The sequence below is a fragment of the Micromonospora sp. NPDC049523 genome (assembly GCF_040676775.1).
In the GTDB taxonomy this organism is placed as follows: Bacteria; Actinomycetota; Actinomycetes; order Mycobacteriales; family Micromonosporaceae; genus Micromonospora_G.
The window spans coordinates 172,321-229,991 of the sequence record NZ_JBFAPP010000010.1 but is presented as its reverse complement, the minus strand read 5'-3'; the positions used below and the strand labels follow the sequence as shown (position 1 = coordinate 229,991).

Genomic DNA, 57,671 nt, shown 5'->3' with positions numbered 1-57,671 from the left:
ACACCAATCAACTACTACCTCGTCATCGACGACGGCCGGTCCGACCAGACCCGGGCCTGGATCCTGCCGAAGGAGATCTCCGGCCAGTGCGAGCTGGGTGATGTGGTGACCGCCCAGGTGCGCCGGTGGACCCGTCGCGTCAAGCAGGTCACCGTGTTGCGGGCGGCGACTCCCGCGCCGGAGATCGCCGACGGCTCTTCCGGCACGGGCACCGTGGCCGGGGGCGTCGCCGAGCCGCTGCTGACCGCCGACGAACTCAGCGCCGCGGTGGGGCGCCAGGTGCGGCCGGACCGGACCTCCAGCTACCGCGGCGACCCGCGTTACACGGCCGCCAACTTCAACGACCTGACCGGTACGTTCACGGTCTCGGTCAGCGTGATACGGGGTCGGGCCGGGCGAGTCCTCATGGTGATCGGCAAGGGAGCCGGCGAGCCGCTGCCGACCCCGCGTGGAGACGAGGCGTACCTCGCCAAGGACCGCGTGGTCGGGCGCCGGGGTGACGTGGTGGTCATGCTCGCGCCGGGGCGGAACGTTGCCGCCACCCAACTGGCCGGTCTGCTCCCTCTCGCGTTGGACCGTGCCGCGGTCCAGGCCGCCGCGCCAAGCTGACGGCGCCACCCGGACGTCCCGGGGCCGGGTCTTGGGTGCAAATCCTGTCCCCGCCGCGAGAGAGGCACCGGCTCGACGCCCGTCTCCTGCGAGTCGAGGAGACGGGCATTCGCCTGAGGTATTCGGGTCAGATGTCGATGTCCTCCACAACGGGCTCGTCCTGGATCGTTTGCAGCGCGACCGCGTAGAGCTCCGCCGGGAGCAGCGCCAAGAGTTCTTCGACGGCCGCTCCTCGATCGACACATGCCGCGAGGCTATGCCTCGTATGGGTCCCAGTGAGCCGCGTAGCGCAGCAGCGAGCGGGCAAGGTCCGGGTGGGACGCCGCCGGGCCGGGCTGGGCTTCCTCCCAACCGGGTCGCTCCAGAAGCGGAAATTCCGCTATAACGAGCATGCTGTTCCGCTGGCCGACATCGTCCCCTCGGAGTGCCCATGACGACGCAGATGCGTGACCGTCTCGACCAAATACTCCAAGCTGGGCAGGTCGGCGGTCTGCACGCCGTCGCGGCGGTTCGCGGTGGTCAAACCGTGCTGGAGTACTACAGTGCCGGCGAAGATTTCACCTGGGGCGACTCGCTGGGCGTCGTCGAGTTCGGGCCCGGGGTCCTGCACGACATCCGGTCGGTCACCAAGAGCGTGACCGTCCTGTTGTACGGCATCGCGCTCGGCGAAGGACTGGTCCCGCCGCCAGCGGAGCCGCTCCTGCCGCGGTTCCCGCAGTACCCCGACCTGGCGGCCGACCCCCGGCGTGCCCGGCTCACCGTCGAGCACGCGCTGACAATGTCGTTGGGCCTGGAGTGGCGCGAAGATCTCCCGTACAACAGCCCAGCCAACGCCGAGATCGCGATGGAGCTGGCACCGGACCGATACCGGTACATCCTGGAGCGGCCGATCCTCGAACCGCCCGGCACCCAATGGACCTACTGCGGCGGTGCCACTGCTCTGCTCGGCCGCCTGATCGCCGACGGCACCGGGCAGTCGCTGCCGCAGTACGCGCAGGCCGTGCTGTTCGCGCCGCTGGGCATCGGCAGCTTCGAGTGGATGACCGGCGCGGACGCAGTGGCCTCCGCCGCGTCCGGGCTGCGACTCGCGCCGCGCGACCTGGCCAGGCTCGGCGAGCTGGTGCTGGCCGAGGGAACCTGGGACGGTCAGCGGGTCGTCCCCGCCGACTGGATCCGCACGATGCTCCAGCCACGCCTGCAGACCAGCTGGGGCGCGCAGTACGGCTACCAGTGGTACATCGAATCCATCGAGGGCCATCGACTGCTGGCCGGCATGGGCAACGGCGGCCAGCGCCTGTTTGTCCTGCCCCACCTGGACCTCACCGCGGCCATCACCGCCGGCAACTACGACGACCCCGACCAGTGGCGAACCCCGCTCACCGTGCTGGAACGGGTCATCCTTCGTGCGATGGCTTGAGGCACCGCGCCCGCCGAGCCCATCGACAGGGCGCACATCTGGGCCGGACGTCAGCTCGCACGTGCGGTGGGGACAGCTTCTGCGTCCGCCGGAAAGGCACCCGCGTCACGGCACCCGATCGACATCCGGTCATCGACAGATTCGGTCATCTAGAAGGTGTGATAGGCGAGCCGTCGCCGGTGGTCCGATGGCTCGTTCGGCGTAGATGTAGGCCATGTCCGATCGATGGACATGGCCTCTTTGGTGTCCGTACAGCAGCGGAGTACAGCAGCGCTCGGCCATCGAGGCTGTCTCCCAGCCGCTTGAGCGCTTCCCGTGTCGCCTCCGATCAGACCTGGGTGTAGATCTCCATCGTGATCGAGAACCGGGCGTGACGCAGGATCGCCAGGGCTACCCGAGGGTGTACGTCCAGGTCCGCCAGCAGGGACCCGCAGGTCCGCCCGCCGGGCGTCGTGAACCGTGATCTTCCGGACGCCGGCTTTGACGCACCGTCGCGGCGGGCGGATTCCAGGAGACGGCGAGCCTCCTCCGTTGTCCACGCCTGCCCTTGCGGCCGGGTCGTCGGCAGCTTGGCGAGCGCGGCCACATTGCGGGTGATCAGTTCCTCGGTCTGCGCGTGGGTAAGCGCCGAGCGCAGCACCTTGCGCGCGTCGCCAGGAATACACCTACAGCGACTTCGCCTGGGGAGCCGGATTTACCGCGGCGGGCGGTGCGGCAGTTACCCTGGCGCAGCGAGCAGCCGCCAAAGGTGCCGGCCTGAATGCCATCACCTGCCCTGGACCAGGCGGTGCAGTAGGTTCAGCGACAAACAGGTTCGGGACAGGTGTTGATGAAGCCGCTTTTTGGTCTGGTATCCGTGGTAGCGACAGGGAGGCAGCGAACTGCTGTGGTGAGGACGTCGCTGAGCTGCAGATCTACAACAAGGTAGGCAGGCTGCTCGATCCGCGACAATTGCGCTACTCGGTACCAAAGGGCTTCGGGCGAGAGCGGACGTGGAAGGACTGGGACGTCTGTCTGACCTGTCGGATGTCTGGTCTCGGTCCCGCCAACTTCCCACCCGGCCCCATATTCCGGGGCCAAAACTGGTGATCAGGAGGTGCATCATGGCAACAGCCGTCCCTTGGGCGGATCTCACCTGCTTCGTCGGGCGATCCGCGCACATTCCGCAGGCAATCACGGACCTCTCGTCACCGGTCGAGAGCGTACGCCGAAGGGCCTTCTTGCTCCTGGCGCACGACCTCGGGTGGAACGAGAATCTGTTCGAGGCAACCCCGTACGCGATCGTCGAGATTCTTGAGCGCTTGGAGCATCGGGAGATCCCGGACGCCGGGGATGCCCTCGAACTGCTCAGGCGGCTGGGTAACGGGGAGGCGGCAGATCCGGAGAGCATTGTTTGGCACGGGCAGCAGGCCGCGCTTCTGCCGCTGTGCCGCGGCCTTGTGGAAGACGGGCTTGAGCTCTACGTGAGCTATCTGGCCGATCTAGCCGCGCGTTCCGGTGCGCTGTTCGTCATTTCCTCGTTCCGAAACAGGGTCGACGAGGCGGAAGCAGTGCTTCGGGCGGCGGCAGACAGTGCCGAGACGGCGGAAAGCCGTGAAGAGATGCTGGCCGCGATCGACGATCTCCGTGAGTGGAACGAGCCCGAACCGGACCGTCCGCAGCTCGACCCGCCAAAGAATTGGCTTGAGGCAAGGGTCGCGAGGAACAAGGCCGCGGTCGCGCGGTTGCAGTCAGGGGAGCGTCCGGCGCCGGCCAAGATGGGCCCGCTCCTTTCGATTCGACAGCGGCTCATCCAACTGATCACCCGTAACCGGGACTGGTCGACTTGAGTGATCGGTCGATCAGGGCCGTGGTACGGGGCTGACCGACCAACGCGATTGAGTTCCCCCGCTTTGAGGGAGCGGTGGTTCCGGCAGCACCGGCTCGATCCGGAAGCGGTGGGAGTCGGCATCGAACATGCTTCGCTCCCCGGGCAATGACGCGGCGACCGGCTATCCGCCATCCGGTTCAGTCAACCACTACGCCTTGCCCTAGCAAACGACTTGCCCGGCCTCACTACTCCGACTACACCCTGCGCGGAACCTGCATGTACGTCGGCTACTTGTTTCGTCCTCTAGAGCGACGATGAGACCTCACCGCGTGAGGTTACCGGCCCGAAGATGCTCCGTCGAACAGAAACAATGTGGCTCGGTCTGATCGGATCTGCCGCGGGCCCAAGGCTGCACGCACTGGCGCCTCGGCGTATCGGTCACGCTTGGTTAAGTCAGCCTCGATTCGGTCACCTACGGATCTGTCGATATCCGTGCAGCCGATCAATGTCTACGACACTGGTTTACCTCACCACGATCTTACGGCCGGGGCTGACTCCGGCGGCGTCCCGACCATTTCTGGAATGGGTCGGGACGCCGCGGGATGGCTCAGGAGCGCAGGGCGGTGTGGAGGAACGCGACGGCCTGGGCGATCGCGGCCTTGGCGGCGCTGGTGTCGTGCAGCGTGTTGAGCATGACGAAGTCGTGGATGATGCCCTGGTAGCGGACTGCGGTGACGGGGACGCCCGCGGCGCGGAGCTTGGCTGCGTACGCTTCGCCCTCGTCGCGCAGTACATCGGCCTCGGCGGTGATGACCAGGGCTGGGGGCAGGTCGGCGAGCTGTTCGAGGGTGGCGCGCAGCGGGGACGCGGTGATCTGGGCACGTTCGTTCTCGTCGGTGGTGTACTGGTCCCAGAACCACTGCATACCCTCGCGGAACAGGAAGTAGCCCTCCGCGAACTGGTGGTAGGAGTCGGTGTCGAAGGCGGCGTCGGTGACCGGGTAGAAAAGGACCTGCTGTCGGAAGGTCACGCCGCCGCGTTCCTTGGCTAGCAGGGTCAGTGCGATGCTCATGTTGCCGCCGACGGAGTCACCGGCGATCGCCATCCGGCTGGGGTCGAGGCCGTGTCCGCTGCCCTGCGCGACCACCCAGGTGGCGACGGTCCAGCTCTGCTCGATGGCGGTCGGGTACCGGGCCTCCGGCGAGCGGTCGTATTCGGGGAAGACGACGGCGGCGTCGGAGCCGATGGCGAGGTCGCGTACGAGCCGGTCGTGGGTGTGTGCGTCGCCGAAGACCCATCCGGCGCCGTGGATGTAGAGGATGACCGGCAGGTCACCGCCGGCGCCTCTGGGTTTGACGATGCGGGTACGGACACCGTCGGCGTCCACCCACTCCTCGTCGATCTCGGGCTTGAAGATCTCGCTGTCCTGTACGCCGTCGACCGCCTTGCGCCCGTCCTCCGGCGCGATCTGGAAGAGGTACGGCGGGTTGTTGGTCGCCTCGACGAAGGCCTGCGCGGCCGGTTCGAGGGACAGGTGGTGCGGGTTGGCCTCGGCCATGAGGTTCCTCTTTCAGGAGTGGGTGTTGATGAAGTCGAGGGCGGTCTGGGCGACTTCGCCCCAGCCGTGGTCGATGGTCAGCGAGTGACCGCGTTCGGGAATCTCGGTGAATTCGGTGATGCCCGGGTTGTGCTTCTGCCGGTCGTAGGCCGCCCGTGACACGGCCGTCGGGATGGTGTGGTCCGCCCCGCCGGAGATGACCAGCAGGGGTCCGCGCTCCGGGTTGTCGGTGTCGACCTTGATCTCGGTGAACGGGTTGAGGTTGGCTGCGACCACCTGGAAGATCGGCGCGCCCGAGGCAGCCACGTGGAACTCTTCGTACAGTTGCCTGGCCTCGTCCGCCGGCAGCGCGTTGGCCCACCCGTACTGGAACTGGTCGAAGCTGAGCGTGACCGCCCGGCCCTTGTTGGCGGGGTTGTGCAGGACCGCGTAGGAGGATTTCAGCGACGACAGCGGTACGGGCAGGACGCCGCGGAACGGTGCCGCGTCGATGGCCACGGTGACCGCGGCGACGCCGTGTCCGGCGATCTGCTGGGCGATGAGCCCGCCGAACGAGTGGCCGACGAGGGCGGGTTTCCGGTCGAGGCGGTTCACCGCGTCGAGGTAGTGCTCGGTGACCTGGCCAACCATCTTGTGGGCGAAGATCTCGGGCTCGGCGCGGGCGGCTTCGATGCTGTCCGGGTCGTCGGGCCAGCCCGGGGCGATCGTGGCGTAGCCGGCCTGTTCGTACAGATCACGCCAGCGTTGCCAGCTGCTGGACAGCAGCCAGAGTCCGTGTACGAAGACGACCGGTTTCCGACCGGAGACGTTGGCCCGGCCGATCTCGGCGAGTTCACTTTCGGTGAGAGTCATGATCCGGACGCTAGCCAGACCGCCCTGGTGGGCGCCTCTGTCAGGTGACTTAGATTCGCGTAGGGAGTGAGGAGGGACACGGATGGCGCGGGACCGTGCGGGGTTGTGGGATGGCGAGCTCGACGGGCTGATTGGCCGGGATGACGCGCTGCGCCGATTGCGTACGCGGCTGAGCGAGGGCGGCCGGGTCGTGGTGGTGCTGGGCGCCGCGGGCGCCGGTAAGTCGGCCCTGCTCGATGTCGCCTGCCGCGCCGGGACGGCCGACGGCCTGCGGGTGGTCCGGGTCACCGGGCACCTGTCGGACCGTGAGATTCCGTACGCGGCTCTGGTCGACCTGCTGGCCGCGGCCGGGATACTGCCGCCCGGTCAAGACTGGACGGCGCGTGACCCGCTGGCGTTGCGTCTCGACCTGCTCGCGCGGCTGGAGGATGTGGCGGGGGCTACGTCGCTGCTGCTGGCCGTGGAAGACGCGCAGTGGATCGATGCAAGCTCGCTGTCGGTGCTCACCTTCCTGGCCAACAGGCTCGCGCCGTCGAGGGTCTCGCTGGCGTTGACCGTACGCGGTGACGTCCCGCCAAGTGGGTGGGAACGGCACCCGAGAATCGTGCTCGACCCGCTCGACGAGCGGCAGTCCTCGACACTGCTACGCCGGGCCGGGCTGCTGCTCAGCCCGTTCGCCCGGTCGGTGGTGATCGAGCGGGCCGCCGGCAATCCGCTGGCGCTGCTCCAACTCGGACGCATCTCCGGAAAGCGGCACCGCGTCGGCGAGATGCTCATCGACAACGGGTCACTCTCGGATGTGGAACACTCCTTCGCCCAAGTCCTCCCCGAGCTGCCGGGGACCACGCGGCGCACCCTGCTGCTCGCGGCGGCGGGCGCAGCCGACCTTGCCGTACTCGGTCGCGCCGTCGGCGCCGACCAGGTGCTTCCCGACCTCGCTCCGGCCGAGGCCGCCGGCCTCGTCCGGGTACGTGACCGGCAGGTGCGGTTTCAGCACCCGCTGGCGCGTTCGGCGGTCTACTCCTCGGCCACCGCGAACGAACGGGTCGCGGCCCACCGGCAGTTGGCCGAGGCGTACGCCAGCGACCCCGACCGGCACATCTGGCACCGCGCCGAGGCAACCATGCTGCCCGACGACGAGGTCGCCGCGGCGTTGGTCGAGGCTGCCCTGCGAACCCGGGCGCGCGGCGCCCTCGTGGAAGCGGCACGCGCCATGACCCGCGCCGCCGAGCTGACCACTGATCGGCGCACCAGCGAGATGCGGATGCTGGACGCCGTCGAGTTCGCCACACCCACCGGCCAGTTCGACTGGATGATCGCGAACGCGACCCGGGTACGCGACAACACCGACGACCCGGGGGTGCGAGCCCGCGCCACGCACCACATCGCGTACGCACTCGCGCACACATGGCGACAACGCAGTGCCCGGCTGAGCCTACTCGACGCCCTCGAACAACTGGTGGCACTCGGCACTGATGCCGGCTGGGGATCACTGACAACCCTGGCCGCGCTGACCTACCAGACCGGTGGGACCACCGCCGAGCTCGGCTCCTGGCTGGAACGCTATCAGCGCGAGGCCCCGACGGACCGGGGCGAGCTGGCGGCGGTCAATCAGGCCGCGGAAGCCTGGATCCGGGTGGTGATCAACCCCCTTGCCCGGCCGCCGGAACTCATCGAACTCGTCCGCCATGCACCGTCGCTGAAGACGACCCACCCGCCCGATCTCGTCGAAGCCCAGGAAATGCTGCTCGGTGGCGCCGCCTGGCTACTGGAAGAGCACTCGGTCGCGCTCACTCGCTTCGGTAACGCCCTCACCGCGATGAACCGTACCGGCGCCGGACGGCAGTTGACCCAGACGCTCTCGGGCATCGGCCAGGTCCGGATGGACGCCGGGCTGTTCGACGACGCAGACGAGGCTGGCCGGCTGTTGTGCGACATCGCCGAGGCCGAGAACCTCAGCTACACCGGGAGCCTCGGCGCGCAGCTACGGGCGCGGGTAGCTGCCATCCGAGGCGACACCGTCACGGCAACCCGGATGCTCGACGGGATGCTCGTCGGTGCCGAGGTCGGCGAAAACCTGGCGTTGATGGCCACGATCCGGGTCGGACTGGCCCACGCCCGCCTCAGCGACAACGACATGCCCGGAGCGTACGAGCAGTTCCGCAACCTGTTTCACACCGACGGTCGGCCGATCCACGAGCACATTGCCTACCACTTCCTCGGCGACCTCGCCTCCACTGCCGTACGCGCCGGGCGCCTCGACGACGCCCGTACCGTGGTCAACGCCGCCGAACAGCACATCCCGCAGCCGCGCAGCGTCCGGCATCAACTCATTCTCGCCCGAGCCCATGGACTCGTGGCCACCGATGATCAGGCAGCCGCACATTTCGAGGCGGCGACCGCCCCACCCCAGGCCGCTCAATGGCCCTTCGAGTTGGCCAACGCCCGCCTCGAGTACGGCGCCTGGCTACGCCGCCACCGCAACCCCACGGCCGCACGAGCCCAACTCACACCCGCCCTCGAAACCTTCAAACGGCTTGGCGCCCGCACCTGGGCTGACCTCACCCGCGCCGAACTGCGAGCCGCCGGCGTTCCGACCCCCGAAGAGGCGACCCCCGCCTGGACAAGACTCACCGCTCAGGAGCGGCAGGTCGTCAAACTCGCCGCCACCGGGCTGACCAACCCACAGATCGGACAACTCCTGTTCCTCTCGCCCCGCACCGTCAGCGCCCATCTTTACAACGCCTTCCCCAAACTAGGTGTCACGGCCCGATCGCAGCTACGTGCGATCCTCGAACAGCACGACCCAAGCTGACCGGCAGATCTATGCGATTCAGGGATCGGACGCACTGATCTGGGCGTGAGAGTCTCCCGCCACCCGACGCTAGTCACCCTGGGCACCACCTCACGTGGCACGCCCCTCCGCCACCGCCGGGCCGGCGTTCCGTGGAGGGAGTCGGGTTTGGATATCCGCACATCGACAGATCCGGTCATCTAGAAGGTGTGATTGGCGAGCCGTCGCCGATGGTCCGATGGCTCGTTCGGCGTAGACGTAGGGGAGCAGATTGGGAGCAGCGGTGCGCTCCCCCATACGTTGGGAGCAAACTGGGAGCACATGATCGTCTACGTCGCCGCACGGGTGTGGTCGGTGATGTTGCGCCCGGTAGGGCGTTTTTGAGGGGAGGCGGCTGGCTGCTCATCGGCAGCAGGCGCAGCATCGCGAGCGCGTTCGTCACGCTGAAGTACGCCAGTCCGAGCAGTACGGCTGCCCATCATGCCGCAGCGATCAGCCGGCTGCGTGCAGCGCCAGCACCGGTAACCGGCGCCGACCCAACCGGCACCCCGGCTCCCACCAGAGCGGACGACGTTTTCGGCAAGGGCAGCGTGGTGGCCTGCGGCTCGATCGAGGTGCGCCTCCCACCCAGGATCGGCTGTCATCTGGCCGATCCGGGGCGGGAGGGGTTGGTGTCACACCAAGGTTCGCCAGTATGTCCAGAATGCCTCGCCGACCAACACGGTCAGGATGAGCAGCCACGCCACCGGAATCGCCGTATGCAGCCGGGTGACCGCCGTCCGCCAAGCTACCGGGAACGGAAGGTAGCCCCGGTCGATGTTGCGTAGCGTGGTGTAGCTGAACGCAACGATCGTGACCACCCACACCACCATGCAGTACGGGCACAGCGCACCGATCCGGTAGACGCTCTGCACGAACAGCCAGTGCACGAAGACAACACCGAGGACCGTCCCGGCTTGCAGGCCGAGCCACCACCAGCGGGTCAGCCGTACCCCGCCGAGTACGGCGACGCCGGTGGCGACCACCAACGGGAACAACGCCACACCCAGCAGTGGATTGGGAAAGCCGAATACCGCGGCCTGCGGCGTGCTCATCACCGAGCCGCACGAGAGGATCGGGTTGATCGAGCAGCTGGGCGTATAGCCGGGGTCGCGCAGCAGGGCGATCTTCTCCACGGTCAGGACAAAGGCGGCGAGACCGCCGAGCAGCCCGCCGATCGTCAGGACCCACCCGACCAGCTTGTCGCCGAACGCGCTTTCCTCGTCCGGTTCGATCCGGTCAACGTGGCCTGGCCGGCTCACGACAGTACTGGACACGATGGCCTCCTCACTGCGCCAGAGCGTCATCGACAGCCTTCTTGAGCTGCTCGTACGTCGGGTCCTGCTCGTACCGTCCGCCGTTGACGAAAAACGTGGGCGTGCCGCGTACGCCGAGCCGCTCGCCGTCCTCGGCGTCCGCGCGCACCCGCGCGTCCACCGCCGGGTCGGCCATGTCAGCCCGGAACCTCTCCACGTCCAGGCCGAGTTCACGGGCGTACCCGACGAAAATTTCGACCTGGGGCTGCTGGTTGTGCCCCCACTCGGTCTGGTTGTCGAAGAGCTTGACGTACATCGCCTCGAACTTGCCCTGCCGCGCGGCGGCCTCCGCCGCGTGGGCCGCGTTGAAGGCGTTCGGGTGACTCGCGATCGGGAAATACCGCACGACGTAGGTGATCCGACCCTGGTACTCGGCCCGCAACCGCTCCACCGCGGGGTACGCGGCACCGCACGCCTCGCACTCGAAGTCCAAGAACTCCACCACCGTCACCTTGCCGTCGGCTGCCGTGGAGATCCGGTGGCTGTCCTCCCGCACCACCGTCTGCGCCAACTCACCCGCCGGAACCTTCTCACCGCCGGCGCGGTCGACCACCAGGGCGGCAGCCAGGACGACCACCGCGACCGCGACCAGGCCCAGCGTCACCTTCAGGTTGGTACCCATCCCAACCCGCCGCGCCTTGCGTACCGCCTTCCCCGCGCCTTTCGTCCGTACCCTGGCCTGTTGGACCGCCGGGGTCGCGCCGGATCCGCCGGCATTGCGTTGCCTGCCCGCCGTATTGCGGCCGGCCTTCGTCTTGTGTGGTGACATTCCACATTCCTCTCATTCGAAAGTTCGGGTCCGGCTGCCGCCTGTTGGGCGTGCGGAGGCGACAACCGTCGGGTGAGACGTGCAACAAAGGCGTAGCCGTGACAGGTGACCTGACCGCTCATACGCGCAATGTGTTGGTGGATGCACGGAAGCCGCTGAAGGCACAGTGATCCAACGAGCCTGAACCTGCCGGATGGGCTACCGCGAAAAGAAGCTGACGCTGCGCCTATATGCGCAGGGCGTCCAGCCGCGTCGAAATGCCGGCCGGTGGCCGCATAGTCGGAAAGGGCAGCTGGGCCCACCAGTACGCCAGGCCCATCAGCAGCGGCCGACGGATCGCACCGATCAGGGCCAGCCCGGCCAGCGCCATGACGACGAGGCAGGCACCGGCGACAACCTCGCCGTGCCTGCCGTCCGGCCCCTCGCCGCCCGCCTCAGCCGCCAGTGCTCCCTGCAATGACGCCTGCAGGATGACGTTGGGGCAGGCACCGTAGCCGGCCACCGGTGAAGCGAGCGGACCGTCGACACACGACGAGCCACCGAACAGCGTCACGGAAAACAACGCAACGATGACCATCAGCCAGCGAAAGGGGCGCACCGAACGCGCCCGGCCAGACAGAACAGTCACCGCATCAGTGTACGTCGGCCGGGGCCGCGGCCAGGTGGTCCGCGCACCGCGGCGGCCCGTCGCCGGTGGTCCGATGGCTCATTCGGCGTGAATGTAGGGGAGCAGATCGGGAGCAGCGGGGTGCTCACAACGGCGTTGAACGGCGCCCGACGCGGTTGAGCTGCCGTGTAGCCGCCTCGGGTGAACTGAGGGCGTTGTGATGTTCCTGGGAGCAGATCGGGAGCAGGGTAATGACCTGCCTTGGCGCCGTACGACTTCGGAAGAGTGTCTCACTCCGGCGTCTGGTATCGGTGCTGACCAGGGCCGATGTGGAGCTTGACCTCCTCTCGGGGTCGGAAGCGCTGCAGGGGTGAGGGGGTCTCTTGGGGGCGGCGGGTGACGGTGGAGCAAGGGGCGACAGGTCGGGTGGGGCGGGCAGGACCCGATCGTGTGGCGGGTGACTCGGCGGTGTCCATTGTCGAATCGTGGCAGGCGATCGGGGCTCTGCGGCGGTGAGGCGTTTGCAGCCGTCCCCGGTGCGGTGCTGCTCATGTGCCCGCCCGGCGGCGCCGGATGTGAAGTAACACGCTGTTTCCGCGTTCGGGTTCTGGCGGATGTGTAGGCTTAACGCTCTGGTTGTCGACGCGACGGCCGGTCCAAATCTAGAATTGCGCGGCGAGCCGGCGTTCTGGTGACCGTGGCTGAAGCGACTATCGACTTTGGTGACGGCTCGCGATAATCAATATACCGTTCAATTGGCGCCGCGCGTTCTTGTGTTTGCGCGTGAATTGCCAGCGTAGGAGTCAACTAAATGCACCGAGTCCGTTCCCTTCGCCCCCTCGCGCTCGCTGGTATCAGCGCCCTGGTCGCCTTGTGTACGCAGATGGCGGTCGTCTCGGCCGCCCAGGCCGCCCTCGACGAGCCCGCCCGCAGCGCCTGCCGTAACGCCGGCAAGGTACCGGTCACGACCAGCGCCGTCTTCAACGACCCCGTCGCGGGCAGTTCGACCGCCGTCGTGGAACGCATCTGCTCACTGATCAAGAAAGCCACGGTGGGGTCCTCGATCGAGATCGCCGAGTTCGTCGTCTCGGGCGACGCCGGCGCCGACTACGCGGCAGTGCTGCTCGACGCTTACCGCCGAGGCGTCGAGGTGCGCATGGTCATGGACGGCTATCAGATCAACAACCCTGCCGCCGCGGAGCTGATCCGCACTCTCGGTACCGACGAATCGGTTACCTCTTGGGTGCACGTCTGCAGCCACCTGAGCCCGGAAGGCAACACCACGTCTTGCCAGGGCACCAAGGGCATGCACAACAAGTTCGCACTCTTCTCCAAGACCGGCGGCAAGCGCGACGTTGTCGTGCAGGCCTCGAACAACATCACCGACGTCAACTCCACCAGCTACTGGAACAACCTCGTCGTGCTGCCCGGTAACGCCGAGCTTTTCGCCGGATACGGGAAGTACTTCGACGACCTTGCGGCCGAGGTACAGAACCCCGACTACGACACGACGATTACCGCCAGAATGCCGGGCGGCCAGGTCACCGCCCAGTTCTATCCGGTTGCCGACCGGGACCCGATCGCTGCGCGGCTCCACCAGGTCAGCTGCAAGACCAAGGGCAGCACCAGGGTGGAGATTGGCCAGTCCGAGTGGGACGGCACCCGGCTCGCGATCGTCGACGAGCTCGCCAGGCTGAAGGCTGCCGGTTGCCAGGTGCGCGTCGTGCATGGTTTGGCCGAGGACGCGGTCACCGCCGCGCTCGACGCCGCCGGCATCGAGCGCCGGGTGCTCGACGGGTCGACTCCCGCCGGCCGCATCCACTCCAAGTACATCGTGGTCAGCGACCCGGCCGGCCCCGGCTCGGGCCGGGGCTGGGTGATGACCGGCAGCCACAATTTCAACGCCACCTCGTTGCAGCGCAACGACGAGGCGACCGTCGAGCTTTCCCACCGCAAGATCATCGACGCGTACGCCGCCAACTTCGCGCGGCTGTGGGAGGTCGGCGCGGTCGCCGGCGTCTGAGCCGGGTGGTACGGGACGAGGATGACAGAGCGGTGCCGACGCGTAGTCGGTACCGCTCTGCATCGCGCAGCCCAGTACGGGACGAGCGTACGGAATCAGGAAAGACCACCGCCTGCGCTTGCCCTCGCCGCGCGGTGTACCTGAACCGGAGCGGCCTGAACTACTCAACCCGCGGCGATGATTTCGGCGTTGCGTCGAGATCATCGAGGCGCTGTTCGTCCCGGCTGGGAACGGTCGAGATGGCGCAGACGCCCAGCGGCACGGTGGGCGCGTAACCCCAGACCGCCGTGTACCGTGCCAAAACTCGTTCGAGGGGTTTCGAAGATCGGGTCAGGCTGCCACTCGCTGACCACCCCGCCAAGTCATCGTCGGCGTCGCACGGGCTCGTCCTGAGGAACGATGGCCGGGTCGTAGCTGGTGGACGTGGTTGCCGTCCTTGCCTCACCCCGGTGACGGATGCCCGCCGCGATCGGCCGCCGTCGAGCTGTAGGGGTTACGCACACACTTCCGAGAGGGGGTCATGTGGTGCGATTTGCGTCCACTCGCTGCTGGTCGGGGGCCCCACTATGCCGCAGATGTACTTGACCGGCTCGACGTAGTGGGCCGGGTTCCAGAGCCGGATCGTCGAATCCCTCCCAGCAGTGGCGACAACTGAGCCGTCGGGGCTGAACGCAACCGCTACGACCTCCGCTGTGTGTCCGGTCAGCGGCGCACTCGCCGGTCGCCCTGTGGCTGTGTCCCACAATCTGAGAGTCCTGTCCTCGCCGACAGTTGCCAATAGCGTGCCATCCGGACTGAAGGCCAAAGCGCTCACCACGCCGCTGTGTCCGGTGAGCGGAGCACCGATAGCCTCACGCGTTCTCAGATCCCAGAGCCGGACCGCCCCGTCCGCTGCCGCGGACGCGAGTAGCGTCCCGTCGTGACCGAACGTCATCGCCGTTACCTGATTCGTATGTCCGGTGAGCGGATCACCGGCCGCCCTCCGGGTGACCGGGTTCCATAGCCAGATGCCCCCGTCCATTCCTGTCGACGCCAACATTTTACTATCAGGGCTGAATGTTGCCGAGAGGGTTTCCTTCGCGTGAGCGGGCATGGGTAGGTGGGAGGGGGAGTCGTCCGAGGGGTTCAGCGAAATGGTTCCGTCCACCGTGACGATTGAGTTTCGATCAGGGCTGACTGCAATAGCCCTGGAAGAATATGAATGCCCGGGCGGGCGTTGAACAGGCCTGCCGATACGGTTGCCGGTAACCATATCGAATACCTGAAGACTGTTGCTTGTCTCGATGGCCAGCGAGTGGCCATCGGAGCTCAGTATCATTCGTCCGACGTCATCTGGCAGGATCCTGTCCGGGCCAAGTGTCGTTCCGTAATCACTTGAAGCATGTTGCGTCCGCCGCCCACCGACGCGGTCGCCATGGAACGTGCGTCGAAGCCGCACCATCTCCGACCCCAAATCGACGCTCATGAGCGTCCCGTCGTCACTGAAAGCTAGAGGGACATCCCACGTCGGCGTGACGTTGGCAAGGGGGCCTGCTGCCGGATCCCGAGTGGTCGGGTCCCACAAACGCACGGTCTTGTCGGTGCTTGCAGTCGCCAGCAAGGCGCCGTCGGGGCTGAACGCCACCCCGTTTATCCGGTCCGTGTGGCCCGTCGAGGAATCGCCGACGATCGTCTGGATGGCGCTGGCGGTGGCGGTATCCCACACCTGCGCCGTGTTGCCGCTGAGGGTTGCGGTTGCCAGAAATTTGCCATCCGGACTGAACGCGATGCCCTCATCCCGACCTATGAGAGGGTCCGACATCACGCCGATCATCTTCTCTTTCAACAGGTCCCATAGCTGTACGTGACCGTCGCTGGTAGTGACAGCCAGCAGGTTTCCTTTCGGGCTGAACTCTGCCGAGACGTATTCATCATCAGAGTAGGAGGCTATCTCGTCGTGGGGTTCCGCTGTGGGCTCTGGCACCGACACAAGGAGGGTTCCAGCGCTACGCGGGACGGCTAGCAATTCCCCGTCCGGGCTGAACTTCATCGCGACATGGGCTGACTCTCTCATTGATACGCCGCGGAATCGGCCGGTGGAGATGTCCCAAAGCTGGCTAGGAGTGCCGGCAATTGCTAGAAGTGTCCCGTCCGGGCTGAACGATATGCCGGTAATCACTTCTGCCTGCCTGGCCCCAGCAGGGATATCAGCGACCTCACCGGTGACAAGGTCCCAAAGCCTGGGGCCAGCTTGGAAACCGGCGGCGAACGCAAGAAACCTTCCATCCGGACTGAACGCCATGGTCCTGATCTGCTCGCTGTGGCCGATGAGCGGTTCGCCGACAGGACGGTGTGTGGCCACGTCCCACAATCGGATCGTGCCATCGTCGCCCCCCGCAGCGACACGCCTTCCGTCGGGGCTGAAAACCACGGAGGTGACTGCCGAGACGTGACCGATGAGAGAGGATCTCTGCTCGGTGATGAGCAGGTTCATCGTGTTGCGAGCCTCGTCGGTCGGAGCGACGGCCCATGCCGACACGGCAAGTCGCCGCGCCTTCACAGGATCGCCGTGGCGGATACTCTGGCTCTGGGCCGCGAGCTGCCGGGACAGTGCCACAGCACGCTGGCGGTCGGCGCTTGCGCCGTAGATGACCGAAGCGACAGCTCCGACGCAAGCCACCAGGGCGAGTGTGACCAGGCTTGCCGTAACGGCTTGGCGAATCCTGTTGCTCCGTCTGGCATGGTGGTCGCTAGCGGCAAGAAACTCTTGCTCGGTGGTGGTCATTGTGCGGTGCGCGCCGCCCCGACCATTCGGGTCGGCGGCGGCGTGGCTCGCCAAGGCGAGTTGGGCGCCGCGATAGAGGAATGAGGCATCGCGGGCATTTTCATTCCAGATCGCCACGTCCTGACGAAGTTGCGCGAGGACGAATTGCTTGGCGCGATCGCCCTCCAGCCACTCGCGCAACCTTGGCCACGCGAGCAACACCACATCGTGCGCGATCTCGATTGACTCTTGATTCAATACGATGAGCCGCTTCGCCGTGAAGGCGTCGAGTACGGTCTCAACCAGTCCAAGCTCGGTGTTCGCACCGATGGCGGACAATTCCGCACGAGTGAGCTGTCGTCGGGCGACTACCCCGTCGCCGCCCATCGTGGTCATGCGCTCGAACAGATGCCGGGCGACATCCCGCTCCGGCTCGGTGAGACGGGCGTATACGTCCTCCGCGCTTGTCGCGATGACCCCGCTTACGCCTCCGGTCGCGCCGTATCCGTGGTGGGTGAGCCGGTTCGACTCCCGACGTTGCCAGGTCAGGAGCATGGTCTGGGAGAGCAACGGCAATGCTCCGCTGGCGAACTGAGCGGCTTCGGGCAGCGAACGCAACTCCGCCAAGATGTCCTCGGGTAGCCCGTCCTCGACCCGAACACCGTGGGCCACGGCCGGACCGGTGATCGCGCGTCGTAGCTCTGGAGTGCTCATCGGCCCGACTACGAACTGGCCGTCCTGCAGTACCGGCACCAGGTCGCGATATGCCGCGCAGCGGTCGAGGAAGTCGCCACGAACGGTCAATAGGACCAGGCCGGGTGGGTGCTCGGGCGTGTGGTCCGCCGTCGCGATCGATACCAGGGCATCGATGTATGCCTGCCGGCTTTCCTGCGTGTGGTCTGGATCGTTCGCGAGCGTGAACACCTCCTCGAACTGATCGACGACCAGCACGAGCCGCCCGTTTGTCCTGCATCTCTCCTGTTGCTCGAGGGGTAGCCGGGCCGCGTGCGCCAGTACCGCCTGCCGGGCCAGTAGACGTGCCTCGGCCGGTCGCTGGCTGATGGCACGACGAAGCGACACGGCGTCCACACCGGCGAGCGTGGCCAGCTGAATCGCCAGCTCGTCGACCGGCGTCGGTCCGGGTGTGATGATCAGCCGGGGCCAGTCCGCCGAGCCCGGTGCGGCCAGTCGACCGCGGGCGATCGCGGGCAGCAGTCCGGCACGTACCAACGACGATTTGCCTGCGCCGGAGGCGCCCGTCACGACAAGCATCCCGAGGCCGGAAAGCCGTTGCTCCAGCCGTCCCGTCAGCTCGGCGGTCAGGCGTTCTCGGCCATAGAACACGTCCGCGTGGTCCTCCTGGAAGGGCCACAGACCACGGTACGGCGGCTGATCTCGGTCAAGGACGCGGTCGGTGTCCTGCTGTCGACGGGTCCGCTGCTCGATGACCTGCAATCCGTCCCGGATCAACCGCAGCTGCGCGGCGTGCCGGAGGTGGTGATCCCTGTCGTCACGGCGATCGGCAGCCTGGCGATACAGATCGCCCTGCAGCCGAGCGGTGACCGCGTGCACATCGCCGACCATCAGGCCGAACTCGGCCAGGTCCTTGGCTAACCCTTCCAAACCGGCGAATAGCTCGGCGTGCTCGTCTCGACCAGGCCCGATGGTGGTGGCCGGATCGCGCTGCAACGCGGTGATCTCGCGTAAGGCCGCCGCAGCCTCGCCCTGATTCCAGTCGCTCGCGCCGTCGCCGACGTACCCGGTTGCCACCAAGGGGTCACGCCGGGACGCCTCGGCCGCCTTCCCGCTGCCGGTTCGCGCACTCTGGGCGTCCCCTTGCAGCCGGGCGTCGGTGACCCGCTCCCATGCTTCGGCCCAAAGGCGTACCTGTGATGGGGCGACCCCGAGGGCGACCACCAGGCGATCCAGCACATCTACCGGCATCAACGTGCGGCCGGTCAGATAGTTCGCCAAGCTGCTCTTCGGTACCCCGCTGACCGTCTCAAGATCCTGTAGTGAGAGACGTACCTTGCCACGATTGCGAGCGGCGGTGATACGCAGCCGGTTCAGCTCGTCCAACAGACCCTGCTGGGTATGCACCGCAGCGAGGCGACGCGTGGCACCCACATCGTCAGTCATGAATACGAGCTTCGGCCACGAATCCATGCGAAGCCAAGCCCTTTCCGGTGGGGGTTACCCCGTCGTGACCCGTGTCGACCGACTACCGCCACCGGTTTCCGAAGCGCCACGCGCACCAGAGGTGGCGTTTCCGATCGCCTGGCACGGTCCGCTCCGGACCATGTTGTTCAGGCTCGCGAACGCGGACAGGTACGGAGCTTGTCTAGTGTCTGGTTCCCGCCGCCAGGGCTGGCGTTCGCCCCGGGCGGTGCATCCGGACCGGCGAGTCACCGGTGCCAGCCTGGCATGGGAGGCGAGGTGTCCAGACGTACGGAACGTGCCGCCGTCGCCGAGGGTTAGCGGCAGCGCGACCGCAGGGCGACCCGTTCGGGTCGCCCTGCGCATCCGGGGTGTTATGTCATAACCAGGACCCAAGGACGAGTCGGCCTCCTACGGAGGGATCGAGGCTGAACGGGCCGGAGGTGTACCAGTTGGCAGGCGCGATGGTGCCGTTGAGGAAGACCTTGTACGTGAGGGTGCCGTCGCTGTTCTGGTAGGCCATGACGGTGTCGTCGAAGCCGTCGCGGTTGACGTCACCGGCCGCGACTCGCTCACCGACGTTCGCCAGGTCGAGGGAGTAGTACGTGGCAGTGCTGGGCCCGGTGAAGGACGAGCCGCTGGAGAACCAGCGGTAGAGCACGATCGTGGACGATCCGATATCACGAACCAGGATGGGCTCAGCCTTGCCGTCGCCGTTGAAATCTCCGACGACGAGCCGGCCTCCCACGGACGGGTCGAGGTCGAACGGGCCGGGGGTCGTGTACCAGTCGACAGGTGCGATGGTCCCGTTGAGGAAGACCTTGTAGGTGAACGTGCCGTTGGTGTTCTGGTAGGCCATGACGGTGTCGTCCTTGCCATCGCCGTTGACGTCACCGGCGGCGACTCGGTCCCCGACTTTGGCCAGGTCGAAGTTGTAGTACGTCGCCGTGCTGGGGCCGGTGAAGGACGAGCCGGTGGACCCCCAGCGGTAGAGCACGATCGTGGATGAGCCGACATCACGAACCAGGATGGGTTCCGACGCGCCCCCGTCCTCGCCTGTCCCGATGAAATCTCCGACGATGAGCCGGTTCCCTACCGATGGCTCGAGGTCGAACGGGCCGGGCGTGGTGTGCCAGTTGGTAGGAGCGACAGTCCCGTGAGGGAGGACCTTGAACGAGAACGCGCCGTCGCTGTTCTGGTGGGCCATGAGGGTGTCGTCCTTGCCGTCGCCGTTGAAGTCACCGGCCGCGACTCGGCCGTTGACGTTGGCCAGGTCGAGGGGGGAGTACGTAGCGGTGGAGCGGCCGGTGAAGGACGCTCCGGTGGAACCCCAGCGGTGGAGGACGGTCGTTGCCGAGCCCATGTCGCGAACCAGAATTGGGCTGTCGGGGGAGGAGTCGTCGGTCCACCAAGTCGTTTGCTGGCGTGCTCCGGGCCAACTGAAGCTGAAGTGGATGTGGTTGGTGTGGCAGTCGTTCGCGCTGCCGTCGCAGCTGTATCCCTGCCATCCTGAGGATGCCTCGTACGATTTCCACTGCTGCCGGTTCCAAATGATGTACATCAGTCCGAGCCGGCGGGCCATGGCGTGCCTGTTGCCGTACTGGTCCGTGGCGAGCAGCCAGTTGAGCAGGTCGGTGGCTTCGGCTCGATCAGCCGGGTTGTTGTAGTCGAAGCCGTAGTCCAGCGCTCTACCTTCCTTGTGCTCACTGGTGCCACCGTCGCTGCAGTCGCGACCGATTCCCCAGGTCTCGCTTCCGTAGGTGTCGACGAGCATGTTCTTGAACGTGACGACGCCGGGCTTGGCCGTTGGGTCACACGTGTCCTGTCCGTCGTAGACGGCGTACGGTTCGATCGCGGGCTCGAACAAGGGTGTCGGCGGCCTCGCCGAGGCGGGAGCGACCGCGACGGTGCCGAGGGCCGCGGCGGTCAGCGCGGCGGCGAGCACGCCGGTAGTGATACGTCGGAACATATTCCAGTTCAAGAGAGAGTGCCTTCCATCCGTCCGTAAGGGTTCGGGGTGTTTAGTCGGCCATTGATGCCGGATGGTTATTGGTTGTTGCCGCGCCGTGAGGCATCGGCTAGAAAGCGATCTTTGTGTTCCACCTCGATCCCCACATTGGTTCTGTCCAGTCCGTCTCCACGCGGAAACGGGTGCCGTCCTTGACGTTCGAAGCGATGACGGTCCACTCACCGGCATCCGGTGACTTCCAGCTATTGCACGTACCGAGGTTCACCCAGCAGACCCGGATAAACACATCCCAATAGGCAGAGTCGCCTGATGTACTGACAGGAAGGAAGTTGATGTCGTTGCAGCGACTGGTAGTGGTGTAGTAACCGGTCCTCGATGGATCGAAGGTGTTCGCATCGCTGGCGGTGCCACCGGCCCAGACCGACCCGTCGTAACACCCCGCAGCGAGCGCAGGCGTGGTTGGAGCGACGGCCAGTGGTATCCCCAGCGCAAGAGCCAGGACCACTCGCCCAACGATTGCGGTGAAATTGGTACGCTGCTGTTGTTGCATGTGCTTGTCCTCCACGTGGCCGTGCGGTCGACATTTCGGTTTCAACAAGTAACGCCAATAGATCGATGGTCACTGCTCCTGGGCCTCGGAGTTCACGCGGAATCCGACTTCGATGCCGGTCCGTAGCTCACTCCGGTGCCGAGGTTCGCAACAGGTGGCGAACGTCCGCCGAGATTTGTTCCGAGGGCAGGACAAACGACTCCTGACATAACAGCTCCAACTGGTCGGCGCGGATTGCCTGGTGTCGGTAGAGGTTGAGATCCAGGCGTACAGGATTTCGTTCCGTTGTGGCATCGCCGTGGTGTCACGACCATGCCATCCGTAGGACCCGTCACGGCGAAACCTGGACATCCATAGACGTCCAGCATCGGCCTTCGATCCTGAGCCTCGGGCTCGCTGCTTGTCTGAATACGACAAGGGGGAGAGGCTGCCTGACCTGCCCTTTAGTGGCTTGTCCCGCTCCTTCGGTCCATGAACGGAAGGTGCCCCGGAGTCGGCGGTACGGTGGGCATCTGGAACATCGCGAGCGGCCAACTCGACCGGCGGATAACCATCCTCCACGGCGACCTTGTCGCTGCGATTCGTGCGAGTGACCAGGGCCTGTCGAGCGCTAGCGAGACTAGCGAATACGGTACTTAACGCAACGCCGCCGACATCGGCATGCGGCGTTACGGCTGGCTCGGCGCCAAACAGCGTGAGGTCGTGTATGAAGGGTGTGGTCCCCACATGCGCAGGTACGCTCACGACGGCTGCAACGCCAAATGGTCTCAGATTTGGACGTTTGGATTATGGTGCGGTGGACCGGACCCGCGCTCGTCGTCTCGGAAATCCTGGTCCGAGCAGGTCAGCGGCGCGGCATCGGAAGACCGGCAACGAGCCGTTCCGGTTGTGCTCTCAGGCGCGGGAGCAAACCGGGCGCCCGGTCCGCGACGCCATCACGTCACACTCCCTCCTCGCCTAGTCCCGTCCGCGCTCGGCCAGCTAGGCTGAGCGCCGCTGCTACTTCACTCACCGGACTGGACGTTCAGGGCGGAATGGCCGACGGGGCGACACACGGCAGGTTGATCGGTCGGGACGCTGAGCTCAGCCTTCTCGCGAGCGCCGTGTCAAGCACGGCGGACGGAGAGCTACGGGCCGTGGCGGTGCGTGGTGATCCGGGGATGGGAAAGACCCGTCTCCTCGCCGAACTGGCCGATCTGGCCAGAGCCCGTGGCTTCGCCGTCTATCACGGTCAAGCGACCGAGTTCGAACGTGACGTACCGTTCGGCATCTACGTCGCCGCGTTCGAACCCCAACCGGGACATCCGAGCCGGGACGAGCAGGGTGCGCTGACCGAGTTACTGCTGGACGCCACCGGGCCGTCCGAGGCGCGGCGCGCGGGGCTCGACCGCTACCGGCTCTTCCAGCGCGCGCGTCGGCTCATCGAGGAACAGGGAGCGGCCGGCCCAGTCGCCATCGTGCTCGACGACCTGCACTGGGCGGATCAGTCGTCCGTGGAACTGACCGAGTATCTGTTACGCCGGCCGCCACGGGCGCCGTTGCTGCTCGCCACCGCGTACCGTGCGGCGCAGGTGCCGGCGGGCATCGCCCGGGCCGTCGCTCAACTCGGCGACGCGACCGTTCACATCAGTCTCACGCCGCTGGGTGAGACCGACGTGGCGGCGCTGTTGCCGGAGGCCGACCGTGGCCGACGACGACTGCTGTACCGCACGACCCACGGAAACCCGCTCTACCTCCAGGTGCTCGCCGACGCCAGCGTGGCGACGCTCACCGCCCTCGCGGAAGCCGGGGATGTGGCGACCGGCGCACCCGAGCGGGCACTGCTGGACGCGGTCAGCACCGAACTGACCGCCCTGACGCCGGATGTCCGGCAGGTGGCCTGCGCGGCGGCGGTGGCCGGCGAGCCGATCTCGTTGAACCTCGTCGCGTCCATCACCGGACTACCCGAGTCCGCCTTCGATCACGCTATCGACCATCTGGTCGGTGTGGGCCTGGTGGTCGAGGCCGACGCCGCTTTCCGGTTCCGCCACCCCCTGGTGCGGGCGGCGGCGTACTGGATGGCCGGCGCGGCCTGGCGGTCGCGCGCGCACGACCGGGCGGCGGAGTACCTGCGCAGCAAGGGCGGCCCGTTGCAACTGTTGGCCCACCACACCGCACGATCGGCGCAACACGGCGACGTGCAGGCGGTACGGACGCTGGAGGCGGCGGCCGCGGCGGCGGTGGACGCCGCGCCGTCCACCGCCGCCCGGCTGCTACGGACCGCGATCCGGTTGCTACCGGATGACCAGGGCCGGGCCGAGTGGCGGATCCAACTGCAATGGGCACTGGGCCGCGCACTGGGGGTGACCGGCGATCTGACGGCCAGCCGGCAAATTCTGCAGGAGGTGATGCGGGCACCGGGACCGCTGCGGATCGCGGCGGTGGGCTTCTCCTCGATGATCTACCGCCTGCTCGGCGACTTCGACGAGGCGAAAGCCCTTGTCACCACCGAGCTGACCCGGCCGTACGCGCGCGACCGGTCGACCAGCCTGACCCAGGTCGGGCTGGCCGCGGTCGAGCTGATGGGTCGGGAGCCGGGAAGGGCTCGGGTCGCGGCCGCCGTCGCGCTGCGCTCCCTGAGGGACACTGACGACGAGGCGCTGGAGTCGGCCGCCCGGGCCATCAACGCGCTGGCCAGTCTGCGTGACGGCGACGTGGTGGAGAGCCGGGGTGAGACCGACCGGGCGGCGTGGCTGGCGGACGCGATGACCGACGAGGCGCTCGCGCCGCACCTTGAGCTGATCGCACCGCTGGCCTGGGTCGAAATGCACCTGCGACGGTACGACGACGCGTCGCGACACCTGCGCCGCGGGCTGGACATCGCGTCTCGTGCCGGGCGGAGCCACAGCGTGCCGTACCTGCTCATCGTCGTGTCCGCGTTGAACGAGCGGCAGGGCCGGCTGGTCGAGGCGGTGACCGCCGCCGAGGAGGCCCGCGAGGCGTCCCGGCTGATCCACAGTCGGGAGACCCTGGCCATGTCAAGCATCCTGTTGCTGCGTCCGCTGCTGTGGCGGGACGGGCCACGGGCCGCCCTGGAACTGGCCGAACGGATCTCCGGCACCCGACCCCGGTCGGGCTGGTGGTCCGGGCTGGGACAGCTCGACCGTGCACTGGTGTACGCCGAGGCCGGGCAACCGAGACGCGCTCTCGCCGCCCTGGCCGGAGAGGACCCGGCCGACGAGCTGACCAGGACGTACTGTCTGGCTGTCCAGGCGATGGCCACCGCTGCAACCACCACCGCCGCAACCACCGCCACCGCCACGGCCACCGCCGGGGCCTGGTCCGAAGCCGGTCCGCTGGCCGAACACGCCCTTTCCCGGGCGATGACGTCGGGTCTGCCGCATCAGTTGGGTTTTGCGCATCGGGCGCAGGCGAAGGTGCTCATGCTTTCCGGACGGTCGAGGGAAGCAGTCGCCCACGCGGAACAGGCCGCCGCCCATTTCGCAGCCGCCGGTGCGCCGGTCGAGGAGGGGCTCACACGGCAACTCGCCGCCGAACTGTATGCCGCCCAGGGCGCGGTCGCGCAGGTCCGCACCGAGATAGGCCGGGCCAAATCCCTGTACGTCGCCGCCGGGGCGGCCTGGCTCTCCGCCGCGCTGGCACGCGACGAACGTCGACTGGCCGCCCGAGCGCCCCGGGGGCAGCGGCAACCGGCCAATCCCGTTTCCGCGCTCACCAGCCGGGAACGGCAGATCGCCGACCTCGCGGTGAGCGGTTTGACGAATCAGCAGATCGCAGAGCGGCTGCACCTGAGCCCCAAGACGGTGGAGGCTCACCTTTCCCGTACCTTCGCGAAGCTCGGCGTCCAGTCGCGCGTCACGCTCACCCAGCACCTGACCGCGGACGCGCAGGCCCGGGACGACTGAGCGGGCCGACGGCGTGGACGTCGAGTTGATGTAGGGGGTGGGGTAGGGAACCGCCCGATGCTAGCGATGGTCGATGTGGAGCATGCTGCTGCGGCAAGCCACACGATCATCGAGGGATGTGCACATGTTGCCCTTTCGTGTCACCAGACGTACCCGGACCCGCGTGGTCCTGACGGCGTTGTTCGCCACCCTGGGGCTGCTCCTGCCGGCAGCCATGGTCAGCGCCGATCCGATACCGCTGCCGCCTCGGCCGCCGTTTCCGTCGCTCTCGCCACTGCCGCCCGGCGCTCCGTTGCCGCCGAACCCGGGGGTCCCGCGGCCACCGACCCTGCCGCAGTGTCCGCCGACCTGCATCAGCCTCGGACCGGAGCCGTACGACGCTGTCGTCTACGGCGACAGCTACACCAGCGGTGAGGGCGCGAGCCACAACCACAGGTACGTGACGAAGGCCGACGGTACGGAGGACTTCCGGCACCAGTCCGGACTCGCCCCGTTCTCCGTGGCCTGGGCGGCTCTGGAGATGGGCCGGCATCCGTCCCGGAGCATGAATCTCACCTCGGAGACGATGCAGTCGGTTGTCACCCGCGACCGTCTCTTCTTCAACGCCTCGTCCGGGGCGTGGATCAATCACCTTGACGAGCAGCAGAAGGAATGCCGAACCTGCTCGGCCATCCGTAACCAGCCCCAGGCCCAGGACGTCCCGACCATGGCCAAGATCGCCTACTTCGGGCTCGGCGGAAACGACGCCGGTTTCGCCGATCTGGTCAGCACGGCGGTCGAGGCGTACATGAACCCGAGAACCGGTGGCTTCCGGGTGCAGGCATGGCAGCAGGACCAGGAGCAGGCGGTGGCAGCCGAGATGGGCCGACTGCAGCCACGGATCGACGGCCTCAAGGACAAGGTCGCGGACGGGTTGTTCAGTGTCCGGGAAACCCATCCGGTAGCCGAGATCGTGGTGGCGCTCTACCCGCTGGCGGTCAAGCAGTCGGGCAACACCGGCATCCGGGAGGTCACCGGCCGGAGCATGGACCTGATGTATCCCTTCGCGGTCAAGGTGAACCAGGCCATCCGGGACGGGGTGGCACTGTTCGAATCCAGGTACCCGGGAACGAAGGTCCACGTCTTCGATCCGAACACCGCCGGGCCGAACGGGACCAGCGTGATCGCCGGACACGAACTCGGTCAGCCCAACTCGTACGTCCATGGTCTTGTCTACCGCAACGACATCTTCTTCCAGGGACAATTTTTCAAGTCGTTCCAGGAAAGCTTCCACCCGAACGAGCTCGGCTCGGTGGCCATCGGCAGGGCGCTCGCGACCTTCATGGCCGGGAAATTCCCGTCACTCTTCCCGAGCGGGCCGAACTTCGACAAGGTGACCGTCAACGCGCAGCCGTTGGCCACGTCGGAGGAGGAGGCCAACGCGGCCCTTCAGTACGCGGCCACCAACCCGACGGACGTGTGCGAGGAAACCGAGATCGACAGCGTCTGCCGATTCATCACCCCGACCGGCATCGTGATCCAGCACGACCTCTGGTTCAACCCGAACTGGCGGTCACCGACCGGTGGCAACCCGGTTCCGGGCGGTTCCGACCAGGGCTCGCCCGGCGGGGGTGGTGACGGGGGTTCAACCTGGATCCCGGTCAACTACATTCCGAAGGACCCGTGTGACATCTTCTATCCGACCTTCGCCCAGTATTACGCCGGGGTGCAGATCCAGGGCGGACCGCTGCACATTCCGATGAGGATCGACGAGCTCCTTTTGGTCCCCACCAGGCCCAAGTGCATCCCGGGCATCGGATTGGTCTACGAGTAACCGTCGCACATCACAGCCACAGCCACAGCCGCCGCCCGGACCGGTTTGGTCGGGGCGGCGGTGCTGTGTCAGCCGATGTCGACGCCCGAAGGGGCGACGGTTGCCGCGGAGGGGACCAGCCTCGCCGTGCCGCCCGCTGGGAAAATGCCGCGCGTGCCCGAGGACCCCATCCCCGATCAGGAACTCTTCCGCCGGGCCAGCGACGGCCCCGCCAACGCCCTGCCGTTGCGACACTCTCCCGAACCCGTCAACTGCACGACGGTGCTCGACGGAATCCGGCGATTCCCGCATAGACCACCTGAGCACGTCCGGGCGCCGGGATACGCCCGCTCCTGCCTGGCCTGCTCCATCAGCCCGGCCCGCGCGACTTGAAGGGATAATGAGCCACTATGACCGACACGAACCGAGAAGTACTGCGCACCACATTCGGCCAGGACGCCGAACTCTACGACCGATGCCGTCCGACCTATCCACCCCAGCTGTTCAGCGAACTCGCCACACTCGCAGACCTCGGTCCACACGCTCGGGTGCTGGAGATCGGATGCGGCACCGGCCAAGCGACCCTGCCCCTGGCACAACTGGGATGCCATGTCGTCGCGATGGATCTCAGTCCCGACATGGCCACCATCGCCCGACGCAACCTCGCACAATTCCCGAATGTCACCGTCGTCACGGCGGCCTTCGAGGACTGGCAGCCCTCGGACGGGACCTTCGACGCGGTTCTCTCCGCGACCGCGTTCCACTGGCTTGACCCGGACGTGCGCATGATCAAAGCCGCTGACCTGCTGCGGCCCGGCGGATCTCTCGGCATCGTCTCGACTCACCACATCGCCGGCGGGACGAACGACTTTTTCGCCGATGCACAACGGTGCTACGAACGTTTCGACCCCACAACACCGCCCGGCATGCGTCTGACGACCGATGACGAGACCCCCGAGGAGGCGGCAGAGTTCGATCGATCGGCACGATTCGGGCCGGTCGAATTCCGGCGCTACGAGTGGCAACAGACCTACACGGCCCTCGAGTATCTGAACCTGCTCATGACCTACTCCGGCAATCGAGCCATGGCACCGCAGGCACGCAGCGGCCTGTTCGCGTGCATCACTCACCTGATCGACGACGTCTACAGCGGAGCAATCACCAAGCAGTACCGGACCCGGCTCGCCATCGCGCACAAGACACCGTGACTCGGCCCGGCATCCGATCTGCGTACTGCCGTCAACTCGGGCAGACGGCGAACGTACGCCGGATCTCCAGCTTCCCCGCACCGTCCGAGCCACCGCGCCAGTTCGCGAACCCGAGCGCTCTTGTCCGCCATCGGTCTATCGCTGCGCAGATCGTCTCAACGTCTTTCGACGTACTCGTCGTGGCAAGCGCAGGTTTCGTCAACCCTGTCTCGCAGGTCCGGATCCTGCTGAGGGCGCCTCCGTGACCTGTTGAAGGGCGACTTGACCATCAGGCTTGTGCTCTTGGATGTCCGTTTTCGGGGTCCCGGTGGGAGCCGCGTGGGAGCGGTGGTCGCGGATTCGTCTGCCAAGGTCCTTCATTCATCGAAGGCATCCGGTTTTCCTTGTTCCGCTGCGACCCGGGTGTCCTGTCCCAGGCCTCGACGGATCGCGATCTCCACGGGTGAGTACGCGCCGTCGGCCCGCTCCAGTTCGTACGGCGCGGCCGGCATCAGCGGCGGTTGGGCCATGAAGCGCGGCCGCACCCCATGGTGCGGTTGCGCCGCGTGCACCAGGAATGGATGGCACAGGAAGACATCACCTGGGTGCCCGGTGGCGAGGGCGGTTGGCCGGTGGCTGGACGCGGCCACCAGATCGGCCGCGAGGGTCAGCCCGCTCGCTCCGTCCTCACCGTACTTCTCCAGCACCTTCGGCACGTCGAGGTGTGAGCCGACCCGGATCCGGGTCGGGGCGTCCTCCTCACCGACCTCGCTGAACAGGAACAGCATCAGTAGCGCCCGGCCCTGGGAGCGCAGGTTTGTGAAGTACCAGCTCTCGCCCTCCGGCAGATAGCTTCCTTCGATGTGCCAGCCCGCGTCGTCCGGCTCGTCCTCGTGCGGAAAGCGCAGCGGGAACGTGCCCAGTGAGTAGCGCGGCTCCCAGCGCCCCGCGCCGACGAGCAGGTCGTACGCGTGGTGCAGGAACGGAGAGTTGGGTGCGGCGGCGAACGGACCCTGTGCCATCCCGGCCACCCAGTGCACGGGCTGCGTCCACGTCGCTGGATCATCCGGGTCGCAGCCCGTCTCCCGCCACAGCAGCCGCGCGCAGTCCGCGGCCACGCGCGGCGCCACGGCGCCCTCCAACCTCACGAAGCCGTCGCGAAGGAAGCGGGATACCAAGGTCGTGTCATCCATGCCACCATCCTGCGGCGAAACCGGTTCCGACCACCCGACACTTTCCGCGCCGCTTCTGTCGGGTGTTCACCGAGCCTTTTTATGTCCCGACGGAGATTGGAGGCGACCGCCAGGTGCCCACAGCACCACGTTGCAGGCGACGGGCGGACATTCCGCGCCCCCGTCCCGTCCTCGCCACCGAGAACGCCGACCACATCCGGGAACTCGGCCGCCTCGACGCCAGCACATGATGGATCGGGCCACGACGGTCGGGCGTGACCGGTACGCCTTCGGCCAAGGTCGACGTCAGAAGGAGGCTTCATGATCTCGATACTCAACCGGCTTGTCGACCTCGTAGAGGAGAGCCTCACCGGGGACTTCAACGTCAAGAACGTGGCCAGGACGCTCGGCACGACCGAATACCACCTCCGCCGGATGTTCTCCTCATTGGCCGGCATGCCGCTGTCGGAGTACGTGCGCCGCCGCCGGATGACCGTCGCCGCCGCCGACGTCGTCCGAGGTGAGCAGGACCTGCTGAAAATCGCCATCCGGCACGGATACGGCTCGGCCGAGGCCTTCGGGCGAGCATTCCGGGCGGTCCACGGCGCGGGCCCTGGAGACGTGCGCCGCGACGGAGGCCCCCTCCGTACACAACCACACCTCAGGTTCCGCCTGACCGTCGAAGGGAGCGACCGCATGGACACCCACATCGTCGACCACCCCGGGTTCCGGCTCGTGGGTCACGCGGCCCGCGTTCCACTGATCCACCAAGGCGTCAACCCGCATATCCAGCAGCACATCGCCGCACTGCCGACAGGGGAGCACCTGCGTTTGAAGGCCCTCGGCAACACGGAGCCGAGCGGCCTGCTCGCGGTCAGCGACGACCTCGACCTCGACCGCGCCGAGGGCAGCAAGCTGACCTACCTACACGGCGTCGCCGTGTCCCCGGATACGTCTGTCCCCGACGGCCTCGACATCATCGAGGTCCCAGCCGGCAGGTGGCTGATCTTCCGGATCGCAGGGCCGCATCCGCAGACCCTGCAGAAGACGTGGGCCACGGCCGCGACCGAGTGGTTCCCCTCCAACCCGTGGCGGCTGCGGCCAGGTCCGGAGATCGTCGCGGCGCTCAGGTCCACGGATGATTTCAGCACCGCGACCTGTGAACTCTGGCTCCCCGTCGAACCAGCGTAACGACCCGCCGAGACGCTTTCCGCGCACGGTGAAGGCGTCCTGCAGTACGTCCTGCGCCGCATGATCGGCGGCTAGGGGCAAACGCACCCCGACCGGAGTCCGTACCCGTCCATCGCGACGGGTCCGGACCCGTCTCCCCCTACCTTCGTCGGTACGGCCCCGAGTCTTTCGGCAGATGCCAGCTCCCGTACTCGCCGGCAGGCTGCGGGACATGAGAATCCACACCCGACGCGGGCTGCTGCGCGGACTCGCGGTAGCCGTGGCGATGTCGGCCGTCGCCGGACCGACGCCGGCCGTTTTCGCCACACCCCCCGGACCGACTGCCCCGCTGCGGATGAGTCTGCCGGCGCCCACCGGCCCGTACGCGGTCGGCACCACCGAACTGCACCTGGTGGACCGGCACCGCGCCGACCCGTGGGTCGACGGTCGACTGCGGGAGCTGATGGTCAGCCTCTGGTACCCCGCCGCCCGTTCCGGCGACCGGCCACTCGCGCCCTACCTACGCCCGGCCATCGCTTCCCTGTTGGCGCAACGCAACGACGCCCAACTCGGCCTCCCCGCCGGTCAGGTCGACTGGGCCACGATCAGCACCCATGGCCGATCCGGCGCCCCGGTCCTGCACCGACCGGGCGGGCACCCGGTCGTCCTGTACTCCCCGGGCGGGGGCGTACACCGCGCGTTGGGCACCGTGCTGGTCGAGGAGTTGGCCAGCCGCGGGTACGTGGTCGTCACCATCGACCACACCTACGAGACACCCGAGGTCGAGTTCCCCGGCGGCCGGGTCGAGGTGCAGCAGCTTCCCGAAGGCGACCCGACCGCCCTCAACCACGTGCTGCTGCGTACCCGGGTCCAGGACACCCGGTTCGTGCTCGACCGGCTCGCCGATCTCGACGCCGGCCGCAACCCCGACGCGGACGCCCGCCGCCTGCCATCCGGGCTGACCCGGTCGCTCGACCTGTCCCGGGTGGGCATGTTCGGTCACTCCGCCGGTGGCTTCACCGCGGCCGAGGCGATGCTGGTCGACCGCCGGATCGACGCGGGGATCGACATGGACGGCAGCATGGCCTACAGCTTCTCCGCCAACGACTTCGGCGAGGTGACCCGGCGCGGACTGGACCGGCCGTTCATGCTGATGGGCGCCGGGCTCAGCTCCGGCCAACCGCACAACCACCTCGGCGCGTCGGACTGGGCGTCGTTCTGGGCGAACTCCACCGGCTGGCAACGCGACCTGTATGTCGCCCAGGGCGAGCACTTCACCTTCACCGACTACCCGGTGCTGCTGCCCCAACTCGACGCGGCCTTCGATCTGCCGGCCGGCCTGGTCACCAGCAGCATCGGCACGGTCGACCCGGCCCGGATCACCGCGTCGCTGCGGACGTACGTGCCGGCGTTCTTCGACGCCCACCTGCGGCAACGCCCCCAGCCGCTGCTCGACCACCCCTCGCCGGCCCACCCCGACGTGGCCTTCGTCCGCTGAGCCCGCCCGTACGCCTGTCAGCTAACCGCGCCTTGGTGCCGTCTGCGTCGGGGATGACACGGCCGGCGAGCGGATGTCATCGCCAAGGCAAACCGACCCGACCGGCCGGCGGCAGGGTGGTGGCATCCGCGATGCGCGCGTAACTCGGACCGCCGAGGCGCATGAGCGGGTCGATGGTACGAGTGTCGACCTTGACACCGTCGATCGCGTCGTCGGCGACGTGGACGTGGACGACCTCGCCCGCGACGAAGCCCGACCCACCGGTGCCGAAGGGAGTGGTCGAATGCCAGCGGCATTCCATCCGGATCGGCACTTGCGCCACCCCTGGTACGCCGACCGCGATCGAGGGTACGAGTTCCACGCCCAGGAGGTCCACCTCGCTGTCCTCCGGGCCGTAGTCGGCCGACGAGTGATGGACGAGCTGCATCATGGCGAAGGTCGGGACGTTGACCACGAACTCACCGGTCTCCTCGACGTTGCGCCGGGTGTCCTTCGGCAGGCCCTCACGGTGCCCGATCGAGATGCCGACCATGAGCGGTGTATAGGAGACGATGGTGAACTGGCTGAACGGCGCGAGATTGAGCACGCCCGATCGCGAACGCGAGGTGATCCAGGCGATCGGACGTGGCACGACGATGCCGGTCATCAGCTTGTAGCGCTCCCCGGCGTCCAGCCCCGCGCAGTCGATTTCCACGCTCACTCCTCGCTCGGTGTGACGATATCCTCCGGCGTCGTCCCGGAGTCGACGAGTGCGAGGCCGAGCGCGACACGTTCGACGATCCAGCTGCTCGGTCGGTACCGAGGGTCACCCGTCTGCTCGAGCAGTCCGCCGAGCACCGCCAGGATCCGGTCGGCACCGACACGATCACCCCAGGCCAGCGGTCCGGTCGGGTAACCGAGCGCGAGGCGTACGGCGGTGTCGATGTCGTCCGGAGTCGCGAGCCGTGCCTGCGCGATTCCCGCGGCGACGTTGACGACGGAGGCGAGCAGGCGCTGGGCGACGCCCGCCGGCCCGTCGCGGACGACGGACACCGCGCGGCCGGTACGTTCGAGAGCGGCGCGCGCAACGCGGCCTACCTCCGGATCGAGTCCCGGGTGCACCGCGAGTACCAGGCGGGTCGTACGGTCGCCGATCGACTCCACCCCACACGCCCGCCGGACGGGAAGCCCTCGTCGGTTCGCCTCGGTGATCACACTTGCGCCGTCGGAGCTGACGAGGACGACGGCACGGTCACCGGGCTCACCGCCCCGGTCGCGTTCCACGCCGGACGCGTCGAGCAGAGCGGCGAGATCCGAGTCGTCGGTCCAGATGGGGCGGTCGAGCGGGACCGCTCCGACCGTCGCGGATGCGGGGACGATCTTCTTGCCGTCTTCGTAGCGGTAGAAGCCTTCCCCGGTCTTGCGGCCGAGGAGCCCACCGAGGAGTCGGCCGCGTAGGGAGGCCGAGGGTCGTAGTCGCGGCTCCGCGTAGAAGCCCGCCCAGATCGACTCGAGTACCGGGACCGAGACGTCAAGACCGGTGAGGTCGAGAAGCTCGAACGGCCCCATCCGGAGACCGAGTACGTCGCGCGCGATCGCGTCGATCTCGACCGGCCCCGCGATCTGCTCGTCCAGGATCTGGAGCGCCTCGGTGACGAGTCCCCGTCCGGCGTGATTGACGAGGAAGCCGGGCGTGTCGGCCGTCCGTACGGGGACGTGCCCTGTGCGCCGGACGAGTTCCTCGGCGAGGTCGACGACGGACGGCGCGGTACGGACGCCCGGGACGATCTCGACCAGGCGCATCCGTGGCACCGGGTTGAAGAAGTGCAGGCCCACCGCGCGCTCCGGCCGGTCGAGCACGGACGCGATCGCGGTGACCGAGAGCGAACTCGTGTTTGTGGCGAGCACCGTACGTGGCCCGACGACGGCCTCCAGCCCACGGAACAGGTCCTGCTTGATCTTGAGGTCCTCCACGACGGCTTCGATGACGACGTCGCACGGCTCGGCACTCGTCGGGCTCGCGATCGGGGCGATACGGGTCAGGGCCGAGACGGCCGCCGCCCGGTCGAGCCGTCCCCGCGTGACCTCCCGGTCCAGTTGCGTGGCGATCCGCTCGGCGCCCCGGTCGAGGGCGCCCGCGTCGACGTCGGCCAACTGCACGTCGACACCGCTGGTCGCGAGTAGCTGCGCGATTCCCGCGCCCATCGCGCCGGCGCCGATGACGCGTACCCGGGGTGGTGTCGCTTGCACGGTCATCGGGCTCACTCTCCGGTGAACTGCGGGTCGCGGTGCTCCAGGAAGGCCCGGAGTCCTTCGTCGTGGTCCCGCGTACCGAACATCGTCTGGAACGACCGTCGCTCCAATTCGATCGCGCCCGTGAGCGGCTCGTTCTCGGCTGCGCGGGCGATCTGGCGGATGAGCGTGACCGACAGCGGGGAGAAGGCCAGCAGCCGCTCGGCCAGTTCGATGGCGTGGGTACGGGCGGTGCCGTCCGGCACGACCTCGCTCACGATCCCGAGCTCACCGGCCTCGGATGCCCCGATCTGGTCGCCGGTGAGCACGAATCGCAGCGCACGGTGTCGACCGGCGGCGCGTACGAGTCGGCTGAGTCCTCCCGCACCCGGCACGAGACCGACCCGGATCTCGGGTTGACCGAACCGCGCCGACTCGCCCGCGACCACGAGGTCGCAGGCGATCGCGAGTTCACATCCTCCGCCGAGCGCGAAGCCCTCGACTGCGGCGATGGTCGGTTTGCTGAGCCGTTCGACGACGTCGAAGACCTCGCCCGTACGCAGTCGCAGGTGGTCGGCGGGGGTGAGCCGCGCCAGCTCCTCGATGTCCGTACCGGCGACGAAGTAGCGGTCCGACCCGGTGAGGACGACCGCCCCCACCGTCCCGTCGGCCTCGGCGGCGCGCAGCGCCGAGATCAGGGCGGTCTTCGTCGCGAGGTCGAGGGCGTTTCTGCGGGCCGGGCGGTCGACCGCGACGACGCGTACGGCGCCGTGGTCCTCGATCCGCACCCGCGCGGGGGCATCGGGCTCGACCCGGGAGCCACTGCCCCGAGCTTCGCTCATCGCCCACGCCACACGGGGGCGCGCTTCTCCAGCACCGCCTGCGCCGCCTCGCGGGCGTCGTCGGTGGCCATGAGCCGGGTGCTGTAGCCCTGCTCGACCGGGTAACCCCGCTCGACCGGGAGTCCTTCGATTTCGTTCAGCGCGCTCTTGCCGTAGCGGAGGCCGACCGGGCTCTTGGCCGCGATCGTCGCGGCGAGCCGGGCGGCGGCGGCCGGCAGTTCGGCGGCGTCCACGACCTCGTCGACGAGCCCGATCCGGTACGCCTCCTGGGCGCTGATCGGTTGGCCGGTGAAGAACATGCGGCGCAGTGCGCCCTGTGGGATGAGTCGGCCGAGGTAGGCGCCCCCGCCACAGCGTCCGACGTTGATCTCGGGCAGGCCGATGGTGGCGGACGACGCGGCGATCCGGATGTCGCAGACGGACGCGAGTACGGCTCCGGCGCCGAGCGCCGGCCCGTTGATCGCCGCGATGACGGGCACCGCACAGGTCCGGACACTCTCGAACGCGGAGCGGACCACCAGTGCCCGCGCCGGATCCTGCTCCGGCGTGCTCGCGAGGAACTCACGCAGGTCGAGGCCCGCGCAGAACGCCCGCCCGCCCGCGGCGGTGAGCACGACACAGTGCACGTCCGTCGCACCCGAGATCGCGGCGAAGACGTCGGCGAGCGCGCGGTAGTCGTCGAGGGTGATCGCGTTGACGGGTGCCCGATCGATCACCACCCGTGCCACGGCTCCTTCCCGTTCGACCCGGATGTGTTCGCTGCTGTCCTCGCTCATGCCGCCTCTATTCCGGGAAATCCGTACAGTCGGGCCGGGTTGTGCACGAGGATTCGTTTCCACTCGGGCAGCGGCGTCCAGGTACGGAAGAGATCGAGTAGTTCCCCGACGTCGGGGACGGGGTCCATGCGGACGTACGGCCAGTCCGACGCCCACAGGAGTTGTTCGGGATTCGCTTCGAGCAGCGCCTCGTGGAACGGTCGCGCCTCGGCGAAGGCGTTGCCGGGCGTGCCGACCCGACACACCGAGACCTTCACCCAGGCGACGCCGGCCGCGACGAGCGCGCACACCTCGCGGAAGGCGGGCGCGTCGACGCCCGACCGGACGTCGGGCTGGGCCAGGTGGTCGAAGACGACGGGTACGCCGCGCTCGGCGAGAAATCCACCCCACCGTACGCAGTCCGCCGTGTTCGCCCACAGCTGCGCGTGCCAACCGCGCTCGGCGAGCCTTGGCGCGAGCGCTTCGAGCGCCTGCGCACCGACGCTGCCCGGCGCGACGGGGGTCGAGGCGGAACGCGGCTCGATGAACCGGAGCCCGCGGACCCCCGCCTCGTGGAGTCGGTCCAGGTCGGCGTCGGGAATCCGTGGGCCGGCCACGCCGATGCCGGCCAGCCGCCCGCCCGCCGCGCGCAGGCCCGCCACGAGTACGGCGTGGTCCTGGGCGTACGGGCCGGGTTGCACGAGCACTCCGCGACTCAGGCCGACCGCGTCGAGCATCGCGAGGAAATGGGTGCTCGGCGACTCCGGCACCGGATAGCTGGAGGGGCCGGGTGGGTAGGCGGCGAAGGGACCGAAGGCATGCGCGTGGCTGTCGGTGGAACCCGCTGGTGGCACCAGCCTCGGCGCCCGTGGCAGAGGTCGGGGCGGCAACTGGCTCACCGTGGCCCCACCGGATCCGTGTCCGCCGGCATCGGACGGTGACCGGACGGCAGGGTGGTCAGTCCGTCCACGGCCGACGCGAGCGCCGGCAGGGGAGGGGCGGCGTCGTCGGGCAGCGGCACCTCGTGCACGTTGAGCGTCATCGAGACGAGCGTGTAGTAGCCGATGACGGTCGAGAGGTCGACCATGCCAACCGATCCCCAACGCTGCGACAGCGCCGCGTACAACTCGTCGGGAACGTCGCCGGTCTGCTGCAGCTGGCGGGCGAACTCGTACACGTCGGCGCAGTCCGGATCCGTGAATTCGGGTGGTCGTCCGATCCGGATCGCCTCGACGACGTCGGGATCGAGCCCGGCGGCGATCGCCGCCGGGGCGTGGATGTGCCATTCGACCTGGGCGTTCCAGCGCCGCGCGGTGACCAGGATCGCGAGCTCGTTGAGGTGGTGGGGCAGACTCGTCTCGAATCGGAGGAGACGCCCGAAAGTCTGCCAGGCGTCAGCGAGCTCGGGCCGGTGCAGGGCGACCCGCAACGGGCCGACGAGCCGACCGCGAGGGCCGCTCACGATGCTGTGGTAGACGCGTTGCTGACTGCCCGTCATCGTTTCGGTCGGGAAGAGCGGGATTCGCATACGTCTCAGCGCTCCTCGATGCCGAACTCGGCAAGCACTTCGGCGGTGTGCTCGCCGAGCAGGGGTGGGTGACGCTCGATCCGTACCGACGCGTTGCGGAAGACGTAGGGACTGCGTACCTGGGGCACCGTCCCGGCGAGGGGATGCGGCACGTTGACGATGCTGCCGCGCTCCCGTGCGTGTACGTCGTCGAGCGCCGCACCGACCGAGTTGATCGGGCCGCACGGCACCCCGGCCCGCTCGAGCGCACCGACCCATTCGGCCACGGTCCGGGTGAGCAGGACGTCGGCGATGAGCCCTTCGAGTTCGTCGATGGCGACCACCCGTCCCGCGTTGGTCACGAACCGCTCGTCGGACGCCCACTCCGGACACCCGAGGACGGTGGCGAACTTGGCGAACTGGCCGTCGTTGCCGACGGCGACCGCTAGGTGCCCGTCGGCGCACCGGTAGACGTTCTGCGGCTGGATGTTCGGGTGGCGGTTGCCCCGCCGTACCGGTTCGCGGCCCGTGACGAGGTAGTTCATCGCCTGATTCGCGAGGAACGAGAGCTGTACGTCGAGCATCGCGAGATCGATGTACTCGCCCTCGCCGGTACGACGTCGGCGCTCCAGCGCCGCGAGGACGGCGACGGCGGCGTACATACCGGTCATCAGGTCGACGATCGGCACTCCGACCTTCTGCGGACCGCCGCCCGGGATGCCGTCGGGCGGACCGGTGACGCTCATGATCCCGCCCATGGCCTGGATCATGAAGTCGTAGGCGGCCTGGTCACGCCGTGGCCCGGTTTGACCGAAGCCGGTGATCGAGCAGTAGATGAGCGCGGGATTGACCGCCGCGAGGGCCTCGTAGTCGAGGCCGTACCGGGCGAGGGTTCCGACCTTGAAGTTCTCGAGCACGATGTCGGAGTGTGCGGCGAGGGCGCGCACCACCCGCTGCCCCTGCGGTGACGCGAGGTCGACCGCGACGGATCGTTTACCTCGGTTGACCGAGAGGTAGTAGGCGGATTCGGCGGTCGGGCGCCCCTCCTGGTCCGCGAGATACGGCGGTCCCCAGCTCCGGGTGTCGTCGCCCACCAGTGGGCGTTCCACCTTGATCACGTTGGCGCCGAGGTCGGCAAGCTGTTGCCCGGCCCAGGGGCCGGCCATGATACGGCTGAGGTCGAGGACCCGGACGCCCTCGAGCGGGCCGCTCATCGCGTCTCTACGGCGATCATGGCAAGCATCGGCCGCTCACCCTGCTTTCTTCGTCCGACCCACCGGCTCAGGCTATAGACCATAGAACCGGTTTTATGGCCTTACGCTAGCAGCGCCGTCGAAAGCCGGTCAAGCGAGCTCAGGTGACCTTCACGTCGAGGCGGATGACGTCCCCCCGGTAGACGCCGTCGCCGACGAAGATGACCGTCCCGGTGTCATCCACCGCCGTCCGCCCGATATAGACGACGGGAGCGTTGAGCGGGATGTCGAACGTGTGCGCGAGCAGCACGTCGGCCATGCCGACCGTGAGGGTCTGGTGGACCTCGGCGATCTTGAGGCCGTCAAGGTCCTTGAGCATGCGCAGCGTGGTCTTCGTGGCAAGCGCCTCGTTCGAGATGCGGTCGGCCAGGCGCTCGTCGACGTAGGCGTCCCCCTTGTAGTAGACCTGCTGATGGCGTGAGTGGCGGCGGCTGAAGCGGCGGTAGCTCGGGGCGAGACGCCCGATCTCGTGGTGCAGTCGCGGCGGCTGCATCCCGTTGTCGATGCCGAGGATCTCGATGCTCGCCTCTTCCGGAGCCAGCAGCAGGCCCGACCAGTCGGTCGGGATCTCGTGCCAGAGCGCCTGCGGAGTCCGTCCGGTGACGAAGGTGCCCTTCGCCCGGAAGCGCTCGATGACGCCGTCGTCCTCGAGTACGTCGAGCGCCTGCCGTACGGTCGCCCGTGCGACCGAGAACTCGGTGGCGAGTTGGTCGACGGTGGGGATCTGCTGCCCGATCGCCCACTCGCCCGAGTCGATGCGCCCACGGAACAGCGTGCTCAGCTGGATGTACCGCGCGACGGCGCTGCGGCTGAAATCGACCCGCGATCCCTTGGTCGTCCGCGTCATGATCTGGCTCCTCGCCCGGCTTCAATAACGGACGACTCCCCGCCCTCAGGGGTCCGGGCCGCCGGGAAGATGCACCCTATCAAGCGCGATCCCTGATCGTGGCGCTCAATCGCGGGGGCGAAAAGCACCGCGAAGTCCGCCTCCGACGGCAGCGTCCGCCTGTTTCGCGCACCCCGGTGACGGCCGCCCGCACATGGCCGTGCCGCCCGCTCGCCGCGATGCGCCACAGCGCCCGTACCGGGGTCGTCGGCCCGTTCCGCGACGGCGCCCGACCCCCTCGCCGCGCTCAAGATCATGGCTTGACGATCTTGCGCAAGGCCTGGCTGGAACCCGTTGACAGCACCCGTCACCTCCGGTAACTTGCCGTAAAAATCATAAGTCCAGTTTATAGGGCGGTAACAAGCGGATGGTACTCGACGACCGAAAGCGGTGGACGCCATGCTCTCCCAAGTTCCGGTGCGCAGCCCCCTCCCCGAGAGGCGAGCAGACCTTATGACGGCGGCCGAACCGATCACCGTCGATGGCGTGCGCAAGACCTTCAGCACACCCGGACGACCCGAGACCACCGCGCTCGAACGGGTGGAACTCACCGTCGGCGCGGGCGAATTCGTGTCCATCGTGGGCGCGAGCGGATGCGGCAAGACGACTCTGCTGCGCATCCTCGCCGGCCTGACCCCGCCGTCGAACGGCGAGGTCCGGATCGGCGAGCGCGTCGTGACGGCTCCGGACCGCTCCGTCTCGCTCATGTTCCAGTCGCCGACCCTGCTGCCCTGGCTGCGCGTCCTGGACAACATCCTGCTTCCGCTCAAGCTGCGCGGACGCATCGGCGCCCCCGAGCGGGACCGGGCACGCCAACTGCTCGCCCAGGTCGGACTCGACGACTTCGGCGACCGCCTTCCGCGCGAACTCTCGGGCGGCATGCAACAGCGGGTCGCACTCTGCCGCGCCCTCATCGCGGCCCCGAACGTGCTGTTGCTCGACGAACCGTTCGGCGCCCTCGACGCGATGACCCGCGACCAGATGAACCTCGACCTGCACCGGCTGTGGTCGTCCACGCCGATCACGACGGTGCTCATCACACACAGCATCTCCGAGGCGGTCATGCTGTCACAGCGTGTGGTCGTCATGTCACCGCGGCCCGGGCGCATCGTCGACATCGTCGACGTGCCGCTCCCCGCCGAACGTCACGGCGAACTCATCGACTCACCCCAGTTCAGCGAGACGTCCGCCCGCATCCGCTCCCACTTCGCGAGGCACTGAGCATGACCACTTCAACCTCCGCAGCCGACCCGGTCGGCCTGCCCCAGGCGGGGGACGCGCCAGCCGCACCGCGCCGACCGTCCCGAGCCCGTACGACGATGCGCTGGCTGCCGAGCATCGTCCTGCTCGCCGTCATCCTGGTCGCCTGGCAGTTCCTGCCGGGACTCACCGGCACCCAGTCGTTCATCTTCCCGACCCTGTCGGCGGTGATCGAACGCCTCACCACGCCGGAGACGCTCCAGCTCTACCTGTCCAACGCGTGGGTGACCACCTACGAGGCGCTCATCGGGCTGGCGATCGGTCTCGTCCTCGGCGTCCTGATCGGATTTCTCCTCGGCACGTTCGCCGGGGCACGGCGCGCTCTCTACCCGTACCTGGTGGCGCTGCAGGCTCTGCCCAAGGTCGCCGTCGCGCCCCTGTTCGTGGTCTGGTTCGGGTTCGGCCTGGCACCCAAGGTGCTCGTCGTCGTCATGCTCGCGTTCTTCCCGATCCTGGTCAACACGATGAGCGGGGTCATGAGCATCGACCAGGACAAGGTCGACCTCTTCCGCTCGCTCGTGGCGACCCGCTGGCAGTCCTGGCGTCAGCTCCTCTTCCCCTGGGCCCTGCCCGGAATCTTCGCGGGGCTCGAGGTCGCGGCCGTACTCGCCCTCCTCGGTGCGATCGTCGCCGAGTTCGTCTCCGCGCGCGAGGGCCTCGGCATCGTGCTCCAGCAGCAGCAGAACACGTACGACACCGCGGGGGTCTTCGCGGTCCTCATCATCCTGTCCGCCATCGGCCTTCTGATGAACCTGGCGATCCGACTCGTCCGTCGCTGGGCCCTCGCCTGGAGCGCCTCGTCCCAAGGAGTGGAACTTTGAGCAACATCGTCCGGCACGACCGGCTGCCTCGACGGTTCCGGGTCGTCGGGATCGCCGCGCTCGCCAGCGCCCTCGTCGCGACCGTGGCCGGCTGCGGCGGCGCAGGCGCGACCACCGCGGATGGCAAACCCCTGAACACCATCACGTTCGGAATCTCCACGCCGACCATGACCGCGAACTTCGTCGCCCTGGCGGTCGGTAAGGAGAAGGGCTTCTTCGCCGACGAGGGTGTCGAGGTCGACGACATCTTCCTCAAGGACAGCGGCACCGTGCTCCAGTCGATGGCCTCCGGCAAGGTCGACATCGGTACGCCCACACCGGACGTCGCCTTCGCCGCGATGGACCTGGGGCAGGACGTGAAGCTGATGTACAACTGGACCCGCCGTCCGGTCGCCGCGTTCACCGTGCTCCAGGACAGCCCGATCAAGACGGTCGCGGATCTGGCCGGAAAGACCATCGGCGTCCAGTCACGCTCCGCCGGCACGACGACCCTGGCCAAGGCATCCCTCAAGCAGGCCGGCATCGACGTGAGCCAGGACAAGATCGTCGAGGTCGGGCTCGGCGCCCCCGCACTGGACGCACTCCAACGCGGTCGCGTCGACACCGTCGTGCAGTACGACGCGCAGTCATCCGCGCAGATCTCCTCGGGTGCCAAGATCCGCCTCATCAACCCGGAAGGCGTCGAGGACCTGTTCGCGACGACCTTCGTCGCCAGTTCGGCCTTCATGAAGAGCAACAGCGCCGCGGTCAAGGGATTCGGCAAGGCGTGGACCGAAGCATCCGTCTGGGCCCTGGCGAACCCGGAGGCCGCCATCCAGATGATGTGGAAGCGCTACCCCGCGAGCAAGACCGGCGACGACGACGCCGCCATGGCCGGTGCGCTGGCCATCTTCAAGGCCCGGATGGACAGCGCGGTCAACGTCGACGACGTCACCGCCAAGAAGATCTGGGGACAGTACGACGAGGCGGCCGTACAGCACTGGCTCGACTTCGCCCAGGAGAACGGGATCACCAAGTCGAAGCTCAACGCCTCCGACGTCTACACGAACGACGACGTCGCCGCCTACAACGACTTCGACGCCGCCACCATCCAACAGGCTGCCAAGAGCAACCAGTGAAGGACGCTCCGGCGGCCGCGCAGGCCACGGAACGAAGCGCGGGTACGGGGCGACGCCCCCGCGCCCCGTACCCGCGCTGACCACTCGACGACGACCCCGGGAGGTCCGATGCCCGCGAGTTTCATCTACGACGCCGTCCGCACCCCGTTCGGGCGCTATGGCAAGGGACTCGCCGGGGTACGTCCCGACGACCTCGCCGCCTACGTCATCGAGGCCCTGATCGCACGGCACCCGGACCTCGACCCGGGAGCGATCGACGACGTGCTCCTCGGCGACGCCAACGCGGCCGGCGAGGACAACCGCAACGTGGCGCGGATGGCCACCCTGCTCGCCGGACTCCCGACCTCGGTGCCGGGCGCGACGATCAACCGACTCTGCGGGTCGGGGCTCGAGTCGGTCATCCAGGCGAGCCGTGCGATCGAGACGGGCGACGCCGACCTCGTCCTGGCCGGCGGCGTCGAGTCGATGAGCCGCGCGCCGTGGGTGCTGCCCAAACCAGAACACCCCTTTCCGAGCGGGCACGCGACACTGCACTCGACCACGCTCGGCTGGCGAATGGTCAACCCGAGGATGCCGCAGCAGTGGACCGTACCGCTCGGCGAGACAGCCGAGATTCTCGCTGACCGCTACGACATCTCACGCGAGCGCCAGGACGAGTTCGCGCTCGCCAGCCACCAGCATGCCGCAGCGGCCTGGGACGCCGGAGTCTTCGATCGCGAGGTGATTGCCGTACCCGGGGTCGCGCTCGCCCACGACGAGGGGATCCGCCGAGACACCTCGCTCGCGGCCCTCGGGGCGCTGCCGCCTGCCTTCCGACCACATGGCACCGTCACCGCCGGCAACTCCTCGCCGCTCAACGATGGAGCGAGCGCCATCCTGGTCGGGGGCGAGAACGCGCCGGGCTGCCCCGAACCGCTCGCCCGGATCGTCGCCCGCGGCGCTGCGGCGACCGATCCCGACATCTTCGGAATCGCTCCCGTCGAAGCGGCCAACCGTGCCCTCGCCCGGGCCGGACGCACCTGGGAGGACGTGGACGTGGTCGAACTCAACGAGGCATTCGCCGCGCAGAGCCTCGCCTGCCTCACACTCTGGCCCGACCTCGACCCCGCCAAGGTCAACATCCACGGCGGGGCGATCGCCATCGGACACCCCCTGGGCGCATCCGGTGGCCGGATCATCGGCCACGTCGCACACGAACTCTCCCGACGCGGAGGCGGCATCGGGGTCGCGGCGATCTGCATCGGCGTCGGCCAGGGGCTGGCGGTCGTCCTGGAACGCTGACCGACGGCCGACGCACCCGCCGCGGCGCCGGTCATCACCCGAACTTCGTCCATCTCCCTTCGGAGACCACCTCGACGGAGCCGTCGGCGACCTTGATGGCCGTCTGTTCGTCGATGGCGTAGGCCGGGACACCGATTTCGGCGGCCCACCGCTGCGCGTCCGCCAGGGTGTTCGTCGGGAAGGCGTCCAGGTGCGGGAAGATCGAGAAGTCGACGATTCCCAGGGTGCGGTCGTCCGGCGCGGACGGCCACTCGACGAAGTACGCCCCGATCCGGGTGTCATCACCATGCTTCCGGCACTCACTCCCACCCAGACCGTGTCAGGCAGCGATGGCAACAGATCGGCCAGCCCCGACTCCCGCATCCAATGGCACAGGTACCTCCGGGCAGGGAATGGCGGGCTGACGACTCATGGCGCGTCGCCGGTGCCTGTCCGGGACAAGATCGGGCAGGGCGTTCGAGCAGGCCGGACAGGCGTGCGCTGTCCGGGACAGCCATCGACGGTAGCGAACCACGTCCCACATTCATACGCTCGATCCCGACACGCCGGTCCCATTGGCGAACCAGTCATCGGGAAAGGGCTGCAACAACGGGTCGGGGGCGTTCCTGCTCCGCGGGATCGGTCGTGTGAATCGACATTGGAAAGGGTCGCGAACGACGAATTTCGTGGCATGCGCTCTCACGGTGTTCGCGACGGGTTGGAGGAGAAATGGCGCGCAGGAATCGGCGTGAAGTATCGAAGGGGGTCGGCATGGAGTCCGTAGGTAGGATGCGGCGCAGGTGGACGCTGGTGCTGTTGACCCTGGCGAGCGTGTTCGCGGTGACGTTCGCCGTCACCGGCCCGGCGGGCGCGGTCCCGCCGCCCGACCCCGACGTGAACCTCGCCCAGCGCGCGACGCCGGGTAGCGAGGCCAAGGTGTGCCGCAGCACGCCGACCAGCTCGATCCAGGGCTGCTTCCAGAAGTACGGCGACCGGTGGTGGATCAACCTGAGCCCAGGGTGGGACCAGGGGACCATCGAGTGGTCGAACGAGCTCTGGGGGCCCAACGGCTGGGAGGAGTACCGGGACGGTACGTGCATCAGCCAAAGCTCGGGATGGGCGGCCTGTAACAAGGACTACTACGAGGACAGCACGGTACGCACCGGCGGCTACTCAGGCAGTCGACTGACGTTCCGGGTCTGTGCCGGGGTGTGCGTGACCGTCTCTCCGACGTACTTCCTCAACGACGCCTGACGCGCTTCCGGGTGGCCGGGCCCCGTCGCGGGCCCGGCCATCTCATGGATTCGGGCGGCCGTACTCGTTGTTGTCGATGGGATCGTCGCGCGGCAAGCCGAAGAGCACGCAACCGTCGCTGGCCCCGGCCGCCTGCCACACCGCCGGAGTCGGTCTGGGTTCAGCCGGCCATGCCGCGGGAATGGCGCGCTGGTGCAGGGACCTCTCGCCAAAAGTTACCCGGGCGCTGTGGTCCTCGTCGTCTGTTCCCTGGTCCCGTACCTGGTCCTGACGGTGGCAGTCCTTTCCCTCGGGGAGATCATCTCGCCGAGTCTCGGCATCTCCCGCGCTACGTTGCAGGTGGTCGCCAGCATGTCCGCCGGCGCGTACGCCGTCGGCACGCTGCTGGCCGTGCAGCTCGCCATGCATTTGCCGCCGCGCCGGATGCTCGTCGTCTACGAGGTCTGTTTCGTCGTCGCGTCCGTACTCGCCGCCGCGGCCCCGAACGCGCCCGTGTTCATCGGGGCCTTCATCGCCCAGGGGCTGTTGACCAGCCTGATGCTGATCGCCGCGTTACCCCCGCTGGTCACTTCCTGGCCGGCGAGCAAGATGCCGATCACCGCTGGCATCTTGAACCTGTGCATCTTCGGTGCGGTGGCTGCCGGCCCGACCATCGGCGCACTGCAGGCCGCCGGGGGTAGTTGGCGATGGCTGTTCTGGGGCGTCGCGGTGGTGGCCGGCCTGGCGCTCCTGTTCTCCGTACTGACCTTCCGCGACACCCCGCCCTCTGTCGGGCCGTCCACGCCTGGTGGCGCCGGACCTGGAGCGCTTTCAGGCCCGTGGGGAACCCGCCTGGGAGTCCCCGCCCATCCTCAGCGCCCTGCCGCGCAATCGGCGGTGAGGGCGGCAGCGTGACGTCTCCTCGCGGAGTAGGGGAGACCTCGCCAAAGGCATTACTTGACACGACATGTATGTCGTGTAATCTATCTGCATGCAAGCGACGCGATCTTGGTCTTCGTCCGATCCGCCCTCCCGTTGGACGGGTGCCCGCTCCCGCAAGGGACTCATCACCGGACAGGTCGATCCACGAGGGGTGAGCGGTGCGTTCGGCTGAGGAACTCAGATTTCTGATCCTGGCCGCGCAGCGGGAAGGCAACCGGTTGCTCGGCCAGGCCCTGCGGCCACTCGGCCTCACCCCGTCCCAGGCCGAGGTCATCCGGATCCTCCAAGACCGTGGTCCGCTCACTCTCAACGGTCTGGGTGAACTGCTCGTCTGCGAGAGTGGCAACAGCCCGAGCAGGCTCGTCGACCGTCTGGTCGCCGTCGGTCTGGTCAGCCGCAAGGTGGCCGAGCACGACCGCCGCCATGTCGAGCTGTCCGTCACCGAGGAGGGTGTCCGCCTGTGCGGGCAGGTAGCCGAGATCGAGGAAAAGCTCTACCAGTCGATCGACGTCGCGGCCGAGGGGCGTGACCTCGGCCAGATTCAGGGCTTCCTCTGGGACTTCGTCCGCGACCTGCCCGCGGGCCAGGCCATATCCCGGCGGGCGAGCGCCGAAGCGCAACAGACCGACGTACCCGACCCCGGCCGCCGAAATGTGGGCCCGAATAGTCCGGACTCCTGAACGAACGCGAACATGGTCTTCCGCCGACACTGATCGACGAATTCGATCGAACCCTGAGAACGTAGGAGTTGGAAATGACTTTCCGCATATCGCTCGACATCAGCCGTCCGCTTCCGGAGGTGTTCGCCTTTCTCGCCGACTTCCGTAACATGCCCCGCTGGTACGAGGCCGTGGAGCAGGCCACCGCCTCGGCGGATGGCTCCCACTTCCACCTCGTACGGTCGTTGCCGGGCGGGCGCGCGCACAATGACGTCGAGATGACCTCCTTTCGGCAGGACGAGGAAGTCACGTTCGCCTCGATCAACGGTCCGACGCCGTTTCGGTACCGGTACCGGTTCGAGCCGCTGCCGGGCGGCACGAGACTGACCCTCGAGGGCAGCATCAGCGGACAGGGCCTACCCGGCCTCGCCGGCCACCTCGGACCCCTCGCGGAGAAACTTTTCAGCCAAGGCATGAGGAAGAACCTGCTGGAATTGCAGCGGATCCTCGAGGCGGCTCCCGAGCGCGGACGACGCTCGTACTGAGGGAAAGCAGCTCGAACCCACCTTACTGACGCTGTCCCTCGAACCAGACCGAACTGGTTCGGCATTCAGCTATTGCACGGGAGATTCCAACATGGCACGTACCCCTTTTCCTGCTGCCGTCGCGGTCGCCGCGTCGACGATCCTGCTGTTGACCGCGTGCGGTGGAGCCAGCGCGGACGATCCGGACAGGACTGATCCGTCGGCCAGCGCAACGCCGAGCGGCGCCGCGTCGCCGAGCGCTACCGAGACTCCGGCTGAGGCGGCCAACGCGGTCCAACGGCCGCTGATCAAGCTTCCCGCAGGGACGGAGAACGTCTTCGAGGGGCAGCACACCGGCGATCCGAAGAAGGATGCCGTGCTGGCAGACAACGCCGAGTGGGTCAATTCGATGGACGAGTCGATCCTCGAGGGCTCACAAAATCCGGCTATCGGCTTCTACAGCACCGACAAGGCCCTGGAAGGGTCGGCAACCTTCGTCCAGGGGTATCTGGACAAGGGTCACACCTGGGTTGGTGTCACTCGTTTCTTCGACCGCAAGGTCAGTTTCAACAGCGACGGTTCCGCCGGACTCATCTACTGCTCCGACGAGACCAAGTCGTACATCAAAGATCTGAAGACGGGCAAGGTCAACTATTCGATGGCCGCCGACCCCCGAGATGACTACGTGCTCTACAACACGAAGCTGGTGAAGAACGCGCAAGGCATCTGGCAAACCGTCAGTGTGCTTTCGGATCGAGGGGCCGAGCAATGTCAGCCGTAGCCACCGCCGATGCCGGCGGCATCAGGTAGGTGGGTCGCGGCGGCGGAGCCGATCGCGCCGCCCGGAGCGTGGGCGGTCAGGTGAGGGTGAAGTTGACCGTGGAGGTCTGTCCGACCGTCACGGTGGCCGGCTGTGGTGCCGCCCGGCCCGTGATCGCGGTGCCCCCGGTGCGGATGTGGAACTCGTAGCGGCCCGGCTCCAGGTTCCACTGGTAGACGCCCTTGGCGTCGGTGGTGACGACCAGTTGGGGGACGGGCTTGGCCGGGTTGTCCACGGACTTCACCTCGATCCCCACGCCGGGTACCGGCGAGCCGTCGGTGCGGGCGACGGTGCCGGTGACCATGCCCCGGTTGCTCGCCCGGCTGGGGTCGGCCGGTGGATGGGTCGCGGAGACCGGTGCGTCGCCGCCGGGTCCGCCGGGCAGGCCGGGCGAGGTGGACGAGGGCTGGCCGCAGGCCGACAGCGCGGCGACGGCGAAGAGCGTCGAAATAAGTACGCGAGCGCGGATTGTCCGCATTACTGGCTCCTTATGACGATCTAGGCGATCTGGCGTACATGCGGTCACCTCGGCTCCATCCAATACAAACGGTAGGGCATCGACTACGGCCCGACATGAGAACGGGTGGGACGGGGAGACCCACCGGCCCACCCGTTGATCGGCCGAGTTGCGAGAACCGCGAAGCCAGTCACCGGTTCCTCTCTGTTTAGATCATTCCGACGACCGAGGAAGGGAGCCGTACGCCGTGACGCCGGAGCTTCAGGAGCAGGAAGAACGCCTCCAGTTCGACCGCTTTGACCAAAACGACGCCTGGGAGCTGGGTAATCGCCTGGTCGGGCTGGCCCGAGAGCGTGGCCACGCCGTCACCGTCGACATCCGCCTCGGCGACCACCAGCTCTTCCACTACGCGCTGCCCCGCACCTGCGCCGACAACGACGACTGGATCGAACGCAAGATCCGTGTCGTACGCCGGTTCGGACACAGTTCCTACCTCGTCGGCCAGACCTACCGCGACCGCGGCACCACCTTCGAAGCGCAGTCCCACCTCGAACCGGCCCTGTACGCCGCACACGGTGGCTGCTTCCCGATCATCCTCAGGGGCACCGGCCCGGTCGGCACCGTCACCGTCTCGGGCCTGCCCCAACTCGACGACCACCGCCTCGTCGTCGAGGCCCTCGGACTCTTCCTCGACTCCCGCGGCAACAAGTAGGGAACTGTCTCTCGACTTCCGGCTGTCTCTCGTCGCCGACGGGGCGTCGTCAGTCTGTCCCCACGACGGCGTCCACCTCGAACTCCACCAACCACTCCGGATCGATGAAGCGCGACACTTCCACGAAGGTGCACGCCGGCCGTACCCGGGAGAACCGTTCGCCATGTGCCCGCGCCGCCTCCCGCCAGCGGGTGATGTCGACCAGCATGACCCTGGTCCTGATGGCGAGCGCGGCCGGCGCCCCGATCGCCGTGAGAGCGGCGAGACGTAGGCGACCGCGCGGTGGCTTAGTGCACGAGCATCAGGATCGCCAGGCCGACAACCAGGTCCAGCACGCCGCACCACTCGGCGAAGGAGCGTGCGACGATCTTGTTGGCGCGCCAGTGGATGCCGTCCCAGACGGCGTGGGCCAACAGCCCGGCGGCGACGAGATAGCGTCCGATGTCGGCGGGGACGTACAGGGCGGCCAGGCCGAGGGCGATGAACCCCAGTGCGGCCGGTGACTGGAGCGCGTACAGGCCGGGACGGCGCAGTTGGCCTCTGACCAGACCCACCGCCACGACCAGGACCGCGACGACCGCCAGCACGGGCCACGGATCGAAGTCGAACAGGCGCAGGACTACGACGGCGGCCACCAAGGCGTACAGCACGGGCCAGGTGACACGGGGTCGGTCGAGGACCGCGACGAGCAGGTAACCGGAGGCGGCCAGGAGCAGCAGGAACGAGAACTCGGTGCCGTCGCCGGTGTCGGCGAGGTTGATGGCGGCGAAGGCGAGCCCCAGCCAGGTTGGCCACCGGTGCGCCAGCATCGGCACCACGCGCAGCCATCCGGCCGCCTGGGTCGTGTCCGTGTCCGTGCCGAGGGTGGGGGTCGTTTCTGTCATGACCACACCGTCGCCGCGGTACGCGCGCCGCACCATCATGGCTTCCCGGCACGTCCGGAACTGTGGGATGCCGGTCCGTTGGGCCTAGGCTCGCTACGTGGACGTGCGGCCGGTCGCGATCGTCGGCTACGACGACGCCGAACTCCTCGACATCGCCTGCGTGACGACCACCCTCGGCATGGCGAACGTGATCGGCGACCTGCGGACCCCGTACCGGCCCATGGTGATCAGCCCGGGGCGGCTGCCGGTCACGTGTGGTCCCGGGCTGGTGTTGCAGAGCGGGCAGGCGCTGGAACGGCTCACCGGTCCACTCGACACGTTGATCGTCTCAGGGGGACTCGGTCACGCGCGAGCGGCCGCGAACCCGCTGGTCGTCGCCCATGTCCAGCGGTTGGCCCGGGTCAGCCGACGGGTGGCGTCGGTATGCACGGGAGCCAGCATCCTGGCCGCCGCCGGACTACTCGACAACAAGCGGGCGACAACCCACTGGCGGTTCGCCGACGCGCTCGCCGCGCGGTATCCCGATATCGAGGTCGACCCCGATCCGATCTACATCCGGGACGGGAACATCTCCACCGCGGCCGGCGTCACCAGCGCACTCGACCTGGCGCTGGCGTTCGTCGAGGAGGACCACGGCGTCGAACTAGCCCGTCTGGTCGCCCGCGACCTGGTCACGTACCTGCAGCGCCCCGGTAACCAGGCGCAGATGAGCATGTTCACGGCCGCACCACCACCTGACCACGACGTCGTACGGCGCACGGTCGACCACCTGAACGCGAACCTAGGCGGCGACGTCGGTACGGCGGCGCTGGCCCGCGTGGCGGGAGTCAGCCCGCGACACCTCACCCGACTGTTCCTGGCACACGTCGGCCAGACGCCCGGTCGTTTCGTCCGGCACGCCCGCACAGCGGCAGCCGCCCATCTTCTCGTCACCACCTCACTGCCGCTGCCGAGCGTGGCGGCCCGCTGTGGGTTCGGCTCGGCCGAGACGCTCCGCGTGGCATTCGTGCGGCGGTACGGGATCCCGCCGTCGCGGTACCGCGACGTACACGGCGGCGCCGAACGCTCGACGCCGCACTCCTGATGGCACGGCGAGCGGGCGGAGGATCTGAATGAAGACTGGCCCTGGTAGCAGGCACTCGTCGCTGGTGCCCCGTACGATGCGTGACGTGGTGCGGGCCGAAGAGATTCTCGCCGTGTTCGACCGGGCGGCCGAGCAGGGGCGGTTCCGGGAGCCGGGGAATCCGCGCAGCTACCAGATCACGACCAGGTTGCACGCCTTCGGTGACGCCGTACGCTGGGCGCTGGTCATCGAAACCGTCGGGTACGACCCCCGCGCGGCCAATGTCGTGGACGTCCTGGACGCTCTCGGCAACTGCCTCGTCGGTACCACGGAGAGTCACGAGGCGTTACACCTCGACCGGGTCGACAACTTCGGGGACCTGTTCGACTTCGCAGACCCGTCGGACGAGCAGCCCGAGCCGCCACGGTACCGGCAGGTGCCGATCGTCGTCCGGGGCCGGGAGTTGCGCGTGGATGCCGCCGCGACGATCCCGCTCGAGGAACTGTTCCGGCTGCTCGTACCGGAGCACCGCGACCTGCTGCTCGGCGACGAGGCCGAGCTTCGCCGACTCGTCCCGGCGGACCTACCGCAGGTGCTGAGCCTGCACGAGTGGCACCACGTCACCTTGCGCGTCAGGCCGCCCAGTCCCGATCTGGAACGGCGCCGTCGCCAGCACGAGTACCTCGCTCGGCACGCGCCACCCGGAGAGCGGGTGCCGTTCGAGATCCGGCCGAGCGATGTGGAGATCTACCGGCAGATCGCCGAAGTGCTCGCCACCGCCGACCCCTCCCACTACCGGCCGACCGCCCCACCGAACACACACTGGAGCAACTGGCCCTGGTCCGGGTCCCTGTAACCGCCCGGACAGCCAGCAGACCACTGCGGCACTCGCCCGGCACCGGGCGGGCAAGGCCTGGTGCCGGGACGAGCGGGTACGACCGGATGGTGCCTCTGCCCGCGCTCAGCTCGCCGTACAGGTCAGGGTCGGTGTGGCGGGGGTGCCGGTGGACGACCCGAGGAACCCGAATGTCGTGCCCGTGCCGGCTGCGAGTGCGCCGTTGTAGTCGACGTTTCTGGCGGTGACCGCCGGCCCCTGGCTCGTGACGGTCGCGTTCCATGCCTGGCTGATCGTCTGACCGCTGGCGAAGGTCCAGGTCACGGTCCAGCCTCTGATCGCCGCGGCGCCTGCGGTGACCCGTACCTCGCCCTGGAAGCCGCCCGACCACTGGCTCACCACCGTGTACGTGGCCGTACAGCCGGCCCCACCCGGTGGCGGCGTGGTCGGCGTCGGGGTGGTCGGGGTGGGTGTCGGGGTGGTCGGGGTGGGTGTGGGTGTGCTGACCGGGTCGCCCCAGCCCGCGGTCGAGTCGAGCCAGGCGGCGCGGCGTTGCAGCCAGTCCCGCATCGCCTGGACCTGACCCTGCCAGGTGGGCGAGGTCGGGGTGAAGAAGGGCCCGATCATCGACGTCGTCAGGTTGGGCCAGCGCTGGAAGTTGCGCTGCGCGCCGTTGGTCAACGGCACGGTGAGGGCGTTGATCCGGGTCTGCAAGGCGGCGTCGGACAGCAGACCGCGACGCAGCGCCTGCCAGCGCGCCTTGACCTGGTCGACGAAGGCGGGATCCCGCAGCAACTGGGGGAACCAGTCGTTGGCCTGCGGCTGCCGGGTCTGCTGGTACTGCCAGCCGGCGACCTGGTTGTTGTTCAGGTATCCGCCCACCCCGAAGGTCAGGTCGAAGTCCCAGAGCGGACCAGCGAAGATCTTGGAATCCCGGTCCTTGTAGAAGTGCGCGCTGCGGTAGTACGCGTCCATGTTCCGGCTGAACTCGTTGACGATCAGATGGTCGACGAAGGAGTTGACGTCGATGTACGCCCGGTAGCCGGTGTTCGGGTCGGCGAAGTTCGCTGAGCGGAGCACGTTGTGGAACTCCTGGAGGTAGTTGCGCAACCAGTCCCGCTGCTGTGGTTGCAGTGGCGACGGGTCGGCCACTTCGAGGTAGTTCCAGCAGGTCGCCGCCGGTCCGGTGCACGGCAGGGTCGGCTCTTCGGCGGCCAACCACTCGAACTTCCAGATGTAGCCGCCGCTGATTTTCGGCAGTGTCAGGTCGTCCTCGTCCAGTTGCTTGAGGTCGAGGCGGTCCTTCGAGTTCTTGACGGTTTCGACGATCATGTAGACGCCCATGTAGTCGTCGGCCCCGACCGGGCCGGCGTCGGTGTTGAGGTAGAACTCCGCGAACGCGTACCGGGGTGCGTGCAGTCCCATCTCCCGGCCGAGGTCGTAGACGAGGGCTTCCCGTACCAGTGCCTTGTCGGGAAACGGTCCGCGCAGCACCCAGTCGGAGTCGGCGGGCATGCCGAGCACCGGGTAGTCGGCGTCGTCACCGTCGTTGTCCCAGAATTCGATCCGGTACGGCGTCTTCTCCAGCGTTGCCGACGACTGACCACGCAGGTGGAATCCGGCCCGGGTGGCGACCGCCGGAGCCGCCGCCAGCGAGGTCGTGCCGCCGCTGCTGGGCTGGAAGATCATGGTGGCGGCGTCGAAGTACTCCCGATCGGGCCGGCCGGCGCCGTACGAGTCGATCACCACCAGCGGCAGGTCGTGTGCGGTGGCGGTGCCGCGGGCGACGTACACGGCGGTGCCGGGCGCACCGGATGCCGTCTGGCCGACGAAGGCCTGCGCCCGTACCTGGGTGGTGCGGGTGAGTCGTAGCGCGGTGCCCGGATAGAGCGGTGACGCGGCGGTGGGTAGCTGCCCGTTGGTGGTGTAGCGGATCTGCGCGCCACTGACCGTGGTGCCCAGCGACACCGTCATCTCCCCCTGGAAGGTGCCGCTGGGCACGGAGAAGGTGATGTCGCCGACCAGGTCGTCCGCGGCCGCGTCGGCGGCAGCGGTGTCGGCTCCGGCGCGGCCGACCGACGGGCTGCCGGCCGAGGAGCCGCTGCCGGCGACCGGTTGGGCGTCGGCCTGCTGGGGGTACGAGACGAGAAGCGCGGCGACGAGCATGGCGGCTGTCGCGGCCCCCGCGACGCGGAAGGTCCCCGCCGCAGCGCCGGTGCCGCGGAATGTCAAACGCACGATGCCTCCTGATCAGGATGGTGGACGTGGATCGGGGTCGCGCCTGTCGAGGATGCGGCGATCCGGAAATGGCGGCGCAGCGTTCGCCGCCACGGCACGCTCGGCAGGTCCAGCCGGAGGGCGGCCAGGCCGGTGGCGTACTTCGAGATGCGCGCGGGCCGCGTGCCGCCCTGCCAGAGCAGGCGGTCGACCGGTGAGGCGGCCGCCCTGGTCTTGGTCTCGACCACCGCGAGTCCCGGCAGTTGCAGGGTGGCGCGGCCGTCGTGCCAGTTGAGTCCGGTGTCGATGGTGACCCGGCTCGCGCTGTCCGGCAGCAGCAGGGTGGCGCGGTGGTAGCTGCTGACCAGCATCGGTTCGAGGGTGCTGCCGCCGGGACAGATCGACTCGCGGGTGAGTGTCTCGTCGACGAAGCCGCGCCCGGGGTCTACCGTGCCCCGGTCCTCCAGGCGGTACGGCAGCCGGTGTTTGGTGATGCTTCCGCGCGCGCCACTGATCTTGACCTCCAGCCAGCACTCGGCGGAGTCGAGGTAGGTGCGGGTGCGTACCTTGAAGCGCCGTCGCCGGCGGTATGCCGCGCAGTGGTAGCTGGCCAGCCACGGGGTGTCGAAGTAGACCGACTCGTAGCGGAAGGCCCGCTCGCCGTCGATGTCCAGCACCCGGACGTACGGGGCGAGCCGGTCCAGCAGGTCCGGCAGCTCGTCCAGCGGCACCAGGTACTTGCGGTCCACCCGGGTTTGCAGCGCGGCCCGGTCGATCAGTTCGGCCAACCCGACGGGGGCCAGGTCCGCCAGCGACGATCCGATGGACGGCGGGTTCATCGACGTGCTCCGGCCGGTGCGGGGGTGCCGGTGGCGGCCGCCGGGCTGCGACCGGCGAGTGAATACCGGACGTCGACCACGGTGGTCTCGTTGACCAGGTCGACCCGCTGGACGGTGGCGGCGTGCACCCGGGCGTCGAGCAGTTGTTCCAGCTGGGCGACGAGTGCCACCTGGTCGGTGACGGCCGAGTCGAGCACCATGATCTGGTGTCGGTAGTGCCGGAGCAGCCGCCGGTGGTCGCCCAGGAATATCGCCGCGAGGATGAGCGCCATCAGACCGCCGCTGAGCCAGACCGAGGTGGTGCTCAGCGCGCCGAGGATGCCCAGGGCGAGGGCGGAGAAGTAGTACGCGACCTCGTGCTGGTCGAGTTCCGTCGAGCGCAGCCGGATGATGGACAGTACGCCGAACAGCGCCAGTCCCAGCCCGAGCCCGGCGCCGACGTTGCTGGCACTCAACGCGCTCGCCACCGCGAGTACGCCGACGTTGACGCCCAGGTAGGCGACGACGAGGTCGCGGCGGCGGTGTCGCGGGAAGTAGAGCCCGAAGACGAGCAGCACCACCGCGCAGATGTCAATCGCGAACAGGACGAGCTGCGACATCTTGTACGTTCCTCCCGAATCGCTGCCAGGCTGGCCCGGCGTTGCCCGTGCCGCCGGGTGACGATCCGCGGCAACTGTCGAGGGCAATAATTTCCGGTAAACTTTCGGTACCTTTTCGAGACGGTAGGGCAAACATCGATAGAAGTCAATGAATGTTCAGCGCCTGGACCTGGGGTGGGTAGCCGACCGTCCTGAAGGGAAGTTCGGCGCGAGGCGTTACTGCCGATCGATGCGAATGGCGGAGGTCGAACCGGCGGGATCCGATTCCGAAACTTTCGGGGCTCTGGGCGGCTGTCCGTCCTTGGGCCCAGTGCGAGCGTCAGGTAGCCAACGCGCTGAGCCGGTTGACCTCAACTGAGGTTGAGGTTTTACGGTCGCTTCGACGAGCAGTCTTCATTGGAGGCACCGCATGGCGACGCCGCACCTTTCCGATGCCGAACTCGCGACCCAGCCTGCCGCGTACTGGACGAAGGTGGCGTACGAGTCCCTCATCGCCTTCACCCGGGCTCGGCAGGCCGAGTTCGGCTTCACCCAGCCGCAGTTCTGGCTGCTGCGCAACCTGTCGAGCAACGACATCTCGCCCGACGGCCACGGCATGACCGTCGCCGAGCTCCGGTCGGCGATGCGCACCTATCTCCTGTCTGAAGACGACCTGGAAGCCGAAGCGGAGGTGCTGGTGGAGCGGGGCTGGCTCACCCGTGACCACCAGGGACGGCTATGGATCACCGAGGCGGGGGAGGCGGCTCGGGTCGACCTCAAGAAGCACGCTCTGGCGATCCGCGACCGTATCCACCAGGGCATCGCCGACGCCGACTACGTCGCGGCGCTGAAGGTGCTCCGGCAGCTGATCCGGAACACGGACGACACCGCGAGCTGATCCGTTGCCGAGGACCGGGTTGTCATCGGGGCGCGAGCCCGGCGATCCGGGCGCGGGCGTCGGCAACCAGGTCCGCCGCGTACGGGCCGGCGGCGTAGCGGGCCGCTTCGAGGGCCTCCGAGGCTGCGGCGAACGGGTCCGGGTTGGTCGCCCGGTGCAGTGCGAGCCAGACCCAGCGGTGCTCGCCGTCGTCGAGCTGGGACCGGCGGGCGCGCAGGTGCGCGTCCGGGGTCAGGGTACGGGCGGCCACGCTGGCGACGATGTCCGGATCCTCGCTGAGCCCCGCGTGGCGGGCGGCCTCGCTCGCGGCCCACCACGCCAGTTCACGCAGCTCCTGATCGGACAGCCCGGTCAGCGTCAGCGCCTCGGTGGCGGTTCCGAGCGGCGCGCCGGAAAGCCGCCGAAGCGGACCCAGCGTCGGCCCGAGTGAGTCACCGGGCGATTGCCGGCGCGGGTGCAGCGCCGGTAGGTCCGGCACGATCCGGAAACCTATGTCGGCTGCCTCGATCCGGGCCAGGTGTTCTGCGGTCAGGCCGTGCCCGGTGAAACGCTGCACCGCGACCAGCCCCATCAGCCGCTTGCCGCGGTGGTGGTCGGCGAAGTCGAGGTCGGCGAGCGTCGCGGCGACCGACGGTGGCGCGTCGAGGTCCCCGAACGGTTCGACCGACAGCAGCACCTCGCCGTGCTCGGCGTACGACAGCCGGGTCATCGCGTTGACGTTCCAGAACATGCTGGCGGCCCGCCCACCGGCGGATGCCCGGGTCAGTACCGGCGCGGTCGAACCCTGCCAGCCGTTGTACTCGACCGCGAGCACGGCGCCGCCGAGGTCGAGCACGGCGACCCACGGATCGATCGACCGCCGACGCACCAGGTCCTCGCCGATCGCCCGGATCGACTCTGGCCGGGCCGGGTCCGCGCCGAACGCGCGCAGCACGTCCCCGACGCCCGCTCCGGCCACCACCGTGACCGTCGCCGCCTCGGACAGGGCGCTGTCACGCAGCCACCGGTACGCGGCTTCGGGCCGATCGGGCCGTACCGGCTCCGGCTCGCCGCGCAGCCGGTGGCCGAGCCGGTCGGTACGGGCGTACACGATCTCCGGGCCGGCGGGAGCCTGCCACACCGTCAACTCGTAGTGCTCGGCGTCCCGCTCGTCGGTGTCG

46 protein-coding genes and 6 pseudogenes (2 of these 52 only partly in view) are annotated in these 57,671 nt (G+C 68.0%); 24 read left to right on the top strand and 28 right to left on the bottom strand.

From position 1 onward, the window contains the following. Together AB0J90_RS18255 and AB0J90_RS18250 are read left to right on the top strand one after the other, a co-directional pair. On the top strand, window positions 1-609 hold the final stretch of the coding sequence (locus tag AB0J90_RS18255; RefSeq protein ID WP_363597217.1) for a hypothetical protein. Its footprint begins 1,284 nt before the window's first position; only the last 609 of its 1,893 coding nucleotides appear in the window; the start codon falls outside the window, past its left edge; its stop codon occupies window positions 607-609. Between the two features lie 430 nt (window positions 610-1,039). Beyond that, complete coding sequence (locus tag AB0J90_RS18250) at window positions 1,040-2,026, top strand: serine hydrolase (RefSeq protein ID WP_363597214.1); 987 nt, start codon at window positions 1,040-1,042, stop codon at window positions 2,024-2,026. Between the two features lie 328 nt (window positions 2,027-2,354). On the opposite strand, the pseudogene AB0J90_RS18245 reads toward AB0J90_RS18250, so the two are convergent. Further along, a pseudogene (locus AB0J90_RS18245) lies at window positions 2,355-2,663 on the bottom strand (hypothetical protein); the annotation flags it as partial. Between the two features lie 466 nt (window positions 2,664-3,129). Here AB0J90_RS18245 and AB0J90_RS18240 point away from each other — a divergent pair. Continuing rightward, window positions 3,130-3,855 (top strand): hypothetical protein, encoded by a 726-nt coding sequence (locus tag AB0J90_RS18240; RefSeq protein WP_363597212.1) that lies wholly within the window; start codon window positions 3,130-3,132, stop codon window positions 3,853-3,855. Between the two features lie 588 nt (window positions 3,856-4,443). On the opposite strand, the gene AB0J90_RS18235 is transcribed toward AB0J90_RS18240, so the two are convergent. Together AB0J90_RS18235 and AB0J90_RS18230 are read right to left on the bottom strand one after the other, a co-directional pair. Further along, on the bottom strand, window positions 4,444-5,394 hold the full coding sequence (locus tag AB0J90_RS18235) for an alpha/beta hydrolase (RefSeq protein ID WP_363597210.1): 951 nt from the start codon (window positions 5,392-5,394) through the stop codon (window positions 4,444-4,446). Between the two features lie 12 nt (window positions 5,395-5,406). After that, window positions 5,407-6,246: an alpha/beta hydrolase gene (locus AB0J90_RS18230; protein ID WP_363597208.1), complete on the bottom strand. Its 840-nt coding sequence runs from the start codon at window positions 6,244-6,246 to the stop codon at window positions 5,407-5,409. Window positions 6,247-6,328: 82 nt separating this feature from the next. On the opposite strand from AB0J90_RS18230, the gene AB0J90_RS18225 reads away from it, so the two are divergent. Beyond that, on the top strand, window positions 6,329-9,061 hold the full coding sequence (locus AB0J90_RS18225) for a LuxR C-terminal-related transcriptional regulator (RefSeq protein ID WP_363597206.1): 2,733 nt from the start codon (window positions 6,329-6,331) through the stop codon (window positions 9,059-9,061). Between the two features lie 653 nt (window positions 9,062-9,714). On the opposite strand, the gene AB0J90_RS18220 is transcribed toward AB0J90_RS18225, so the two are convergent. The 3 genes from AB0J90_RS18220 to AB0J90_RS18210 form a co-directional block, all read right to left on the bottom strand. After that, on the bottom strand, window positions 9,715-10,386 hold the full coding sequence (locus tag AB0J90_RS18220) for a vitamin K epoxide reductase family protein (RefSeq protein WP_363597204.1): 672 nt from the start codon (window positions 10,384-10,386) through the stop codon (window positions 9,715-9,717). Beyond that, entirely contained in the window at window positions 10,367-11,017 is a 651-nt protein-coding gene (locus AB0J90_RS18215; protein WP_363597202.1) for a thioredoxin domain-containing protein, read from the bottom strand. Before AB0J90_RS18215 ends, AB0J90_RS18220 begins: the two co-directional genes overlap by 20 nt. Window positions 11,018-11,390: 373 nt before the next feature. Further along, window positions 11,391-11,792 carry a hypothetical protein gene (locus tag AB0J90_RS18210; protein WP_363597200.1) on the bottom strand — a complete coding sequence of 134 codons (402 nt, stop codon included), beginning with the start codon at window positions 11,790-11,792 and terminating at the stop codon, window positions 11,391-11,393. 862 nt (window positions 11,793-12,654) lie between these two features. On the opposite strand from AB0J90_RS18210, the gene AB0J90_RS18205 reads away from it, so the two are divergent. Beyond that, the gene (locus AB0J90_RS18205) at window positions 12,655-13,794 is read left to right on the top strand and encodes a phospholipase D-like domain-containing protein (protein WP_363597198.1); all 1,140 of its coding nucleotides are present in this window, start codon (window positions 12,655-12,657) and stop codon (window positions 13,792-13,794) included. Between the two features lie 493 nt (window positions 13,795-14,287). Here AB0J90_RS18205 and AB0J90_RS18200 read toward each other — a convergent pair whose 3' ends face one another. From AB0J90_RS18200 to AB0J90_RS18185, 4 genes and pseudogenes are all read right to left on the bottom strand, one after another. After that, on the bottom strand, window positions 14,288-18,676 hold the full coding sequence (locus tag AB0J90_RS18200) for an AAA family ATPase (RefSeq protein ID WP_363597196.1): 4,389 nt from the start codon (window positions 18,674-18,676) through the stop codon (window positions 14,288-14,290). Between the two features lie 54 nt (window positions 18,677-18,730). Beyond that, a pseudogene (locus AB0J90_RS18195) lies at window positions 18,731-19,021 on the bottom strand (transposase); the annotation flags it as partial. A gap of 52 nt (window positions 19,022-19,073) precedes the next feature. Continuing rightward, a complete protein-coding gene (locus tag AB0J90_RS18190) occupies window positions 19,074-20,639 on the bottom strand; it encodes a VCBS repeat-containing protein (RefSeq protein ID WP_363597193.1) in 1,566 nt (521 codons plus the stop codon). 133 nt (window positions 20,640-20,772) lie between these two features. Further along, window positions 20,773-21,213 carry a hypothetical protein gene (locus AB0J90_RS18185; protein ID WP_363597191.1) on the bottom strand — a complete coding sequence of 147 codons (441 nt, stop codon included), beginning with the start codon at window positions 21,211-21,213 and terminating at the stop codon, window positions 20,773-20,775. 761 nt (window positions 21,214-21,974) lie between these two features. On the opposite strand from AB0J90_RS18185, the gene AB0J90_RS18180 reads away from it, so the two are divergent. From AB0J90_RS18180 to AB0J90_RS18165, 4 genes are all read left to right on the top strand, one after another. After that, on the top strand, window positions 21,975-25,118 hold the full coding sequence (locus tag AB0J90_RS18180) for an AAA family ATPase (protein WP_363597189.1): 3,144 nt from the start codon (window positions 21,975-21,977) through the stop codon (window positions 25,116-25,118). Window positions 25,119-25,242: 124 nt separating this feature from the next. Continuing rightward, window positions 25,243-26,931, top strand: a complete 1,689-nt coding sequence (locus AB0J90_RS18175; RefSeq protein WP_363597187.1) for a hypothetical protein — start codon at window positions 25,243-25,245, stop codon at window positions 26,929-26,931. 153 nt (window positions 26,932-27,084) lie between these two features. Then, complete coding sequence (locus tag AB0J90_RS18170) at window positions 27,085-27,303, top strand: hypothetical protein (protein ID WP_363597185.1); 219 nt, start codon at window positions 27,085-27,087, stop codon at window positions 27,301-27,303. Between the two features lie 17 nt (window positions 27,304-27,320). Further along, entirely contained in the window at window positions 27,321-28,118 is a 798-nt protein-coding gene (locus AB0J90_RS18165; RefSeq protein WP_363597183.1) for a class I SAM-dependent methyltransferase, read from the top strand. Between the two features lie 356 nt (window positions 28,119-28,474). Here AB0J90_RS18165 and AB0J90_RS18160 read toward each other — a convergent pair whose 3' ends face one another. Next, the gene (locus tag AB0J90_RS18160) at window positions 28,475-29,290 is read right to left on the bottom strand and encodes a phytanoyl-CoA dioxygenase family protein (RefSeq protein ID WP_363597181.1); all 816 of its coding nucleotides are present in this window, start codon (window positions 29,288-29,290) and stop codon (window positions 28,475-28,477) included. A gap of 300 nt (window positions 29,291-29,590) precedes the next feature. On the opposite strand from AB0J90_RS18160, the gene AB0J90_RS18155 reads away from it, so the two are divergent. Both AB0J90_RS18155 and AB0J90_RS18150 read left to right on the top strand, forming a co-directional pair. Further along, window positions 29,591-30,460, top strand: coding sequence for an AraC family transcriptional regulator (locus AB0J90_RS18155; protein ID WP_363597179.1), 870 nt, complete (start codon window positions 29,591-29,593; stop codon window positions 30,458-30,460). Between the two features lie 211 nt (window positions 30,461-30,671). After that, a complete protein-coding gene (locus AB0J90_RS18150) occupies window positions 30,672-31,937 on the top strand; it encodes a lipase (RefSeq protein ID WP_363597177.1) in 1,266 nt (421 codons plus the stop codon). Between the two features lie 76 nt (window positions 31,938-32,013). On the opposite strand, the gene AB0J90_RS18145 is transcribed toward AB0J90_RS18150, so the two are convergent. The 8 genes from AB0J90_RS18145 to AB0J90_RS18110 form a co-directional block, all read right to left on the bottom strand. Then, on the bottom strand, window positions 32,014-32,631 hold the full coding sequence (locus tag AB0J90_RS18145) for a flavin reductase family protein (RefSeq protein ID WP_363597175.1): 618 nt from the start codon (window positions 32,629-32,631) through the stop codon (window positions 32,014-32,016). A 2-nt stretch (window positions 32,632-32,633) separates the two neighbouring features. Next, the gene (locus AB0J90_RS18140; protein ID WP_363597173.1) at window positions 32,634-34,172 is read right to left on the bottom strand and encodes a 3-hydroxyacyl-CoA dehydrogenase; all 1,539 of its coding nucleotides are present in this window, start codon (window positions 34,170-34,172) and stop codon (window positions 32,634-32,636) included. Window positions 34,173-34,177: 5 nt separating this feature from the next. Beyond that, complete coding sequence (locus tag AB0J90_RS18135) at window positions 34,178-34,990, bottom strand: enoyl-CoA hydratase-related protein (RefSeq protein WP_363597171.1); 813 nt, start codon at window positions 34,988-34,990, stop codon at window positions 34,178-34,180. Continuing rightward, window positions 34,987-35,766 carry an enoyl-CoA hydratase-related protein gene (locus tag AB0J90_RS18130; protein WP_363597169.1) on the bottom strand — a complete coding sequence of 260 codons (780 nt, stop codon included), beginning with the start codon at window positions 35,764-35,766 and terminating at the stop codon, window positions 34,987-34,989. The genes AB0J90_RS18135 and AB0J90_RS18130 overlap by 4 nt, the downstream gene beginning before the upstream one ends. Then, complete coding sequence (locus tag AB0J90_RS18125) at window positions 35,763-36,635, bottom strand: amidohydrolase family protein (protein ID WP_363597168.1); 873 nt, start codon at window positions 36,633-36,635, stop codon at window positions 35,763-35,765. The genes AB0J90_RS18130 and AB0J90_RS18125 overlap by 4 nt, the downstream gene beginning before the upstream one ends. Window positions 36,636-36,640: 5 nt before the next feature. After that, a complete protein-coding gene (locus AB0J90_RS18120; RefSeq protein WP_363597167.1) occupies window positions 36,641-37,207 on the bottom strand; it encodes a carboxymuconolactone decarboxylase family protein in 567 nt (188 codons plus the stop codon). Window positions 37,208-37,278: 71 nt separating this feature from the next. Beyond that, window positions 37,279-38,466, bottom strand: a complete 1,188-nt coding sequence (locus AB0J90_RS18115) for a CaiB/BaiF CoA-transferase family protein (protein WP_363597165.1) — start codon at window positions 38,464-38,466, stop codon at window positions 37,279-37,281. Between the two features lie 139 nt (window positions 38,467-38,605). Then, window positions 38,606-39,352, bottom strand: coding sequence for a GntR family transcriptional regulator (locus AB0J90_RS18110; RefSeq protein ID WP_363597164.1), 747 nt, complete (start codon window positions 39,350-39,352; stop codon window positions 38,606-38,608). Window positions 39,353-39,790: 438 nt separating this feature from the next. On the opposite strand from AB0J90_RS18110, the gene AB0J90_RS18105 reads away from it, so the two are divergent. The 4 genes from AB0J90_RS18105 to AB0J90_RS18090 all read left to right on the top strand — a co-directional run bounded on the left by AB0J90_RS18105 (window position 39,791) and on the right by AB0J90_RS18090 (window position 43,871). Next, window positions 39,791-40,612, top strand: a complete 822-nt coding sequence (locus tag AB0J90_RS18105) for an ABC transporter ATP-binding protein (protein WP_363597347.1) — start codon at window positions 39,791-39,793, stop codon at window positions 40,610-40,612. A gap of 2 nt (window positions 40,613-40,614) precedes the next feature. Next, entirely contained in the window at window positions 40,615-41,472 is an 858-nt protein-coding gene (locus AB0J90_RS18100; RefSeq protein WP_363597163.1) for an ABC transporter permease, read from the top strand. Next, complete coding sequence (locus AB0J90_RS18095) at window positions 41,469-42,590, top strand: ABC transporter substrate-binding protein (RefSeq protein WP_363597161.1); 1,122 nt, start codon at window positions 41,469-41,471, stop codon at window positions 42,588-42,590. The genes AB0J90_RS18100 and AB0J90_RS18095 overlap by 4 nt, the downstream gene beginning before the upstream one ends. A gap of 108 nt (window positions 42,591-42,698) precedes the next feature. Continuing rightward, the gene (locus AB0J90_RS18090) at window positions 42,699-43,871 is read left to right on the top strand and encodes a thiolase family protein (protein ID WP_363597157.1); all 1,173 of its coding nucleotides are present in this window, start codon (window positions 42,699-42,701) and stop codon (window positions 43,869-43,871) included. Window positions 43,872-43,905: 34 nt separating this feature from the next. Here AB0J90_RS18090 and AB0J90_RS18085 read toward each other — a convergent pair. Further along, window positions 43,906-44,249: pseudogene (locus tag AB0J90_RS18085) on the bottom strand (Type 1 glutamine amidotransferase-like domain-containing protein); the annotation flags it as partial. A 372-nt stretch (window positions 44,250-44,621) separates the two neighbouring features. Between AB0J90_RS18085 and AB0J90_RS18080 the strand changes: the two are divergent. From AB0J90_RS18080 to AB0J90_RS18060, 5 genes are all read left to right on the top strand, one after another. Further along, window positions 44,622-45,104, top strand: a complete 483-nt coding sequence (locus tag AB0J90_RS18080) for a hypothetical protein (RefSeq protein ID WP_363597155.1) — start codon at window positions 44,622-44,624, stop codon at window positions 45,102-45,104. Between the two features lie 228 nt (window positions 45,105-45,332). Continuing rightward, the gene (locus AB0J90_RS18075) at window positions 45,333-45,998 is read left to right on the top strand and encodes an MFS transporter (RefSeq protein ID WP_363597153.1); all 666 of its coding nucleotides are present in this window, start codon (window positions 45,333-45,335) and stop codon (window positions 45,996-45,998) included. A 185-nt stretch (window positions 45,999-46,183) separates the two neighbouring features. Next, window positions 46,184-46,705 (top strand): MarR family transcriptional regulator, encoded by a 522-nt coding sequence (locus tag AB0J90_RS18070; protein ID WP_363597151.1) that lies wholly within the window; start codon window positions 46,184-46,186, stop codon window positions 46,703-46,705. Between the two features lie 74 nt (window positions 46,706-46,779). Beyond that, the gene (locus AB0J90_RS18065) at window positions 46,780-47,229 is read left to right on the top strand and encodes an SRPBCC family protein (protein WP_363597345.1); all 450 of its coding nucleotides are present in this window, start codon (window positions 46,780-46,782) and stop codon (window positions 47,227-47,229) included. 91 nt (window positions 47,230-47,320) lie between these two features. After that, window positions 47,321-47,989 carry a hypothetical protein gene (locus tag AB0J90_RS18060; RefSeq protein ID WP_363597149.1) on the top strand — a complete coding sequence of 223 codons (669 nt, stop codon included), beginning with the start codon at window positions 47,321-47,323 and terminating at the stop codon, window positions 47,987-47,989. A gap of 76 nt (window positions 47,990-48,065) precedes the next feature. Here the strand turns inward: AB0J90_RS18060 and AB0J90_RS18055 are convergent, their stop codons facing one another. Continuing rightward, the gene (locus AB0J90_RS18055; protein WP_363597147.1) at window positions 48,066-48,506 is read right to left on the bottom strand and encodes a carboxypeptidase-like regulatory domain-containing protein; all 441 of its coding nucleotides are present in this window, start codon (window positions 48,504-48,506) and stop codon (window positions 48,066-48,068) included. 226 nt (window positions 48,507-48,732) lie between these two features. On the opposite strand from AB0J90_RS18055, the gene AB0J90_RS18050 reads away from it, so the two are divergent. Beyond that, the gene (locus AB0J90_RS18050; RefSeq protein ID WP_363597145.1) at window positions 48,733-49,197 is read left to right on the top strand and encodes a heme-degrading domain-containing protein; all 465 of its coding nucleotides are present in this window, start codon (window positions 48,733-48,735) and stop codon (window positions 49,195-49,197) included. A 49-nt stretch (window positions 49,198-49,246) separates the two neighbouring features. Here AB0J90_RS18050 and AB0J90_RS18045 read toward each other — a convergent pair. Next, window positions 49,247-49,447 (bottom strand): annotated as a pseudogene (locus AB0J90_RS18045) (Rid family hydrolase); the annotation flags it as partial. 37 nt (window positions 49,448-49,484) lie between these two features. Continuing rightward, complete coding sequence (locus tag AB0J90_RS18040) at window positions 49,485-50,081, bottom strand: hypothetical protein (RefSeq protein ID WP_363597143.1); 597 nt, start codon at window positions 50,079-50,081, stop codon at window positions 49,485-49,487. 97 nt (window positions 50,082-50,178) lie between these two features. On the opposite strand from AB0J90_RS18040, the gene AB0J90_RS18035 reads away from it, so the two are divergent. Further along, a complete protein-coding gene (locus tag AB0J90_RS18035; protein WP_363597141.1) occupies window positions 50,179-51,165 on the top strand; it encodes a helix-turn-helix domain-containing protein in 987 nt (328 codons plus the stop codon). An 85-nt stretch (window positions 51,166-51,250) separates the two neighbouring features. After that, complete coding sequence (locus AB0J90_RS18030; RefSeq protein ID WP_363597139.1) at window positions 51,251-52,000, top strand: hypothetical protein; 750 nt, start codon at window positions 51,251-51,253, stop codon at window positions 51,998-52,000. Between the two features lie 105 nt (window positions 52,001-52,105). Here AB0J90_RS18030 and AB0J90_RS18025 read toward each other — a convergent pair. The 4 genes and pseudogenes from AB0J90_RS18025 to AB0J90_RS18010 form a co-directional block, all read right to left on the bottom strand. Continuing rightward, window positions 52,106-52,489, bottom strand: a pseudogene (locus AB0J90_RS18025) (cellulose binding domain-containing protein); the annotation flags it as partial. Between the two features lie 36 nt (window positions 52,490-52,525). Continuing rightward, window positions 52,526-54,145: pseudogene (locus AB0J90_RS18020) on the bottom strand (CotH kinase family protein); the annotation flags it as partial. Window positions 54,146-54,207: 62 nt separating this feature from the next. Further along, entirely contained in the window at window positions 54,208-55,035 is an 828-nt protein-coding gene (locus AB0J90_RS18015; RefSeq protein WP_363597137.1) for a polyphosphate polymerase domain-containing protein, read from the bottom strand. Continuing rightward, window positions 55,032-55,634, bottom strand: a complete 603-nt coding sequence (locus AB0J90_RS18010; RefSeq protein WP_363597135.1) for a DUF4956 domain-containing protein — start codon at window positions 55,632-55,634, stop codon at window positions 55,032-55,034. The genes AB0J90_RS18015 and AB0J90_RS18010 overlap by 4 nt, the downstream gene beginning before the upstream one ends. A gap of 409 nt (window positions 55,635-56,043) precedes the next feature. Here AB0J90_RS18010 and AB0J90_RS18005 point away from each other — a divergent pair, with 409 nt between their 5' ends. Further along, window positions 56,044-56,511, top strand: a complete 468-nt coding sequence (locus tag AB0J90_RS18005; RefSeq protein ID WP_363597133.1) for a MarR family winged helix-turn-helix transcriptional regulator — start codon at window positions 56,044-56,046, stop codon at window positions 56,509-56,511. A gap of 22 nt (window positions 56,512-56,533) precedes the next feature. Here AB0J90_RS18005 and AB0J90_RS18000 read toward each other — a convergent pair whose 3' ends face one another. Beyond that, window positions 56,534-57,671, bottom strand: the 3' portion of a protein-coding gene (locus tag AB0J90_RS18000) for a DUF6461 domain-containing protein (protein WP_363597131.1). The gene runs 1,091 nt beyond the window's last position; the window shows 1,138 of its 2,229 coding nt (coding positions 1,092-2,229); the start codon falls outside the window, past its right edge; the stop codon is at window positions 56,534-56,536.

Excerpts from the sequence above, each read along its gene's own strand:
- AB0J90_RS18135 (WP_363597171.1), bottom strand. The coding sequence starts at position 34,990 with ATGAGCGAAGCTCGGGGCAGTGGCTCCCGGGTCGAGCCCGATGCCCCC.
- AB0J90_RS18235 (WP_363597210.1), bottom strand. The coding sequence starts at position 5,394 with ATGGCCGAGGCCAACCCGCACCACCTGTCCCTCGAACCGGCCGCGCAG.
- AB0J90_RS18080 (WP_363597155.1), top strand. The coding sequence starts at position 44,622 with ATGGAGTCCGTAGGTAGGATGCGGCGCAGGTGGACGCTGGTGCTGTTG.
- AB0J90_RS18160 (WP_363597181.1), bottom strand. The coding sequence starts at position 29,290 with ATGGATGACACGACCTTGGTATCCCGCTTCCTTCGCGACGGCTTCGTG.
- AB0J90_RS18205 (WP_363597198.1), top strand. The coding sequence starts at position 12,655 with ATGGCGGTCGTCTCGGCCGCCCAGGCCGCCCTCGACGAGCCCGCCCGC.
- AB0J90_RS18105 (WP_363597347.1), top strand. The coding sequence starts at position 39,791 with ATGCTCTCCCAAGTTCCGGTGCGCAGCCCCCTCCCCGAGAGGCGAGCA.
- AB0J90_RS18215 (WP_363597202.1), bottom strand. The coding sequence starts at position 11,017 with ATGGGTACCAACCTGAAGGTGACGCTGGGCCTGGTCGCGGTCGCGGTG.
- AB0J90_RS18060 (WP_363597149.1), top strand. The coding sequence starts at position 47,321 with ATGGCACGTACCCCTTTTCCTGCTGCCGTCGCGGTCGCCGCGTCGACG.
- AB0J90_RS18150 (WP_363597177.1), top strand. The coding sequence starts at position 30,672 with ATGAGAATCCACACCCGACGCGGGCTGCTGCGCGGACTCGCGGTAGCC.
- AB0J90_RS18240 (WP_363597212.1), top strand. The coding sequence starts at position 3,130 with ATGGCAACAGCCGTCCCTTGGGCGGATCTCACCTGCTTCGTCGGGCGA.
- AB0J90_RS18015 (WP_363597137.1), bottom strand. The coding sequence starts at position 55,035 with ATGAACCCGCCGTCCATCGGATCGTCGCTGGCGGACCTGGCCCCCGTC.
- AB0J90_RS18165 (WP_363597183.1), top strand. The coding sequence starts at position 27,321 with ATGACCGACACGAACCGAGAAGTACTGCGCACCACATTCGGCCAGGAC.
- AB0J90_RS18115 (WP_363597165.1), bottom strand. The coding sequence starts at position 38,466 with ATGAGCGGCCCGCTCGAGGGCGTCCGGGTCCTCGACCTCAGCCGTATC.
- AB0J90_RS18175 (WP_363597187.1), top strand. The coding sequence starts at position 25,243 with ATGTTGCCCTTTCGTGTCACCAGACGTACCCGGACCCGCGTGGTCCTG.
- AB0J90_RS18250 (WP_363597214.1), top strand. The coding sequence starts at position 1,040 with ATGACGACGCAGATGCGTGACCGTCTCGACCAAATACTCCAAGCTGGG.
- AB0J90_RS18155 (WP_363597179.1), top strand. The coding sequence starts at position 29,591 with ATGATCTCGATACTCAACCGGCTTGTCGACCTCGTAGAGGAGAGCCTC.
- AB0J90_RS18180 (WP_363597189.1), top strand. The coding sequence starts at position 21,975 with ATGGTCTCAGATTTGGACGTTTGGATTATGGTGCGGTGGACCGGACCC.
- AB0J90_RS18100 (WP_363597163.1), top strand. The coding sequence starts at position 40,615 with ATGACCACTTCAACCTCCGCAGCCGACCCGGTCGGCCTGCCCCAGGCG.
- AB0J90_RS18140 (WP_363597173.1), bottom strand. The coding sequence starts at position 34,172 with ATGACCGTGCAAGCGACACCACCCCGGGTACGCGTCATCGGCGCCGGC.
- AB0J90_RS18225 (WP_363597206.1), top strand. The coding sequence starts at position 6,329 with ATGGCGCGGGACCGTGCGGGGTTGTGGGATGGCGAGCTCGACGGGCTG.
- AB0J90_RS18220 (WP_363597204.1), bottom strand. The coding sequence starts at position 10,386 with ATGACGCTCTGGCGCAGTGAGGAGGCCATCGTGTCCAGTACTGTCGTG.
- AB0J90_RS18055 (WP_363597147.1), bottom strand. The coding sequence starts at position 48,506 with ATGCGGACAATCCGCGCTCGCGTACTTATTTCGACGCTCTTCGCCGTC.
- AB0J90_RS18010 (WP_363597135.1), bottom strand. The coding sequence starts at position 55,634 with ATGTCGCAGCTCGTCCTGTTCGCGATTGACATCTGCGCGGTGGTGCTG.
- AB0J90_RS18230 (WP_363597208.1), bottom strand. The coding sequence starts at position 6,246 with ATGACTCTCACCGAAAGTGAACTCGCCGAGATCGGCCGGGCCAACGTC.
- AB0J90_RS18005 (WP_363597133.1), top strand. The coding sequence starts at position 56,044 with ATGGCGACGCCGCACCTTTCCGATGCCGAACTCGCGACCCAGCCTGCC.
- AB0J90_RS18200 (WP_363597196.1), bottom strand. The coding sequence starts at position 18,676 with ATGACTGACGATGTGGGTGCCACGCGTCGCCTCGCTGCGGTGCATACC.
- AB0J90_RS18110 (WP_363597164.1), bottom strand. The coding sequence starts at position 39,352 with ATGACGCGGACGACCAAGGGATCGCGGGTCGATTTCAGCCGCAGCGCC.
- AB0J90_RS18130 (WP_363597169.1), bottom strand. The coding sequence starts at position 35,766 with ATGAGCGAGGACAGCAGCGAACACATCCGGGTCGAACGGGAAGGAGCC.
- AB0J90_RS18065 (WP_363597345.1), top strand. The coding sequence starts at position 46,780 with ATGACTTTCCGCATATCGCTCGACATCAGCCGTCCGCTTCCGGAGGTG.
- AB0J90_RS18040 (WP_363597143.1), bottom strand. The coding sequence starts at position 50,081 with ATGACAGAAACGACCCCCACCCTCGGCACGGACACGGACACGACCCAG.
- AB0J90_RS18185 (WP_363597191.1), bottom strand. The coding sequence starts at position 21,213 with ATGCAACAACAGCAGCGTACCAATTTCACCGCAATCGTTGGGCGAGTG.
- AB0J90_RS18090 (WP_363597157.1), top strand. The coding sequence starts at position 42,699 with ATGCCCGCGAGTTTCATCTACGACGCCGTCCGCACCCCGTTCGGGCGC.